The organism is Williamsia sp. 1135, assembly GCF_002095395.1.
GTDB lineage: Bacteria > Actinomycetota > Actinomycetes > Mycobacteriales > Mycobacteriaceae > Williamsia.
The window spans coordinates 56,052-113,428 of the sequence record NZ_MJEI01000100.1; the positions used below are offsets into that span (position 1 = coordinate 56,052).

The 57,377-nt window shown below is 65.5% G+C and carries 53 protein-coding genes, 1 tRNA gene and 1 pseudogene (2 of these 55 cut by a window edge); 31 read left to right on the forward strand and 24 right to left on the reverse strand.

Going from position 1 to position 57,377, the window contains the following annotated elements:
* Both BFL43_RS19025 and BFL43_RS19030 read right to left on the reverse strand, forming a co-directional pair.
* On the reverse strand, positions 1–50 hold the 5' portion of the coding sequence (locus BFL43_RS19025; RefSeq protein WP_084894052.1) for an ROK family protein. The gene continues 892 nt to the left of window position 1, outside the view; 50 of the gene's 942 nt are visible here — the first part of the coding sequence; it begins with the start codon at positions 48–50; its stop codon lies beyond the left edge, outside the window.
* Positions 51–330: 280 nt separating this feature from the next.
* Positions 331–1,509 carry an acetyl-CoA C-acyltransferase gene (locus tag BFL43_RS19030; RefSeq protein WP_084894053.1) on the reverse strand — a complete coding sequence of 393 codons (1,179 nt, stop codon included), beginning with the start codon at positions 1,507–1,509 and terminating at the stop codon, positions 331–333.
* Positions 1,510–1,673: 164 nt separating this feature from the next.
* Between BFL43_RS19030 and BFL43_RS19035 the strand changes: the two genes are divergently transcribed.
* The 10 genes from BFL43_RS19035 (at position 1,674) to BFL43_RS19080 (ending at position 12,593) form a co-directional block, all read left to right on the forward strand.
* Complete coding sequence (locus BFL43_RS19035) at positions 1,674–2,804, forward strand: MBL fold metallo-hydrolase (RefSeq protein WP_084894149.1); 1,131 nt, start codon at positions 1,674–1,676, stop codon at positions 2,802–2,804.
* The gene (locus BFL43_RS19040; RefSeq protein WP_084894054.1) at positions 2,801–5,305 is read left to right on the forward strand and encodes an HAD-IC family P-type ATPase; all 2,505 of its coding nucleotides are present in this window, start codon (positions 2,801–2,803) and stop codon (positions 5,303–5,305) included. The genes BFL43_RS19035 and BFL43_RS19040 overlap by 4 nt, the downstream gene beginning before the upstream one ends.
* Positions 5,306–5,322: 17 nt before the next feature.
* Positions 5,323–5,511, forward strand: a complete 189-nt coding sequence (locus BFL43_RS19045) for an Rv0909 family putative TA system antitoxin (RefSeq protein WP_084838883.1) — start codon at positions 5,323–5,325, stop codon at positions 5,509–5,511.
* Complete coding sequence (locus tag BFL43_RS19050; RefSeq protein WP_240498356.1) at positions 5,450–6,772, forward strand: lipase family protein; 1,323 nt, start codon at positions 5,450–5,452, stop codon at positions 6,770–6,772. Before BFL43_RS19045 ends, BFL43_RS19050 begins: the two co-directional genes overlap by 62 nt.
* Before the next feature lie 57 nt (positions 6,773–6,829).
* Entirely contained in the window at positions 6,830–7,267 is a 438-nt protein-coding gene (locus tag BFL43_RS19055; RefSeq protein ID WP_084894055.1) for an SRPBCC family protein, read from the forward strand.
* Between the two features lie 60 nt (positions 7,268–7,327).
* On the forward strand, positions 7,328–8,998 hold the full coding sequence (locus tag BFL43_RS19060; protein WP_084894056.1) for a substrate-binding domain-containing protein: 1,671 nt from the start codon (positions 7,328–7,330) through the stop codon (positions 8,996–8,998).
* Positions 8,999–9,083: 85 nt separating this feature from the next.
* Positions 9,084–9,572 carry a calcium-binding protein gene (locus BFL43_RS19065; RefSeq protein ID WP_084894151.1) on the forward strand — a complete coding sequence of 163 codons (489 nt, stop codon included), beginning with the start codon at positions 9,084–9,086 and terminating at the stop codon, positions 9,570–9,572.
* 131 nt (positions 9,573–9,703) lie between these two features.
* The gene (locus tag BFL43_RS19070; RefSeq protein ID WP_084894152.1) at positions 9,704–10,210 is read left to right on the forward strand and encodes an FMN-binding protein; all 507 of its coding nucleotides are present in this window, start codon (positions 9,704–9,706) and stop codon (positions 10,208–10,210) included.
* Between the two features lie 17 nt (positions 10,211–10,227).
* Complete coding sequence (locus BFL43_RS19075; RefSeq protein WP_143695413.1) at positions 10,228–11,079, forward strand: FAD:protein FMN transferase; 852 nt, start codon at positions 10,228–10,230, stop codon at positions 11,077–11,079.
* Positions 11,076–12,593 carry a hypothetical protein gene (locus tag BFL43_RS19080; RefSeq protein WP_084894058.1) on the forward strand — a complete coding sequence of 506 codons (1,518 nt, stop codon included), beginning with the start codon at positions 11,076–11,078 and terminating at the stop codon, positions 12,591–12,593. Before BFL43_RS19075 ends, BFL43_RS19080 begins: the two co-directional genes overlap by 4 nt.
* An 89-nt stretch (positions 12,594–12,682) precedes the next feature.
* On the opposite strand, the gene BFL43_RS19085 is transcribed toward BFL43_RS19080, so the two are convergent.
* On the reverse strand, positions 12,683–13,642 hold the full coding sequence (locus BFL43_RS19085; RefSeq protein WP_084894059.1) for a proline dehydrogenase family protein: 960 nt from the start codon (positions 13,640–13,642) through the stop codon (positions 12,683–12,685).
* 2 nt (positions 13,643–13,644) lie between these two features.
* Entirely contained in the window at positions 13,645–15,279 is a 1,635-nt protein-coding gene (gene pruA / locus BFL43_RS19090) for an L-glutamate gamma-semialdehyde dehydrogenase (protein ID WP_084894060.1), read from the reverse strand.
* 95 nt (positions 15,280–15,374) lie between these two features.
* Here pruA and BFL43_RS19095 point away from each other — a divergent pair, with 95 nt between their 5' ends.
* On the forward strand, positions 15,375–16,988 hold the full coding sequence (locus BFL43_RS19095) for a helix-turn-helix domain-containing protein (RefSeq protein ID WP_084894061.1): 1,614 nt from the start codon (positions 15,375–15,377) through the stop codon (positions 16,986–16,988).
* On the opposite strand, the gene BFL43_RS19100 is transcribed toward BFL43_RS19095, so the two are convergent.
* The 3 genes from BFL43_RS19100 to dacB all read right to left on the reverse strand — a co-directional run bounded on the left by BFL43_RS19100 (position 16,924) and on the right by dacB (position 20,501).
* A complete protein-coding gene (locus BFL43_RS19100) occupies positions 16,924–17,595 on the reverse strand; it encodes a Pr6Pr family membrane protein (protein WP_084894062.1) in 672 nt (223 codons plus the stop codon). The two genes, BFL43_RS19095 and BFL43_RS19100, sit on opposite strands and share 65 nt — an antisense overlap.
* 4 nt (positions 17,596–17,599) lie before the next feature.
* Positions 17,600–18,736, reverse strand: coding sequence for a DUF3068 domain-containing protein (locus tag BFL43_RS19105; RefSeq protein WP_168176680.1), 1,137 nt, complete (start codon positions 18,734–18,736; stop codon positions 17,600–17,602).
* A gap of 103 nt (positions 18,737–18,839) precedes the next feature.
* A complete protein-coding gene (gene dacB, locus BFL43_RS19110; protein WP_168176681.1) occupies positions 18,840–20,501 on the reverse strand; it encodes a D-alanyl-D-alanine carboxypeptidase/D-alanyl-D-alanine-endopeptidase in 1,662 nt (553 codons plus the stop codon).
* 128 nt (positions 20,502–20,629) lie between these two features.
* Here dacB and BFL43_RS19115 point away from each other — a divergent pair, with 128 nt between their 5' ends.
* On the forward strand, positions 20,630–21,160 hold the full coding sequence (locus BFL43_RS19115) for a GNAT family N-acetyltransferase (RefSeq protein WP_084894065.1): 531 nt from the start codon (positions 20,630–20,632) through the stop codon (positions 21,158–21,160).
* Between the two features lie 92 nt (positions 21,161–21,252).
* Here the strand turns inward: BFL43_RS19115 and BFL43_RS19120 are convergent.
* Positions 21,253–21,325: transfer RNA gene (locus BFL43_RS19120), tRNA-Arg, on the reverse strand.
* A 22-nt stretch (positions 21,326–21,347) separates the two neighbouring features.
* Entirely contained in the window at positions 21,348–21,596 is a 249-nt protein-coding gene (locus BFL43_RS19125; RefSeq protein WP_084894066.1) for a DUF2630 family protein, read from the reverse strand.
* 96 nt (positions 21,597–21,692) lie between these two features.
* Between BFL43_RS19125 and BFL43_RS19130 the strand changes: the two genes are divergently transcribed.
* Both BFL43_RS19130 and BFL43_RS19135 read left to right on the forward strand, forming a co-directional pair.
* The gene (locus tag BFL43_RS19130; protein WP_084894067.1) at positions 21,693–22,511 is read left to right on the forward strand and encodes a maleylpyruvate isomerase family mycothiol-dependent enzyme; all 819 of its coding nucleotides are present in this window, start codon (positions 21,693–21,695) and stop codon (positions 22,509–22,511) included.
* A gap of 23 nt (positions 22,512–22,534) precedes the next feature.
* Positions 22,535–23,839 (forward strand): family 1 glycosylhydrolase, encoded by a 1,305-nt coding sequence (locus BFL43_RS19135; protein WP_084894153.1) that lies wholly within the window; start codon positions 22,535–22,537, stop codon positions 23,837–23,839.
* Here BFL43_RS19135 and BFL43_RS19140 read toward each other — a convergent pair.
* A complete protein-coding gene (locus BFL43_RS19140) occupies positions 23,736–24,758 on the reverse strand; it encodes a hypothetical protein (protein WP_084894068.1) in 1,023 nt (340 codons plus the stop codon). The two genes, BFL43_RS19135 and BFL43_RS19140, sit on opposite strands and share 104 nt — an antisense overlap.
* A 137-nt stretch (positions 24,759–24,895) precedes the next feature.
* Here BFL43_RS19140 and BFL43_RS19145 point away from each other — a divergent pair, with 137 nt between their 5' ends.
* Positions 24,896–25,702, forward strand: coding sequence for an SDR family oxidoreductase (locus BFL43_RS19145; RefSeq protein ID WP_084894069.1), 807 nt, complete (start codon positions 24,896–24,898; stop codon positions 25,700–25,702).
* Positions 25,703–25,706: 4 nt separating this feature from the next.
* Entirely contained in the window at positions 25,707–26,471 is a 765-nt protein-coding gene (gene cobF / locus BFL43_RS19150; protein ID WP_084894070.1) for a precorrin-6A synthase (deacetylating), read from the forward strand.
* 85 nt (positions 26,472–26,556) lie between these two features.
* On the opposite strand, the gene BFL43_RS19155 is transcribed toward cobF, so the two are convergent.
* On the reverse strand, positions 26,557–27,303 hold the full coding sequence (locus tag BFL43_RS19155; RefSeq protein WP_240498357.1) for a 3'(2'),5'-bisphosphate nucleotidase CysQ: 747 nt from the start codon (positions 27,301–27,303) through the stop codon (positions 26,557–26,559).
* Positions 27,304–27,328: 25 nt separating this feature from the next.
* On the opposite strand from BFL43_RS19155, the gene BFL43_RS19160 reads away from it, so the two are divergent.
* The 4 genes and pseudogenes from BFL43_RS19160 to BFL43_RS19175 all read left to right on the forward strand — a co-directional run bounded on the left by BFL43_RS19160 (position 27,329) and on the right by BFL43_RS19175 (position 30,709).
* Complete coding sequence (locus BFL43_RS19160; RefSeq protein ID WP_084894072.1) at positions 27,329–28,204, forward strand: DNA-formamidopyrimidine glycosylase family protein; 876 nt, start codon at positions 27,329–27,331, stop codon at positions 28,202–28,204.
* Positions 28,201–29,286 (forward strand): Ca2+-dependent phosphoinositide-specific phospholipase C, encoded by a 1,086-nt coding sequence (locus tag BFL43_RS19165; protein WP_240498358.1) that lies wholly within the window; start codon positions 28,201–28,203, stop codon positions 29,284–29,286. The genes BFL43_RS19160 and BFL43_RS19165 overlap by 4 nt, the downstream gene beginning before the upstream one ends.
* 10 nt (positions 29,287–29,296) lie before the next feature.
* Complete coding sequence (locus BFL43_RS19170) at positions 29,297–30,037, forward strand: SDR family oxidoreductase (protein ID WP_084894073.1); 741 nt, start codon at positions 29,297–29,299, stop codon at positions 30,035–30,037.
* A gap of 1 nt (position 30,038) precedes the next feature.
* Positions 30,039–30,709: pseudogene (locus BFL43_RS19175) on the forward strand (response regulator transcription factor).
* On the opposite strand, the gene BFL43_RS19180 reads toward BFL43_RS19175, so the two are convergent.
* Entirely contained in the window at positions 30,688–32,124 is a 1,437-nt protein-coding gene (locus BFL43_RS19180; RefSeq protein WP_084894074.1) for a HAMP domain-containing sensor histidine kinase, read from the reverse strand. The pseudogene BFL43_RS19175 and the gene BFL43_RS19180 sit on opposite strands and share 22 nt — an antisense overlap.
* Positions 32,125–32,272: 148 nt before the next feature.
* On the reverse strand, positions 32,273–32,950 hold the full coding sequence (locus tag BFL43_RS19185) for a hypothetical protein (RefSeq protein ID WP_143695417.1): 678 nt from the start codon (positions 32,948–32,950) through the stop codon (positions 32,273–32,275).
* A gap of 52 nt (positions 32,951–33,002) precedes the next feature.
* On the opposite strand from BFL43_RS19185, the gene BFL43_RS19190 reads away from it, so the two are divergent.
* Positions 33,003–33,536: a hypothetical protein gene (locus BFL43_RS19190; protein WP_084894076.1), complete on the forward strand. Its 534-nt coding sequence runs from the start codon at positions 33,003–33,005 to the stop codon at positions 33,534–33,536.
* 3 nt (positions 33,537–33,539) lie between these two features.
* Here the strand turns inward: BFL43_RS19190 and BFL43_RS19195 are convergent, their stop codons facing one another.
* From BFL43_RS19195 to BFL43_RS19220, 6 genes are all read right to left on the reverse strand, one after another.
* Positions 33,540–34,496, reverse strand: coding sequence for a mechanosensitive ion channel family protein (locus BFL43_RS19195; RefSeq protein ID WP_084894077.1), 957 nt, complete (start codon positions 34,494–34,496; stop codon positions 33,540–33,542).
* A 51-nt stretch (positions 34,497–34,547) separates the two neighbouring features.
* On the reverse strand, positions 34,548–35,870 hold the full coding sequence (locus BFL43_RS19200) for a hypothetical protein (protein ID WP_084894078.1): 1,323 nt from the start codon (positions 35,868–35,870) through the stop codon (positions 34,548–34,550).
* Positions 35,867–37,549 (reverse strand): glucose-6-phosphate isomerase, encoded by a 1,683-nt coding sequence (gene pgi, locus BFL43_RS19205; RefSeq protein ID WP_084894155.1) that lies wholly within the window; start codon positions 37,547–37,549, stop codon positions 35,867–35,869. The genes BFL43_RS19200 and pgi overlap by 4 nt, the downstream gene beginning before the upstream one ends.
* Positions 37,550–37,684: 135 nt before the next feature.
* Positions 37,685–38,554 carry an FAD:protein FMN transferase gene (locus BFL43_RS19210; RefSeq protein WP_084894079.1) on the reverse strand — a complete coding sequence of 290 codons (870 nt, stop codon included), beginning with the start codon at positions 38,552–38,554 and terminating at the stop codon, positions 37,685–37,687.
* A 153-nt stretch (positions 38,555–38,707) separates the two neighbouring features.
* On the reverse strand, positions 38,708–38,926 hold the full coding sequence (locus BFL43_RS19215; RefSeq protein ID WP_084838913.1) for a hypothetical protein: 219 nt from the start codon (positions 38,924–38,926) through the stop codon (positions 38,708–38,710).
* A 99-nt stretch (positions 38,927–39,025) separates the two neighbouring features.
* Positions 39,026–39,706: a TetR/AcrR family transcriptional regulator gene (locus BFL43_RS19220; protein WP_084894080.1), complete on the reverse strand. Its 681-nt coding sequence runs from the start codon at positions 39,704–39,706 to the stop codon at positions 39,026–39,028.
* 91 nt (positions 39,707–39,797) lie between these two features.
* On the opposite strand from BFL43_RS19220, the gene BFL43_RS19225 reads away from it, so the two are divergent.
* Positions 39,798–41,282 carry an MFS transporter gene (locus BFL43_RS19225; protein ID WP_084894081.1) on the forward strand — a complete coding sequence of 495 codons (1,485 nt, stop codon included), beginning with the start codon at positions 39,798–39,800 and terminating at the stop codon, positions 41,280–41,282.
* Positions 41,283–41,286: 4 nt separating this feature from the next.
* Here the strand turns inward: BFL43_RS19225 and BFL43_RS19230 are convergent, their stop codons facing one another.
* A complete protein-coding gene (locus BFL43_RS19230) occupies positions 41,287–41,595 on the reverse strand; it encodes a chorismate mutase (protein ID WP_240498359.1) in 309 nt (102 codons plus the stop codon).
* Between the two features lie 48 nt (positions 41,596–41,643).
* Between BFL43_RS19230 and BFL43_RS19235 the strand changes: the two genes are divergently transcribed.
* On the forward strand, positions 41,644–43,485 hold the full coding sequence (locus BFL43_RS19235) for a hypothetical protein (protein WP_240498360.1): 1,842 nt from the start codon (positions 41,644–41,646) through the stop codon (positions 43,483–43,485).
* A 1-nt stretch (position 43,486) separates the two neighbouring features.
* Here BFL43_RS19235 and BFL43_RS19240 read toward each other — a convergent pair whose 3' ends face one another.
* Positions 43,487–45,022, reverse strand: coding sequence for a hypothetical protein (locus BFL43_RS19240; protein ID WP_143695418.1), 1,536 nt, complete (start codon positions 45,020–45,022; stop codon positions 43,487–43,489).
* 133 nt (positions 45,023–45,155) lie between these two features.
* Here BFL43_RS19240 and BFL43_RS19245 point away from each other — a divergent pair, with 133 nt between their 5' ends.
* Positions 45,156–47,642: a UvrD-helicase domain-containing protein gene (locus BFL43_RS19245; protein WP_143695430.1), complete on the forward strand. Its 2,487-nt coding sequence runs from the start codon at positions 45,156–45,158 to the stop codon at positions 47,640–47,642.
* Positions 47,643–47,733: 91 nt separating this feature from the next.
* Here the strand turns inward: BFL43_RS19245 and BFL43_RS19250 are convergent, their stop codons facing one another.
* The gene (locus BFL43_RS19250) at positions 47,734–48,870 is read right to left on the reverse strand and encodes a M23 family metallopeptidase (protein ID WP_240498361.1); all 1,137 of its coding nucleotides are present in this window, start codon (positions 48,868–48,870) and stop codon (positions 47,734–47,736) included.
* A gap of 378 nt (positions 48,871–49,248) precedes the next feature.
* On the opposite strand from BFL43_RS19250, the gene sucC reads away from it, so the two are divergent.
* The 4 genes from sucC (at position 49,249) to BFL43_RS19270 (ending at position 52,663) form a co-directional block, all read left to right on the forward strand.
* Positions 49,249–50,412, forward strand: coding sequence for an ADP-forming succinate--CoA ligase subunit beta (sucC, locus tag BFL43_RS19255; RefSeq protein ID WP_084894087.1), 1,164 nt, complete (start codon positions 49,249–49,251; stop codon positions 50,410–50,412).
* Positions 50,413–50,425: 13 nt separating this feature from the next.
* Positions 50,426–51,316, forward strand: coding sequence for a succinate--CoA ligase subunit alpha (gene sucD, locus BFL43_RS19260; protein WP_084894088.1), 891 nt, complete (start codon positions 50,426–50,428; stop codon positions 51,314–51,316).
* Between the two features lie 139 nt (positions 51,317–51,455).
* Complete coding sequence (locus BFL43_RS19265) at positions 51,456–52,202, forward strand: hypothetical protein (protein ID WP_084894089.1); 747 nt, start codon at positions 51,456–51,458, stop codon at positions 52,200–52,202.
* Complete coding sequence (locus tag BFL43_RS19270; RefSeq protein ID WP_084894090.1) at positions 52,199–52,663, forward strand: RDD family protein; 465 nt, start codon at positions 52,199–52,201, stop codon at positions 52,661–52,663. The genes BFL43_RS19265 and BFL43_RS19270 overlap by 4 nt, the downstream gene beginning before the upstream one ends.
* Here BFL43_RS19270 and BFL43_RS19275 read toward each other — a convergent pair.
* Entirely contained in the window at positions 52,651–52,806 is a 156-nt protein-coding gene (locus tag BFL43_RS19275) for a hypothetical protein (RefSeq protein WP_168176675.1), read from the reverse strand. The two genes, BFL43_RS19270 and BFL43_RS19275, sit on opposite strands and share 13 nt — an antisense overlap.
* Positions 52,807–53,016: 210 nt before the next feature.
* On the opposite strand from BFL43_RS19275, the gene BFL43_RS19280 reads away from it, so the two are divergent.
* From BFL43_RS19280 to BFL43_RS19290, 3 genes are read left to right on the forward strand one after another with little or no spacing between them, the layout of a single operon-like run.
* Positions 53,017–53,214, forward strand: a complete 198-nt coding sequence (locus BFL43_RS19280; protein ID WP_084894092.1) for an antitoxin Phd — start codon at positions 53,017–53,019, stop codon at positions 53,212–53,214.
* Complete coding sequence (locus BFL43_RS19285; protein ID WP_084894093.1) at positions 53,211–53,597, forward strand: Fic family protein; 387 nt, start codon at positions 53,211–53,213, stop codon at positions 53,595–53,597. Before BFL43_RS19280 ends, BFL43_RS19285 begins: the two co-directional genes overlap by 4 nt.
* A complete protein-coding gene (locus tag BFL43_RS19290; RefSeq protein ID WP_084894094.1) occupies positions 53,594–54,196 on the forward strand; it encodes a TetR/AcrR family transcriptional regulator in 603 nt (200 codons plus the stop codon). Before BFL43_RS19285 ends, BFL43_RS19290 begins: the two co-directional genes overlap by 4 nt.
* 89 nt (positions 54,197–54,285) lie before the next feature.
* Here the strand turns inward: BFL43_RS19290 and BFL43_RS19295 are convergent, their stop codons facing one another.
* Positions 54,286–57,377: the 3' portion of an indolepyruvate ferredoxin oxidoreductase family protein gene (locus BFL43_RS19295; RefSeq protein WP_084894095.1), read on the reverse strand. Its footprint extends 460 nt past the window's final position; 3,092 of the gene's 3,552 nt are visible here — the last part of the coding sequence; its start codon lies off the right edge, out of view; its stop codon occupies positions 54,286–54,288.

The window sequence follows — 57,377 nt, forward strand, 5'->3', positions numbered from 1 at the left end:
TCCACTTTCGTGCCACCGAGGTCGACTGCCAACACCAGTTCATCCGCCACCGCGCCAGCCTAGTCGCCCCCAGTTTCACAAACGCGCCGATTGTCCGTAGACGATCCGCCTACACACGGATCGTCTACGGACAAGCGGCGCGTCTGGCGTTGTGCACAGGTCGCTGAGTTGTCCACAGGAGGCGTTGGCAACAGGTTGCGGTGCCATCCTGCGCGCAATGATCGACGACGTGGGGGAATACGAACTGACGCGTTAGATGATCCACCTATACGAAGACGATCCACCTGTAGGCGGATCGTCTTCGTATAACCGGCGCGTTTGCGGCGAAAATTACAGCCGCTCGATGATGGTGGCGTTGGCGAGACCGCCTGCCTCACACATCGTCTGCAGACCGTAGCGTCCGCCGGTCTGTTCCAGCGCGTTGACCAGGGTGGTCATGATGCGTGCTCCACTCGCCCCGAGCGGATGGCCCAGTGCGATGGCGCCGCCGTTGACGTTCGTTTTCGCCAGATCAGCGCCGGTGTCCTTGGCCCAGGCCAGCACGACGGGGGAGAAGGCCTCGTTGACCTCGAACAGATCGATGTCGGAGATCGACAGACCTGCCCGGGCGAGCACCTTCTGGGTCGCCGGGATGACGCCGGTCAGCATGTAGATCGGGTCGGAGCCCACGACAGAGAAGCTGTGCAGCCGGGCGAGCGGCTTGAGGCCGAGTTCCTTGGCCTTTGCGCTGCTCGTGATCAGCACGGCGGCACTGCCGTCGGAGAGCGGACTCGAGTTCGCTGCGGTGATCCGCCAATCGATCTGCGGGAACCGCTCCTTCATCGCCGGGTTGTAGAAGGCCGGCTTGAGGGCGGCCAGCTTCTCGATGGTCCCGCCCGGACGGATCATCTCGTCGGAGGTCAGACCCGCCAGCGGCACGATCTCGTTGTCGAACCGGCCCGCCTTGGTCGCCGCTGTCGCCCTGTCGTGGCTCGAGATGGCGAACTCGTCCAGTTCGGTGCGGGAGAATCCCCAATCGGCTGCGATCAGCTCGGCGCTGTAACCCTGTGGGATGAAGCCCTCGGGATAGCGCTGCAGCAGCGCCTCGCCGAACGGGTTGGCGCCCGGGCGGACATCCGACATCATCGGAACCCGGCTCATCGACTCGACACCCGCAGCGATCACGACGTCCTGGACGCCGGACATCACGGCCTGGGCAGCGAACGAAATTGCCTGCTGGCTCGATCCACACTGACGATTCACCGTGGTCGCAGGCACCGACTCGGGGAAGCCCGCGGCCAGTACCGCATTGCGGCTGATGTTCTGACCCTGTTCATCGGCCTGAGTGACATTGCCGGTGATCACGTCGTCGACCAGCACGGGATCGATACCCGTCTGTTCCACGAGCGCCTTCAGGCTGTGGGCCAACATGTCCACAGGGTGGACCCCATTGAGTCCACCACCCGGTTTTCCCTTACCTATCGGAGTGCGCACTGCTCCGACGATGACCGCGTCGACTATCTCACCCATGACTGCCTCCTGTTGGCTGACTATGCTTTATAAAAGCCAGATATACGCCGAGTTATTCCCGGTGTCCAGACGGCAGCGGGAGATCGACGGTGAGTGTGGTTCGAGCCGGATGCCCGGTGGACCTGGCCGGTAGTGTGTCCTGCGTGGTGCGTCTTCCGAATCTCATGACCGGTCCCAGGCTCCTGACCAGTGCCGCCACCGCCGGAGTCGCGCTTGCCGCGGCCGGTGTCACCGCTGGGGGTGAGGTCTATCGGGCAATGGGGGCACCCAAAGATCTTGTGCTCTCGCACATCAGCGCCTCGCCGCGCCAGAAGGGCGGCACCTTCGCGAATGTCGAACCACCGACCCCCGTCGAAGGTGACCGGGCGGCGGCGCTGGCGATGCTGCGGCGCGGCGACATCGGCAAACCCTCCAAGCACCTGCAATTCGATGTCACGCCTCTGCCACTGGAGGCTGCTGACCTCGCCGCGACGTGGATGGGTCATGCCTCGGTCCTCGTGGAACTCGACGGCCACCGAATCCTGACCGACCCCGTGTGGAGCAAACGCTGCTCACCATCGAGCATCGTCGGGCCGGCCCGCATGCATCCGGTGCCGCATTCACTGGCCGAGCTGCCCTCGCTCGATGTCATCCTGATCAGCCACGACCACTACGACCACCTCGACACCGCGACGGTCCGCAAACTCGCGGTTCTGCATCCGGAGGCGACGTTCGTGACGCCGATCGGGGTCGGGGCTCATCTCGAGTACTGGGGGATCGGCCCGGAGCGTATCCGTGAGGCCGATTGGGGTGAATCGATCACGGTCGGCGATCTCACGTTCAACTGCTGCCCGGCCCGGCACTTCTCCGGTCGCGGTCTGCAGCGCAACACCACTCAATGGGCGAGCTGGGCCGTGGCGGGCCCGAACAACAACTTCTTCTTTTCCGGCGACTCCGGTATCACCGACGCCTTCGAACAGGTCGGTGCCGAGTACGGACCGTTCGGTCTGAGCCTGATCGCGATCGGCGCATACGACCGGCTCTGGCCCGACATCCACCTCAATCCGGAGGAGGCGGTCGAGGTGTACCGGATGCTCAACGGCGACAAGCTCTCCGAGTCGCTCCTGCTGCCGATCCACTGGGCCACCTTCAATCTCGCCCTGCACGAGTGGGCTGATCCGGTCCAGCGACTGCTGCCCGCCGCCCAGGCGCATCAGATCCCGCTGATCACACCGATGCCGGGAGCCCACTTCGACGTCAGCTCACGCACGGGACACGGATTCGACAGCCAGTCCTGGTGGGAGGTCGCCGCATGACCGCCTTGGACGAGGCACACGTCGCCACCGGGCTCACCAAGGCCCAGGTCGCGGAGCGGGTCGCCGCCGGACACGTGAACGTGCTGCCGGACCGCTCCGGACGGACGATCGGCCAGATCGTCCGCGCCAACGTGTTCACCCGCATCAACGCCATTCTCGGCGTGCTGTTCATCATCGTGATGAGTACCGGCTCGATCATCAACGGCGCTTTCGGGCTGCTGATCATCGCGAACAGCGGTATCGGCATCATCCAGGAGATCCGGGCGAAGAAGACCCTCGACGCCCTCGCGATCGTCGGCCAGACCCGGCCGATGGTGCGCCGTGACGGTGTCGCGGCGGAGATCGCGCCCGGCGAGGTCGTCCTCGACGACATCATCGAGTTGGGCCCGGGCGACCAGATCGTCGTCGACGGTGACACCGTCGAATCGGCGTCCCTCGACATCGACGAATCGTTGCTCACCGGAGAGGCCGACGCGGTCGACAAGGCGCCGGGTGACCACATCATGTCGGGCAGCTTCGTCGTGTCGGGGTCGGGCGCCTATCGGGCCACCAAGGTCGGCCGGGACGCGTACGCGGCCCAACTCGCCGAGGAGGCAAGCAAGTTCACGCTCGTCGACTCCGAATTGCGCAGCGGCATCGACAAGATCCTGAAGATCATCACCTGGCTACTCATCCCCGCCGGACTGCTGACGATCATCAACCAACTGTTCATCAGCGACAACGGCATCAAGGCCTCGTTGCTCGGCATGGTGGCGGCGCTGGTGCCGATGGTCCCCGAAGGCCTGGTGCTGATGACGACCATCGCCTTCGCCGTCGGGGTCGTCCGGCTGGGCCGGCGGCAGTGCCTGGTCAACGAACTGCCCGCCATCGAAGGTCTGGCGCGCGTGAACGTCGTCTGTGCCGACAAGACCGGAACGCTGACCGAGAACGGCATGCGACTGTCGGAACTCGTTGCGGTGCAAGGTGAGCAGGCCGACCTCGAGCAGGCGCTCGCGGCCCTGGCAGCGCATGACCCACGTCCGAACGCCAGCGTGCAGGCGATGGCGGAGGCCTTCCCGGACGCGCCGGAGTGGACATCGACCCACATCGCGCCGTTCACCTCCGCGAAGAAGTGGAGCGGGATCTCGTTCTCCGACAGCGCGTCCGGTGACGATCGCGGCAACTGGCTGCTCGGTGCGCCCGACATGCTGCTCGACCCCGACGGGGACACCGCCGCGCAGGCAAGCGATCTCGGCTCGGGTGGACTTCGGGTGCTCCTGCTCGCCTCGACCGATGTGCCGGTCGACTCCGAGGCTGCCGGCCTCGGCGCCCCCGGGTCAGTCACCGCGCGCGCGTTGATCGCCCTGGAACAGCGCGTCCGGCCGGATGCCGGCGAAACCCTGGACTACTTCGCGTCACAGAATGTCTCGGTGAAGGTGATCTCCGGCGACAATGCCGTGTCGGTCGGTGCGGTGGCGGGTTCACTGGGCCTCGGCACGGTCGACGACGCCGTGGACGCGCGGAGCCTGCCGAGCGAGCAGGGTCCGCTCGCCGACGTCCTCGAGAGCCACACCACCTTCGGTCGGGTGCGCCCGGATCAGAAGCGGGCGATGGTGGGGGCGTTGCAGTCCCGTGGGAACACGGTCGCGATGACGGGTGACGGCGTCAACGACGTGCTGGCCCTCAAAGATGCCGACATCGGTGTCGCGATGGGGTCGGGCAGTTCGGCGAGCCGATCGGTGGCGCAGATCGTCCTGCTCGACAACCGTTTCGCGACCCTGCCGTATGTGGTCGGTGAGGGCCGCCGGGTGATCGGCAACATCGAACGCGTCTCCAACCTGTTCCTCACCAAGACCGTCTACGCGGTGCTGCTCGCGCTGATGATCGGCATCGCCGGGCTGGCAGGCAAGATCTTCGGCTTCACCCCGATCTCGTACCCGTTCCAGCCGATCCACGTCACCATCTCGGCATGGTTCACGATCGGGATCCCGGCCTTCATCCTCTCGCTCGCCCCCAACAACGAGCGCGCCCGCACCGGGTTCGTCGGCCGGGTGCTGCGGTTGGCGATCCCGTCCGGAATCGTGATCGCGGTCTGCACCTTCGTCGCCTACGCGATCGTCTATCCGGGTGGCGGCGGAGTGGAGCTGGGCAGCAAGGACTCGATCGACATGACGCCCGATCAGATGCAGGCCGCGACCACCGCGCTGATCACGCTCATTTCCATCTCGCTGTGGGTGCTGGCAGTGGTCGCCCGGCCGTACAACTGGTGGAAGATCCTGTTGATCTCGGGTTCGGCGGTGGCCTATGTGCTGATCTTCAGCCTGCCGCTCACCCAGGACCTGTTCAAGCTCGATCCCACCGACTGGGCCAAGACGAGCGTGGCCCTCATCGCCTCGGCTATCGGCATCGCCGCCGTGGAGTTGCTCTGGCGGCTCAATCCGGTCATCGCGAGCTGGTCAAGTAGGCTGGACTCCCGATCTTCACAGAAAGACACCGTCGAAACAGCGCGTTCGGACGGTTAGACCAGAAGGAGGATCCCGTGGATCTCAAAGGCCTGATCAACAAGGGCAAGTCGACGTTGAGCAAGAACACCAAGATCATCGACCAGGGCGCCGACGCGGTGAACAAAGCCACGAAGGGCAAGTACGCCGGGCAGGTCCGCAAGGGTGCGGACGCCGCGAAGAAGTTCGCTCAGGACGACAAGAGGAACCCGGGCCAGCAGCACTGACAGGCACCCGATCAAGAAGCTGACCACGGCGCTGATCGCGCCGGCAGTCGCACTGCTCGCGATCACCGCGTGTTCCACCACCGGCGACGACGACGGCCGAGCGCTGTCGTCGTCGCCGAGTGCGTCCGGAGCCCCGTCGTCCCCGGCGCCGTCGTCCTCGCAGCCTCCGGCGCCCTCGCCGGCCGAGCGGGGCGCCATCGTCACGCAGGAGACGTTCGAGGCCGGTCCCGAACTCCGAGCCGCCGGTACCTTGACCCGGGTGGTCTACCGATCCACCGCCGGGTACGGGGGCGGTTTCGGCACGGAGGTCTCCGGGGTGATCGCGGTTCCCGACGGCGTCCCACCGCCCGGCGGGTGGCCGATCGTCGCCTTGGGCCACGGCACCACCGGAACCGATCAGAGCTGTGGACCGTCCGACTACGCCGATCTCCTGGGTGAAGCCGGCAACATGACCCGCCTGCTCAATCGTGGATTCGTCGTCGCCGCCAGCGATTACCAGGGACTCGGGACCGCGGTGAGCAAACCCAGGCCGCATCCATATCTCGAGCCGAGGACAGTGGCCTTCAACATGATCGATGCGGTGCGCGCTGCCCAGGACGTCGTCCCCGGCACGTCCGACCGCTGGGCGGCCATCGGGGCATCGCAGGGCGGACAGGCCGCCTGGGCGTCCGCGGAGGCGGCGGGTGACTACGGCCAGGGGCTGGAGTTCGTGGGCGCAGCTGCGTTGGCGCCCGCTGCGGATGTCTCGCCGATCACCGAAGCGGGGGTCGACACCAAGTACACCGACGCCCAGAAGATCTTCATCCCGAACTTGGTGGCCGGACTCCGTGAGGTGCATCCCGACCTCGACCCTGACGATTACATGCGCGGAGGCCTCGCGGCAGGCGCGGATGTGTTCACCTCGTGCGGCCCGACGTCGACGGCGGATCGCTTCAGCGCCGCCATGTCGATTGCTCCCGGTGATGCTGCGATCGCCGATCAGGATGCCGCCGACCGGATCCGCGAGATCTTGCAGGGTGATGCGCTGCCTGCTCGCCGAGCGGACGGTCCGCTGTTCGTCGCGTACGGAGACCAGGACACCATCATCCTGTCGGCCTGGACCACGGCGGCGCTGCAGCGTGCCTGCGCTGCGGGTGACGTCATCGAGGTCGTGCGCAAACCCGACGGCGGGCACACCAACCTCGGGGTCACCGGTACCGCCGTCGACTGGATCTCCGACCGTTTCGCGGACGAGCCGGCGCCGAACAGCTGCCCCGTCTGAGCGGACACGGGCGGCCGCTCGCACCACTGCGGTAGTTCGGACGCTAACGTCAGCGGCATGGCAAAGGTCAAAGATTCGATCAAGGTGGGATTGACGCCGGCACAGGCGTGGGAGCATGCGCTGGACCTGTCCCGATTCGGTGAATGGCTCGTCATTCACGATGGGTGGCGTAGCGAACTCCCGGGGCCGGGAGAGATCGGCAAGGGCACCGAGGTGTCGTCGGTCGTGGCGGCCAAGGGCACCCGGGTGCGGTTCAACTGGGTCGTCGACGAATACGACCCGCCCCGTCGCGTGAGCCTGAAGGGCGACGGCAAGGGCGGTGTGAAGGTCACCCTGATCCTCGAGGTCGCTCCTGATGGTGACGGCGCCGACCTCACCTTCGAGCTCGAACTCGGAGGCCTGCCGATGATCGGGCTCGCCGGCCGGGCGGCCGCGAAGGTCGTCAAGGGCGACATCCACACCTCCCTGCAGAAGTTCCACGACCTGTACGCCTGACCTCACCGCCGTCGCCGGTGTGTATAGAATCCGGCGAACCTCGAAACAAGGTGGTGAGGGATGGGTCGACACGGAGTCGACAGCGGCGCCGAGGAAGAGTTCGGATTCAGCGGACATCGCGACGGCGGGCGGGGGAGTGGGGGACGGTGGGCCCTGGTCGCTCTGGTGCTCGTCGCGGGGTTGGTGGCGGGACTGATCTTGTGGCGCACTGTGTGGGACGGGTCAGGGACCGATTGCGATTCCCGGGAAGCGGTGGCGGTGATCGCCGACCCGTCGATGGCAGGCACCCTCAAGCCGGTGGCCGCCGAGGCGTCGAGTGGCTCCTGCTACGACTTCACCGTGACCGCGGTCAGCGGCGCGAACGTGGCAGGGCAGCTGACCAAGGGTGATCAGGCTCCGGATCTGTGGATCGCAGACTCTCAGACGAGGGCGCGCAAGGTCACCGACCAGGTTCGCGTTTCCCCCGACATCATCGCCGATTCCGTGGCCGCGAGCCCCGTGGTTGTTGCGGGTAAAGATGTTGCGCCGCTGGAGAACTGGGTTGACGTCATGACGTTGCCGGGACTGCGGCTCGGCAACCCGATCGACTCGAGCACCGGGGATGCGCCGATCGTCGGCGCGCTGGCCGCCGAGCAGGACGGTGCCATCACCCGTAAAGAGTTCACCGATGCGATGACATTGCTGGCGCTGCAGCAAGGCAACGCGCGCGTCGGCGGCGACTCCGACGGTGACCGGCTCGCGGTCGCGGCGGGTAGTGATTCCCCGACCGTCGTCAGCGAACAGCATTTCATCGAGTTCCAGCGCGCGAATCCTGAGAGCGGTCTGACGCCCTCGGTTCCAGGGGACGGGACCATGGTCCTGGACTATCCGATGCTCAACACCGCGTCCGCCGCCCGCAAGGACACCATCGCGAAGGCCGGCGCGAAGCTCGTCGAACAGATCACGTCCGATCAAGGCGCAGAAGCTTTGACCGCGAGCGGTTTTCGTACGTCGGTGGATGAACCCGGCCCCGAGGGTGGGGTCGGCCAGGTGACGGTGCTGACCCTCAAGGATCCGGCCCAGGAGGACAAGGCGCTGCGGCAGTGGGCGGTGCTCGGCGTGCCGATCCGCAGCCTGGTCGTCGAGGATGCCTCGGGATCGATGGAGGAACGTGCGGGGGACTCCACGCGTGCCGAAATGCTTGTGGAGGCAAGCCAGAACGGACTGAAGCTGTTCCCGAACAACACCGCACTGGGTGCGTGGCTGTTCTCGATCAACATGGGCGGGCAGGGACAGGACTGGCTCCCGATCGCGCCCATCGAACGCCTCGACACCGTCGACGCGGATGGACAGACGCACCGTGAGTACCTCGAGTCGCAGATCGTCACCTTGCCGGACCGCCTCGGCGGTGCGACCGGCCTCTACGACACCACGCTGGCAGCGTTCAAAGAGGTACAGGACAGCTACGACCCCAACTTCTCGAACAGTGTCATCCTCCTGACCGACGGTCAGAACGAGGACGACAACTCCATCAGTCTGCAGGGGCTGCTGGCCGAGCTCAAGGCCCTCGAGGACCCGGCCCGGCCGGTGTTGATCCTGACCATCGGCATCACCGAGGACGCTGATGCCGACTCGCTGAAGCAGATCGCCGATGCCACCGGCGGGACCAGCTACATCGCCGAGTCGGCAGCCGACATCTCGACGGTGTTCGTCGATGCGGTGGCCGCACGGATCGAGGCGGCCGGTCGTTAGCCCACCTACCAGGCGTCCATCAATTAGGTGAGACTAAATGGCTCAAGTGGACCGTGGGCCGGATTTGTCGTGCATCATTCTGTGCATGACTCTGACGATCTCATCGCCTACCGGGACACGAATCGCCAACGCGACCAAGACTGCTGCGGTTCTGGCCGGAGCGGTGGCGGCCCTGGCGGCGTGCGGCGGGGGAGACGCCGCGGCGGACACGGCGACGACAGGGTCGCAGTCGACCGCGGTGGGGCCCGCCGAGGCCGTTGCTGCTGTCTCCCCCTACGCCGATGGCGAGTACACCGCGGTGGGCACCTACACCTCACCCGGTGGTGAGCAGGAGCTCGGCGTGACGGTGACGTTGTCGAACTCGGTGATCACGGCGTTGACCCTCGACACCAGTGACGCGCAGGGCCCATCCGCCGGCTTCCAGAACAACTTCGATCTCGGTGTCACGGACAAGGGCCTGGTCGTCGGCAAGAGCATCGACGACCTCGAGATCAGCAAGGTCTCCGGTTCGTCGCTGACGTCCATCGGATTCAACGATGCGATCGACCAGATCAAAGCCGAGGCGCAGGCCTGAACGATGGCAGAAAAATGGCCCGCTGGCAGCAATAACACGGCTGCGCTTAAAGCTGGCTGAGTTCTGAGAGATTCCTGTCAAAGTCCCGCCAAACGGACCGCGGTCGACTCTCACCAGGCACTATGGACACCATGACTTCGACCATCACTTCATCTTCAAAGAGCCGAATTGTCAACGCGGGCAAGGTCGCTGCGGTGATCGCAGCGACCGGCGCTGCGATTGCCGCCTGTGGCGACGACGGCGGGAGCACCTCTGCGTCGACCACCACGGCAGCAGCAACATCCACCACGACGGGTTCGACCGCCGCGGAATCGACAGCGGCACAGGGTGACTCGACCTCCCCGTATGCCGACGGTGAATACTCGGCCACCGGCACCTACAACTCACCCGGTGGTGAGCAGTCGGTTGGTGTCACTGTCACCCTGTCGAACTCGGTGATCACCGCGCTCACCCTCGACACCAGCCAGACAAAGGGCACCTCGGCCGAGTTCCAGGCGAAGTTCGCCAGTGGTATCGACTCCCTCGTCGTCGGCAAGAGCATCGATGAGCTCGACGTCAGCAAGGTCTCCGGATCGTCGCTGACCTCCGGTGGGTTCAACAACGCGATCGACCAGATCAAGAGCGAAGCCCAGGCGTGATCAGCGGGTCGACGGCAGTGTCTGTGTGGGAGTTCAGCGCTCTCGGGACGGCGTGGGACATCACGGTGCCTGCGCCGCTCTCCGAGGCGCTTCGCGCGCAGATCGCCGTCGAACTGGACCGTATCGATCAGGTGTGGTCGAGGTTCCGGCCGGATTCGATGGTGGCCGAGATCGCCCGCACCGCGGGGGAGTACCCGATCGCAGAATCCGATCAGCCGATGCTCGACCTGCATCGACGCCTCTATGAAGTCACGAACGGGCTCGTGACGCCGTTGGTGGGACAGACCCTGGATGATGCCGGGTACGGCGCCGGGTATGCGTTGCGGCCCGCGGACACGGTCGCGGAGGTATCTGCCTGGGACGACGTCATCGCCGGCTGGCAGGGGACGCTCCGCACGAGCCGACCAGCGCTGATCGACGTCGGCGCCAGCGGTAAGGGATTCGCCGTCGATCAGGTTTCGAGGATCCTCGCCGCGGCGGGGGTCGACGAGTACCTCGTCAACGGCAGCGGGGACATCAGGGCCGGTGCTGCGCCGCACCGGATCGCCCTCGAGCACCCGACAGATCCCACGAAGGCCATCGGCACAGTGATGATCGAGAACAACGCGATCTGCGGTTCGGCGAGCAATCGGCGCGCGTGGGCCGATTGGCACCACATCGTAGACCCGCGGAGTAGCAGACCAACCCGAGAGGTGCTGGCCACCTGGGTGATCGCCGACGACACCATGACCGCCGACGGTCTGTCGACCGCGCTGTTCTTCTGCCCTCCGCAGAAGCTGCTGCGTGACTATCGCTTCGACTACGTGGTGGTGCGGGCAAACGGCAGCGTGGAGAATTCACATGCCCGAGAACTGGAGCTCTTTCTATGAAGTTCGTCCGACTCATCGACCGTATCTCGATGTACCGCTTCGTGTTGCTGGCATTGGTGGTCCTGGCCGTGTACTCGCTGGCCGTCGCCGCCTCGGACGCCGACTTCGCCTATACCGCAACACAGTTGCTGGGATCGCTGGCGATTCTGGTCGTCGTCTGTGGCATCGTCACCTACGCGTGCGCCGCGGTCGTGCGAGTACCACCGGGAAGCGAATCGTGGCTGATCACCGCGCTCATCCTGTTCTTCATCTTTCCGGGCGTCACCGATTCCGACGCGGCGTGGGGACTCGTCCTGGCCGCCGCGGTCGCGAGTGCCTCGAAGTATGTCCTCGCCGTGCGTCGGCGTCACATCGTGAACCCTGCGGTCGCGGGAGCGGTGATCAGCTATCTCCTCGCCTACTTCTCCATCGGGCCATTCGAGTACCCGGTCTGGTGGGTTGCCGCTGAACCGCTGCTGATCGCCATGATCGTGATCGGTGCCGCGGTGGTGTGGAAGCTGCGCGAATGGTGGCTGGTCGGCGGGTTCGTCGCGGTGTCGGTCCTGACGATCATCGTTGTGGCACTCGATGCCGACACCCCGATCGGCGATGCACTCGATCTGGGCTTCACGTCCACACCGCTGCTGTTCGTGGCGGCGATCATGTTGACCGAACCACTCACCTCTCCGGCGACCCGGGTCCCGAAGGTGATCTACGCGGCGCTCGTCGGCATCCTGATGTTCTGGGGTCAGACGTTCGAGATCACGTCCGACTTCACGCTGGCGTTCGTCCCTGAGATCGCGTTGCTCGCGGGCAGTCTGTTCACGTTCGTCGTCGGCATGCGGTGGCGTCGTACCGTGCTCACCGTGGATTCGGTGCGGCCGATCGGGGTGGACACGTACGAGGTCCTGGCCACGCCACCGCTGCGCTTTACACCCGGACAGTGGGCGCAGATCTCGGCGGCCACCTGGAGCCCGACGCCGGACAAGCAGGGCACCCGGCGGGTGCTCTCGCTGGCCGGGGCGCCGTCGGAAACACATACCCGCTTCGGGTTCACCGCAGTCGGTGAGCCGTCGGCCTTCAAGAAGAGGCTCATCGACGGCACCACCACCACGTTGTACGTCGACGAGGTGGGAGGCGACTTCAGGCTTCCCCGCAAGACGTCGACCCCCACCGTCTTCATCGCTGGTGGCATCGGCGTGACCCCGTTCCGATCCATGCTTGCCGAGTTGACTGCGAAGACCGGCGGCGACCTGTCCCACGTCTCGATGATCTACGCCGCCAACACCGACGATCGATTGGTGTACGCGGACATCCTCGACGCCGCGAAGAGCCTTGGAGCCCAGGTGATCACCGTCGTCGGAGGGCTGGTGAGCGTGGAGGAGATCGACTCCATCGCCCGCCCCGGCGCGCACTACTATCTGTCCGGACCACCGGCGATGCTGGCAGCTCTCAAGCCGATGCTGATCCGCGCCGAACCCGAACTCAGGTGGCAGCCGTGGCGGGTGCATACCGATCGTTTCATCGGGTACTAGGTCTCGCCGGAAATTCGCGCCACCTGCGCGCGTACGCGCCAGTTGCAACCGGCTCGTACGCACGCAAGTGGCGCGAATTCGGGAGGGGGCTAACCCCGGGAGACCAACGCGCGCAGGAAGAACGTGAGGTTGGCCGGACGCTCGGCGAGGCGGCGCATGAAGTAGCCGTACCACTGGGAACCGAATGGAACGTAGACGCGGACCTGACGGCCGGCCTGCGCGAGTCGGACCTGCTCGCTATCACGGATCCCGTAGAGCATCTGATGTTCCCACTCGCCTGCCCCGCGGCCGGCGGCTTCGGACATCGCCTCGGCCGCCTCGATCATCGCTGGGTCATGACTGGCAACCATCGGATACCCGTTGCCGTCCATCAGAATCCGCAGGCATCTCAGGTAGGACTCGTCGACATCGGCCTTGCTCTGAAATGCAACGTCCACCGGTTCGGCGTATGCCCCCTTGCACAACCTGATTCGTGACCCCGGGCCCGAGAACTCGGCACAATCATCGGCGGTGCGATGTAGATAGGACTGCAGCACGGTTCCGAGGTCCGGGAAGTCGGCGCGTAGCTCGCGAACGATCCGCAAGGTGGCGTCCGTGGTGGTGTGGTCCTCGGCGTCGACGGTGACCCAGACACCGGCTTGCGCTGCCGCACTGGTGATCCGGTGAGCGTTTTCCAATGCGATCTTCTCGCCGTGCCGCGGTAGCGCCCGACCCAGTGCCGACAACTTCAGCGAGACCTCCAGCGGGTGACCTTGCGCCGCCACCTCCTGGTCGCCGAGCATCCCGATGAGTTTCAGATACGCCTGCACCGTCGCATCGGCCGCCGATTCGTCGGTGGTGTCCTCGCCCAGGTAATCGATGCTGATCAACCGGCCGGATGCGAGCAGGCCCGCTCCTGCATCGAGGACGTCGTCGAACGACTCACCGGGTACGAAGCGGTGCACCACGTTTCGGGTGACGGCGATCTTCTCGGCCGTCCGTTTGATCCGGTCGCTGCGGGCGGCGGCCATGATGACGCCTCGTGCCACGGTGGCAGTGGGTGTGGCCATGCTCATTCACCTGCCATGTGCGGGTAGGGCGACGACGTCGGTGGGTCGAAAGTCTCCTTGATGGTCCGGGTGGAGGTCCATCGCATGAGGTTCTGCCTCGACCCCGCCTTGTCGTTGGTGCCCGACGCCCTCGCGCCGCCGAAAGGCTGCTGGCCGACGACCGCTCCGGAAGGCTTGTCGTTGACGTAGAAGTTTCCTGCGGCGTTACGCAGCCCCGACATAGCCGTGGTCACTGCGGCCCGGTCGTCGGCGATCACGGCACCGGTCAGTGCGTAACGGGCGCTCGAATCCACCTCGTGCACCATCGATTCGAAGTCGTTGTCGGGGTAGACGTGTACCGCCAAGATGGGACCGAAGTACTCGGTGCGGAAGGACTCGTCGTGGGGATCGTCGCTCAGCAGGACGGTGGGCTGGACAAAGTAGCCGGTCGAATCGTCGTGGCCCCCACCGGCCACGACCGTGAGAGTCGGGACCGATTTCGCGCGCTCGATCGCCGCCGCCGATTTGTCGAAGGCCCGCTGGTCGATCACCGCCCCACCGAAGTTGCTCAGGTCGCGCACGTCGCCATAGGCAAGTGCGTTGGTCTCCTGCAGGAAGTCGTCGCCCATCTTGTCCCAAACCGACCTCGGGATGTAGGCGCGTGAGGCGGCCGAACACTTCTGACCCTGATACTCGAATGCCCCGCGGATGAGCGCAGTGCGCAGGACGTCAGGATTCGCCGACGTGTGGGCCAGCACAAAGTCTTTTCCGCCGGTCTCTCCGACGAGTCGCGGATATGTGCGGTACCGGTCGATGTTCGAGCCGACCTCCCGCCACAGGTGCTGAAACGTCGCGGTCGAGCCGGTGAAGTGGATACCGGCGAGGTTCGGATCGGCCAGCGCCACATCCGACACCGCGATCCCATCGCCGGCAACGAGATTGATCACCCCAGGTGGCATCCCGGCGGCTTCGAGGAGTTTCATGGTGAGGTAGGCGGCGTAGGTCTGGGTGGGTGACGGTTTCCAGACGACGGTGTTCCCCATCAACATGGGAGCGGTCGGCAGGTTCGCGGCGATGGCGGTGAAGTTGAACGGCGTGATCGCGTAGACGAAACCTTCGAGAGGCCGGTGGTCGAGCCGATTCCACACTCCTGGACCGGAGATGGGCTGCTCGGCGAGGATCTCGCGGGCAAATCCGACATTGAAGCGCCAGAAGTCGACGAGTTCGCATGGAGCGTCGATCTCGGCCTGCTGCACCGTCTTCGACTGCCCGAGCATGGTGGCTGCTGCAATGGATTCGCGCCACGGCCCCGACAGCAGGTCCGCGGCACGCAGCAGCACCGCGGCACGATCATCGAACGAGGTTGCGGCCCAGTCCGCGCTGGCGCCGCGGGCGGCGGCGACGGCCGCGCGAGCGTCGTCGTGAGTGCCGTTGGTGAACGTCCCCAGCACATCTGCGTGGGCATGCGGTTGGACGACGGCCACGCGCTCACCGCTGCCGGCGGCGTGGACACCGCCGATGACGTGCGGCAGGTCGATCGGATCGGCGGCGCTGAGCTTGTCGAGTTCAGCGGTGATGCGGGCCCGTTCGGCGGATCCGGGCGCGTAGGTGTGGACCGGCTCATTCCGGGCGGTCGGGGGAGTGGTGATGGCGTCCATGTGTCCATTCCAACCCGGCGCGGACCGCGAAACGATGGCCGATCCGACAAAGAGTTGCGCTATCCTTGTGTCGATCCGACAAAGGATGACCTCGCATGTCGCAACCGAACGGTGCCACCCCGACCGGTGGTTCGCTGACTCTCGGTCGGCTTCTCCTGGCGCTCAATGGCACCCTGGTGACGCTGGTCGAAGCACCGGACGGGCTGGATCAGCCGGTGTCGACCGTTGCGCTACTCGACGCCGACGACCTGTTGCTCGGTGTCGGACGGGCAGCCCGAGCCGCAGAGCTGGCGTTGCTCGTCGGGGTCGATTCAGATCAGGCCATCGCCTGGCTCGCGACGCTCGGGGCCCGGACACCGGCGGCCATCCTGGTGAAGCTGCCCGACGTCGAACTGGTGCGCCGGGCGGCGGCCGGAGGCATCGCGGTGGTGGCCGTGGATCCCCACGCGCGGTGGGAGCGGATCTACAACCTGATCGGGCGGGTCCTGGACCAGTCGCGCACGGGATCACCGGAATCGATGGCGAGTGGTACGGCAGGAGACCTGTTCGCGCTTGCGCAAGCGGTCGCCGACCGTACCGGAGGTCTGGTGAGCATCGAGGACGCCGACTCGCATGTGCTGGCGTACAGCAGTTCTGACGAGCAGGCGGACACACTGCGCCGGTTGTCGATCCTCGGACGCGAAGGTCCACCGGAGATGCTCGACTGGCTTCGGCAGTGGGGCGTGTTCAGCGCCCTGCGATCCCGGACCGAGGTGGTCTCGGTGGCAGCACGCGCCGATCTGGGCTTGCGGCCAAGGATCGCCATCGGGATCCGCGAGCCCGGCGCTGCAACGTATCTGGGCACGCTGTGGCTACAGCAGGGTGCTGCTGAGGTATCCGACGACGCCGGCCCGGTGATCACCGGCGCTGCCGCCGTGGCCGCTCGGATCATCGCGCGTTCCGCGGCGGTCCCGTCGGTGCACGGTGAACAGGTGCAGCGTCTGCTGGGGCTCCGCGGTGAGGTTGTCGATGTTCCCTACCTCGCATCCGCACTTGCCTTGCCGGGGGACGGCCCGGTCGCGGTCGTCGGCTTCGGAGGGCAAGACGTCGCTGATGCCGGCACCGTGCTGACCGGGTCATACCTTCCGGCGCTGACATTGCACGCCAGCGCTTTCCGTCCCGACTCGGTGACAACAGCCGCGGGCGATCGTGTCTACGTGTTGTTTCCCCGGACCGACGCCGGAGCGACGATGCGGTGGGCGCGGGTGACAGTGGCCGCCGCGCAGCGCCAGTTCGGTCTACGGGTCCGGGGCGTCGTCGCCGATTCGCCCGCGGGTCTTGGCGCGGTCGCGGGCCTGCGCGGCGACGTGGATCGGGTCCTCGACGCCGCGCTGCGGGAGGGCGCCCACATCGACGTCGTCAGTACCGTCGAACAGTCGCGAACGCCGGTGTTGCTCGGGGAGATCGTGGGCCTGCTCGCCGACAACCCCGACCTGGTCGATCCGCGGGTCGCCCAGCTTCGTGAGTACGATCTGGCCCACGACTCGGCGCTGGTGCCGTCGGTGCGGGCGTACCTCGACGCGTTCGGAGACGTGCGGGCTGCCGCCGGCGACCTCCATGTGCACCCGAATACGTTGCGCTACCGGCTGCGTCGTGCGCGCGAGCTCACCGGGCTGGATCTGGGAGACCAGTCGACCCGGCTGGTGATGGCGTTGGCGCTGCGGGTGTAGTCATCCGGAATCGGCTGTACCAGGCGAGCGCCAGCGAGATCAGGGCCGCGAGGACGGCGATGCCGAGGCTGACCACGATCACTGCCGCGACACCGTTTTCGTTCGGATCGAGGAACGGGTAGGGGTACCAGTCGACGAGCGGGCCGCGGATCGAGGTGTACACCACGTACACCAGGGGAAAGGTCAACCAGATCATGGCTTTTCGCGAACCGATCGCCACTGCGGGCGGATCGATCAGCCAGTCGATCGCGAGGGCGATGGGAACCAGGTAGTGCAACACCGTGTTGTCCCATGCGACCGCTGTGAACTGGGTGGCTTCGAGCCCGGACAGCAGGACGGTGAAGCCGATGCCGGTCACCAACATGTACAGGGTGCTCGCACCCCGCAGCATCGCGATCCGGTCGAGCGATCGTCCACTCGCCAGCAACCCCGCACTGAGCAGCAGCACCACCGAGGCCAGCAGGTTGCTCTCCACGGTGAAGTAGCTGAAGAAATTGGCGGCTTCGAACGTGCCGCGATCGATCAGCACCACGACCTCGGTGACGAGCGCAGTGAGGGTGAGCAGGCCCAGGATCAGTTTGAAGCCGATGAGACCGACGGTGCGCACGCGCTCATTCAACTCTGTTGCCGGGTTCCTCCGGTCGTCGCCGCACCAGAAGTCCGATTCCCGCCAGCAGGGCGACGCCACCCACAACGCCGATGATGATCGGGATGATCGTTCCGCCCCAGCGCAGTTGGTCGACGTAGCCGCTCGCCTTGTCGGACTGCCGCCTGATCGTCGCGTCGGTCCAGGCCATCGTCGCGCTGAAGGCATCCATCCGGAAATCGCGGATGGGTGCGGCCAGATCGGGATCCTCCCAGCCGGGGGACTTGAAGTACTGCTGCTGGATCTCGCGGCCGTTGAGGACGGTCCCGGTGTTCGGTTCCACCCACACATGCCGCGTCGCCTTCGCGAACCGGTCCATCACGACCTTCTCGTCCGCGGGTATCCCGGTGATGCCCCACCAGCTCGCGGGCATCTCGAGTGAGGTGCCCAGACCCGGTTGACCGCTGGGTGTCTCCAGCAGGATCTGGTCGATTTCGGGGACCTCGCTGACGAACTCGTAGGCCGTCAGACCGTTGATCTCGGTCTCACCGACGAACTTCGCGGGCACGTCCTGCCGGGAGTTGATGTCGTAGTAGAGCTGGTCGGACTTGTCGACGTCGAATCCGAACTTGTACTGGAATCCTTCCCGGGGCGCCTCGACGAAGTTGTCCTCGGCGTCGATCGTGCGGGTGCCCTCCGGGGCCTCGATGGTGTGCAGGCGGTTGATCTCGCCGTTGGGCTTGCTGGTCTCGCGGTCGAGGGACACCACGTCGACGCTTCCGGTGAGCACACCGTCTTCGCAGGTCCGCTTGCCGTCGACGGGTGCGACGGTCGGCTCGATCGTCTCGTCGCCGTCCTGGATGCGGTCGATCTGGACCGTCTGCCCTGACTGCACGGTCACCTGGCCGGAGTCGGACGGGTCGATGACCACGGTGCGGCGTTGCTGGGTGAGATGCGCGTCGAACACCTCGGCTCGTGGCCCACTGACCGAGCAGCGGTTGAAGACCCGGGCGGGAACGTCGTTGCTGTCGGTCAGACCCGCGGGCTGCGATTGCGCGACAGTGGTGATGTCGAGGTCGAGCGGCACGACTTTGAGCTTGGGAACCAACCACAGTGGAACCGCGATCGCCGCGGTGATCGCCGCTATCCCGATGAAGATCAACGCCGGTGCCAGAAACCTTTTGATGTCGAAACCCCTCTCGAACGCCGATGTCCGGGTCCAAGTATGGCAAGGGCCATTGTCACCCTGCGTCAGGGTGGTGTGTTCAGAGTGTCTCGTAGATGATGCTCGAGATGACACCCTCGTCCTCGAAGACCGAGGAGATCTCTGGCCCGAAGTCGTTCAGTCGTCCGGCGTTGTTGACCATCAGCGCATATGCCACTGTTCGGCCACTTTTGGTCTCGATGTAACCGGCCAGGTTCTGTGCGACGAGGTTCACGGCCTCGCCGTCCTCGGTGGGTTCGACGGTGGTCCCGGTCTTGGCGAAGACGTGGCCTTTACCGGGCAGCGTTGTCCCTGTGGAGGCGAGCGATCCATTGACGCCCATGATCGGTAGGCAGTTCAGATAATCCTCGGCCACGTCGGTCTTGCTCATCGCGGTCAGCAGTTGTACCAATGCTCGGGGCGAGGCTTTGCTGTCGGGACTTCCACTGCCGTTCGTCGGGAAATCGAACTGATCGCCGTTGACGCCGAAATCGTTGATGAGCGTCGTGCGCTCGGCGGCCAGGGCCGTGTCGATGGTCCGCGCGCCCTTGGTGAGACCGAACAGGCTCAGCGCCAGGTTCGCGCCCAGGTTGAGGCTGACCTTGAGGATGAGCTGTGCCTGCTGGAGGTACGGCGGGGCGACGAAGGACGCGACGAGATTCTCGTCGGTGTAGGTGTCGGTAGCAGGCAGTCGCGCGGCCGGCTTGGGTCCGATCGTGGGAGCGGTCATGGTGATGCCGTTGCGGCGCAAGGCTTCGACGAACGCGGTGCGTGCGTACGCCGCCGGGTCCTCGATCCGGAACGTGCCGACGAAGATCTCGCTGCCGGTGAGGGGCGCCTGATAGTCCACGGCGATGTCGCCGCCGACTGTGCCGGTGCAGCCGGCGGCGCCGACGCATTCGATACGACCGTTGTCGGACAACGTCACTGCGCTGGCCGTGCCTGCGGGGACCGTGGCGACCGAACCCGCCACGGTCAGCGCCGACGATTTCGGCCGGTAGTCGACGGTCGCGGGCTGGCCGGGCTGTGTCGGCTCGGCGCTGACGTCGACCATGTTCTCGTTCAGCAGGATCGGCGTGATCAACAAGTTGCCGTTGGGGACGCGGTATGCCCTGAACAGCCTGTCGTCGACGATCACGTCGCCGGTGATGGTGGTGATCCCGGCTGCTCTGACCTGAGCGGCGAGATCGTTGATCGCGAACAGCGGATCCTGCGGTGTCGGGATCGCGGTGCCCAGGTTGTTGGCGTCGTTGTGATCGAAGTCGGTGAATTGCACGGTGTCCGCGTCGATGCGCCGGCCCCCGAAGGTGAGGTCGCCGCCGCCGAAGAGGATCAGATCTCCGTTCAGCGTGCCCTGATCAACGGCCCCGGTCCGGTGTACCGGGGTGGTGATCCGATGGTCCACTCCGAGGGTGTTCAGTGCCATCCCGACCGAGAAGAGCTTGCGCGTCGACCCGGTGAGGGCGATGTCGTCAGGGTTGAGGGCGTAGAACACCTCGCCGGTTTCGATGTCGCTGACCAGCAGACTCCACGTCGCACCGGATTCGGTGTAGCGGGGCTTGTTGAGGACTGCGCTGATGCTGTCGGGCAGCGGAGCGCTCGACTCCGTGGCACTCGCGGACGGCCCGGCGTTGTCGGAGTCGGTACCGCAGGCGACGGCTGCGACAGAGACGCCGGCGACCCCGGCGAGAAACGACCGGCGCTTGATCGTGCTGCTGAACATGGTGATTCCCTCGGGCCCTGTTACTGCAAGTTGCGGCAACTCTAGGAAGCTTGCCATGCGTGCGTCGCAAATGTCGCGGATCAGTTCCGTGTGCTGCGCCGGGACGACGAACTTGTAGCGTGAGCGGAATGTTGATCCGTCAGGCGACCGCTGAGGACGCACGTGCGCTCGCAGTGGTTGCAGCAGCCACCTTTCCGCTCGCGTGCCCACCTCAGACGACCGACGCCGCGAAGGCCGATTTCATCGCTACGGAACTCTCGCGCGAGCGTTTCGACGAGTATCTCGCTGATCCGGATCGGGCCATCGTCGTCGCGGACGAAGGTGACCATCTCGCCGGATACACGATGATCGTCTTCGGCGAACCCGCCGACGCCGACGCCGCGGGAGCGATCACGCTGCGACCCACCGTCGAACTCAGCAAGTGCTACGTGCTGCCCGGCGCACATGGAGGCGGAGTGGCCCACCGGCTGATGGCGCAGACGTTGAAACTGGCTCACGAGCGAGGTGGCGCCGGGGTCTGGCTCGGGGTCAACGAACTGAACACCAAGGCTCAGCGATTCTACGAGAAGAACGGTTTCGGAAAAGTCGGACGCAAGAGATTCCTGATCGGCGGAGCCTACGAAGACGACGACATCCTCGAGCGTGCATTGCCCGAGTGATTCACCAGAAACGTCCCCGGGAACAACCGCCGAGGGCGATATGCCCTTGGTGGTCGTCCTCGGGGACGAAGATGGTGGTCGATCCCTGAGAGTGCCCTCGGCAGGATTCGAACCTGCGACCTACCGCTTAGGAGGCGGTTGCTCTATCCCCTGAGCTACGGGGGCGCACGGGAGAGAACTTACCAAGTCAGTTGAGGTAGCCCTCGACCACGTTCTCCGACCGCACCGCGGCGTCGTCGGGATTGCCGCCGGAACGCCGTAGCGCGTCACGCTGCCGGAGCAGGTCCCAGCACTGGTCGAGCTGTACCTCGACCTCGCGGAGCTGGGTGTGCTCTTCGTCCGGCGTGATCTTGCCGTCGGTCAGCTGGGTGCGGAGTTCTTTTTCATGCGCGATCAGATCGGTGATCTGGGCGTGAAGGTTCTTGTCTGTGGTCACCCCACAAACTGTAGGCGCCGACCCTGGGTCCACGCACGTGCCGGTACCCGCGGTTCGGCCGCGGCCGCAGGTGAGGGCCCCTTATGCTCTGCAACCATGAGCCGAACAGTCATCCCGAAGGAACCGGCGGTTGCCGCGCTGACCTCGGTCTGGGGGTCCATCGAGGCGATCGCGGCCGAACTCACCGCCGAGCAGTGGGACAGCCCGTCGATTCTGCCGGGGTGGTCGGTCGGGGATGTGGTCGCCCACGTCATGACGACGGAGTTGCTGCTGCTGGGGGATCCGGTGCCCAGCACCGACACGGAGGTCGAGTCGTTCGCGCACGTCCACAACGAGATCGGTGCGATGAACGAGCGCTGGCTCGAGCACTATCGGGCTCGTGGTCGGGAGGCCGTGCTCGCCGCCTTCACCGATGCAACGTCGAGACGGGTTGAAGCACTGCAGGCCATGAGCCAGGACGACTTCGACGCCGATTCGTTCACGCCGGCCGGGCCCGACACCTACGGACGCTTCATGCGGATCCGGGTGTTCGACAGCTGGGTCCACGAGCTGGACCTGCGGGACACCCTGGGATTGGCCCCGCCCACCGATGCGGCGAGCGCGGCACTCGCCTTCGACGAGATGTTTTGCGCACTTCCGTTTCTCGTCGGCAAAAGAGCAGGCGCGCCGGAGGGCAGCCGCGTCCGGATCGTCGTCACCGGCCTCGTGGAGAAGACCGTGAACGTCGCAGTAGACGGCCGCGCGGCAGTTGTGTCCGATTTCGACGACGAGCCCAGCGTGACCGTGACGATCAACTATGCTGACTTCGCTCGTCTCACCGCAGGACGTGCGACGGCCGATCCGGCGGTCGCCGTCGTCTCCGGCGACCGCGCACTCGGCAACGATGTGCTCGGGAACCTGGCGTTCGCGATGTGAGGCAGATCTCGGGGGAGGGATTCATGAACAGAACGACACTGATCCGGCGACTGGTGACCGTCGCGTTGCCGGTGATCGTCGCGCTCGCGATACCGGCAGCTCCTGCGCTCGCGCAGCCGCCCAACCTCGGGCGGAATTTTCTGTGGGGCGTGGGTTCGGCGGGTTTTCAGTCCGAGGGCTCCTCGCCTGACAGCAACTGGTTGCGGTACTCGGACTCTGACCGGGTGCACGACCCCGTGGGTACGTCGGTCGACTTCCGGCATCGATACGTCGAGGACATCACCAACGCAAAGCTGATGGGCGTCAAGGTCTACCGGATCAGTGTGGAGTGGGCGCGCATTCAGCCGAAGCCGGGTGTGTGGGATCAGCGTGAACTCGAGTACTACGACCGCGTGATGCACTACATCCTGCTGTCGGGGATGCGGCCGATGATCACGCTCGATCACTGGGTGTATCCGGGCTGGGCGGTCGACCGTGGTAGCTGGAACAACCCGAACATGGTGCGCGACTGGTTGACCAATGCGAAGAAGGTGGTGGATCGCTACGCGCGTTTCGACCCCATCTGGATCACGGTCAACGAGCCGCTCGTCTACACCTTTCTCAAAGAACTGAGTTTCGGTGGCATTGCGCCGCACAATGTTCCGCTGATGCTCGACCAGCTTGTTCAGGCACATCGCACCATCTACGACTACATCCACGCCCGCCAGCCCAAGGCCTGGGTAACGTCGAACTCTGCGTATCTGCCCACGGTGCAGCCGGTGCTGGATTCGATGTTCCTCGATCGGATCAAGGACAAGCAGGATTTTGTCGGCATCGATTACTACTATTCGGTCGCGGCGACCGACCTGAACACCTACAACGCGGCGACCGAAAAGTACTGGAAGGCCTCGACCTCGGCGGACGGCCTGTATTACGCACTGCGCTACTACGACCGGAAGTTCCCTGGCAAACCGCTCTACATCGTGGAGAACGGGATGCCGACCGAGAACGGGGCGCCCCGGCCAGACGGATACCGGCGTGCCGATCAGCTCCGCGACGCCGCCTACTGGCTGGCTCGCGCCAAAGCCGACGGCATGAACGTCGTCGGTTACAACTACTGGTCGATCACCGACAACTACGAGTGGGGCAGCTACACAACACGTTTCGGGCTCTATCAAGTGGACGTGACCACGGACCGAGCCCTACTTCGCCGACCCACTGCAGCAGTCGCGGCCTACCGGGACGTCATCGCCAATGGAGGCGTTCGCTCAGATTATCGACCCACCAGGCCGGCGCAGTTCTGCTCTCTGGTCGATGCTCCAACGAGCTGCAGTCAGCCGGTACGGTGAACGACTTGTCGTCGAGGCCGGTCTTGATCGCCAGGTTCTCGTCGGCGGATCGTTCGGCTTCGGCAGACCCGAACAGCGCCACGGCGACAGCGCCGAGGACCGCGAACGTGAAGCCCGCCAGAGCCAGCCACTCGAGGCCGGGCACGGTCGAGTCTCCGAGCCACATCACCCCGACGATTCCCGGGGCGGCGGTCTCACCGACGACCAGGGCCGCGGTCGAACCGTTGACGGCGCCCAGTTGTAGCGCGACGGTGTGCAGGTAGAAACCGGACGCGCCGGCGATCGCGATCACCCACGCGGCGGGATCGGCCAGCATCGTCGGCAATGAGAACGGATCGATACCGTCGAGGACCCGGACACCGATCGCGACCGCGCCGAAGAGCAATCCCGCGGCGGCGCCGGCGGTGACCGACCCAGCCGGTCCCATCCGCCGGACCCCGTAGATCGACAGCCCGACGAGCACAAGAGTCGCGAACAGCAGGGCCCAGTGCAGCGAGCGTGGGGTCGCGCCTGCGGTGTGTGGCTGCGAAGCGGCTCCCAGGATCAACAGCGCGGCCAGCACAGTACCGATGGCAACCCAGTCCCGGGTGTGCAGCCTGATGCCGAGCAAGCGGATACCCAGAACAGCGGTGATGACGAGGTTGCCGGCAACGATCGTCTGCGACAGGAACAGCGGCAGCATCCTGGCGGCACCCGCTCCTGCGATGAACCCGAGGACGTCGAAGATCGCGCCGACGATGAACACACCGGTCATCGCGGTCGCGGCCGTGGACCGCAGTGAGGGCGCGCCCGTCGCCGTCGACATGCGGTGGTCGGCGGAGTTCTCGCGGGCCGCCTTGCGCGCACCGAGCGCCTGCATCACCGACGACAGGCCATAACCCAACGCCGCGATCAGGGCCAACGTGACTCCGACAACCACTTACAACACCCACTTTCCGCACAACTCGTTTCACAACAACAACCAAGTCTGCTCAGGTAATTCCCAGCTTCGCCACTGATTTTTCTCAGGCAGGGTGGCATTTTTCACACACCGTCGGTCGCCACTAGGGTTGGGTGATGAGCAAAACCGTCTTGATCACCGGTGCATCCAGCGGAATCGGCGCCGAGGTCGCCCGTCAATTGGTGGCCAAGGGCCTGACCGTTCTCGGTACGAGTCGCAAGCCCGACGCGATTGCGAAGCCGATCGCCGGTGTCATCTACCTCGAACTCGACCAGAACGACCCCGCCAGCATCGCGCGGTGCGCAGAGCAGGCGGGCGCGATCGACATCCTCATCAACAACGCTGGTGAGAGTCAGATGGGACCGCTCGAGGACACCCCGATGGAGGTCATCGAGAAGTTGTTCGCCACCAACGTGTTCGGGCCGATCGCGCTGACAAAGGCGGTGCTACCGGGGATGCGGGAGCGCGGGAGCGGGACCATCGTCATGGTCGGGTCCATGTTGTCGAGCTTCCCGCTGGCCTTCCGGTCGACCTATTCGGCGACGAAGTCGGCCATGAAATCCTTTGCCGACGCGAGCCGCCGTGAACTGGCCCCGTTCGGGATCGCCATCTGCACCGTCGAGCCGGGCACGATCGCGACCGGCATCGGCGACAGGCGTGGTTACTACATCGCCGATGATTCGCCCTATCGCGCCGACTACGACACCGTTGCCGCGGCCACCACGCGCAACGAGAAGGCCGGACTGGCGGTGGCGCCCATGGCTGCGGTGATCGTCGAAGCCGCGCTGTCGAAGGATCCGAAACCGCTGTACGCGAAGGGAAACAAGGCCCCGGTGGTGTTCGCCTTGCGCCGGTTGCTGCCGCGTCGAACCATCCTCGACATCATCGGCCGGTTCCACGGTCTGCCGAAAGCGCGTCCCTGAGGCGATGCGGAAACTACTCGTCATCGGGATCGGTCCGGGCGATCCGCGGCAGGTGACCATCGAGGCCATCGACGCGATGAACTCGGTGGACGTGTTCTTCGTCCTCGACAAGGCACCAGAACGTGGCCTCGCCGTAAAGCACTCGCTGGTCGGACTGCGACAGGAGATCTGCGAGCGATACATCGATGGGAACTACCGGTTCGTCGAGGTGCCCGATCCGCCTCGTGACCGCAACCCCGACGACTACCGCGCCGAGGTGCGACGCTGGCACGACGCTCGCGCCGATCTGATCGAGGCGGCGTTGGCGACCGAACTGGCGGACGACGGGGTCGCAGGGATCCTGGTCTGGGGCGACCCGGCGCTCTACGACAGCACCCTGCGCATCGTCGACACCATCATCGATCGTGGTCGAATCGAGTTGGAACACAACGTGATCCCGGGCATCACGAGTGTCGCCTCGCTGACCGCCGCTCACAAGATCCTGCTCAACCGCATCGGGGAGCCCATCCACATCACCACCGGTCGACGGCTCGACGAGACACCCGAGGGGGCGGCGGCGAACCAGGTCGTGATGCTCGACGCCGACTGCACGTTCCTGCAGACCGCTGCGCCGACGGATCAGATCTGGTGGGGTGCCTATCTCGGGACGCCCGACCAGATCCTCATCGCAGGAACGGTCGGTGAGGTCGGTGAGACGATCCGCGAGACCCGTGCCGCCGCACGCGAGCGGCATGGCTGGATCATGGACATCTACCTGCTCCGCCGCTGACCCGGCCCCTCGATAATGGGTTGTTTTGGCGGAGCCGAACAGGGCTTTTGTTCGCCAGAACGACCCATTATCGGAGGGCGGGGAGCTAGAGGATCTCTTCCAGGGCGCCGAGGATCGGGTCGCGGAGTTCTTGGCGGCAGATCACGAAGTCGGGCATGAACGGGTTGGGACGGTTGTATTCGAGCTCCGACCCGTCGATGCGACTGCAATGCAGCCCGGCAGCCTGCGCGACTCCGACCGGTGCGCAGTTGTCCCATTCGTACTGCCCGCCTGCGTGGACATACGCATCGGCGTCTCCGCGAACGACGGCCATGGCCTTCGCTCCGGCCGACCCGATCGGCATCACCTTCAGGCCCAGGCGGTGCGAGACATGACCGGCCTCGAACGACGTCCAGCCGCGGCTCGCGACCATCCGCCCGCTGAGTTCGCCGTCCACCTTGGGCACGGAATCGGTACTGAACACCTGGTTGATGGCCGGCAAGGAGACCGCACAGTCGGTCGGCTGCCCACCTTCGGTGAGCGCGATGTGCACGGCCCAGTCGTTTCGGCCCGCGGAGAACTCGCGGGTGCCGTCGAGGGGGTCGATGATCCACACGCGGTCGGCGGAGAGCCTGCGGCCGGTGTCCTTGGCCTCTTCCGACAGCACGGCATCGCCGGGTCGATGCTCGGCGAGGACCGCCGCGATCCACGTCTGCGCCATCGCATCACCGACGTCGCCGAGCAGATATCCGCGCAGCAACTGCTGATACCGGATGTCGACGAGGATCTTCCCCGCGCCTTCGGCCAGCATTCTGGCCAACTCGGCGTCGGTCGCCGAACCACTGGAGCGCATCCGTTTACTAGAGCACACTGGACCCATGCCTGAGTTACCTGAGGTGCAGGCCATCGCCGACTACGTCGACGGCCGTGCCGCCGGACTACCCATCAGACGCGTCGATGTCGCATCCCTCGCGGTCCTCAAAACCGCCGATCCGCCTTACACCGCGCTGGCGGGAAGGGTGATCGACAGCGTTGGCCGGGTCGGGAAATACCTGGTCATCACGGCATCCGGGGCCGACGAGGGCCCGATCCACCTGATCATCCACCTGTCCCGCGCGGGCTGGCTGCGGTGGTCGGACAATTTGTCGCCGACCCCGCCCCGGCCAGGCGGTAAAGGCCCGATCGCACTTCGTGTGCATTGCGGTCTGCCCGGGGAAGGATTCGACGTCACCGAGGCCGGCACCCAGAAGCGCTTGGCCGTATGGATCGTCCGCGACCCTGCCGAGGTCGAGCGGATCGCGACGCTGGGTCCCGACGTCCTCGCGTTGACCCGCGACGAGTTCGCCGCTCTGCTGGCGACCACCGGGGCGCGGATCAAGACCGTGCTCACCGATCAGCGGATCATCGCCGGGATCGGGAACGCGTACAGCGACGAGATCCTGCACACGGCGAAGCTGTCGCCGTTCGCCACCTCCAAGAACTTGTCCGACGATCAGATCGACCTGCTCTACGCGACGATCCACTCGGTCCTCACCGGTGCGATCGGCCGACTGGAAGGCCAAAAGGTCGCCCGGCTCAAAGGCGAGAAGCGATCTGGTCTGCGGGTGCACGCCCGGACAGGGATGCCGTGCCCGGTGTGCGGCGACACCGTGCGGGAGGTCTCGTTCACCGACCGCTCCTTCCAGTACTGCCCGACGTGCCAGACCGGCGGCAAGATACTGGCGGACCGGCGGATGTCGCGACTGCTGAAGTGACCACCACTGATCTGGACGAACTGCCCACGGGCCTGCGGCTCAATCAGATCCAGTTCATGGCGACGCACAACTCGTGCCATCAGCTGATGCCGCCTGACGAACGCTTCCCACTGCTGATGGGGTCGAATCTCGACTCGTATCGCTACGAGCATCCGCCGCTGGAGGTTCAGCTGGAACGGCAACACGTGCGCGGCGTCGAATTGGACCTCTACCCCGACCCGGGCGGTGGGCGGTACCGGTATCCGTCTGCGCGGCGCCGGCGCCGGCGCGGGCCTCGACCGGAAAGGCTCTGGGAAGATCCCGGTTTCAAGGTCATGCACGGTCCCGATGCCGACTACGGCACCAGCTGTCCGACACTGGGTGGTGCTCTGCAGACCATTCGGGGCTGGTCGAGAGCGAATCCGTCGCATGTGCCGATCATCATCCAGCTCGAACTGAAGGCCTCGTGGCCGTGGGCGCTGCTGACCGGGGGTGCCCGCGTGCCGCTGTGGACACCGGAGGTCCTCGACGACCTGGACGCGCAGATCCGGGAGGTGTTCGACGATTCCGCACTGCTCACCCCGGACCGGATCCGCGGGACCGCGTCGACACTGGAGAAAGCGATCCTGACCACGGGGTGGCCGCTGGTCGACGAGGTGCGCGGAACCGTCCTGTGCTTCCTGGACTACGGCGACCACGAGTACATCCGCGACCACTACCGGCGTGGTCGGACCAGCTTGCAGGGCCGGGCCGCTTTCACGGCACCCGCTCCGGGCCATAGTGATTCGGCGTTCGTGATGCGGAACGACCCGCGGGGGGCCAACGCGGAAGACATCGCCGATCTGGTGCGGCTCGGCTATTTCGTCCGCACCCGCTCCGACGTACCGGTGTCGACGGCGAAGGCCGACGAACACACCCGGCCGGCGATCGCGATGGCGTCGGGTGCCCACATGATCAGCACGGACTTCCCGCAGCCGGGGCTCGCGTTCCGCTGGGGCGACGGCAATTTCGTCGCGCGGCTACCCGGGGGAGTTGCGGTGCGCCCCAACCCGGTGACGGCCTGGAGACGCAGCGCAGCGGAGCTCGACCATGTCACCGGGTAAGTTGCCTCCCATGACACGGAACAAGATCCTCATCACCGGAGCCAGCTCAGGTCTGGGCGAGGGGATGGCCAAAGCCTATGCAGCGCAGGGGCGCGCACTGGCCCTGTGCGCCCGCCGCGCCGACCGGCTCGACGAGCTCAAGGCCGAGCTCGAACCTCAGGCGGCGCAGGTCGCGGTGGCGCGACTGGACGTCACCGACCTGCCGACGGTCCCGGTTGTCTTCGGCCGGCTCCGTGACGAGCTCGGCGGACTCGACCGGGTGATCGTCAATGCCGGACTCGGCAAAGGGGCACCCGTCGGGACCGGCAAGGCGCACGCCAACATCGAGACGGTTCAGACGAATCTGGTTGGCGCGCTGGCTCAGGTAGAGGCTGCCCTCGAGATCTTCCGCGAGCAGAACTCGGGGCACCTGGTGCTGATCAGCTCGATGAGCGCGGTGCGCGGACTCCCCAAGGCGCAAGCCGCGTATTCCGCGTCGAAGGCGGGACTCTCCGCACTCGGGGAGGGGCTGCAGGCAGAATTCGCCGGTTCGCCCATCAAGATCAGCGTGATCCTGCCCGGCTACATCTCCACCGATATCAACGCCGGCGTGAAGACCAAGCTGATGGCCGAGCGCGACACCGGGGTCAAGGCGCTCGTCGCCGCGATCGACGCCGAGCGGGCTCGGACCCCGGTGCCCCGGTGGCCGTGGACCGCCGTAGATCTGGCGCTGCGTCACCTGCCCGCCGCGATCACCCGCCGCATGGTCTGACATGCGGGCTCTGGTGGTCGAGGACGACGTGAGAGTCGCTGAGACAGTCAAGCGGATGCTCGTCAGCGACGGCTGGAGCGTCGTCGTTGCCCGTGACGGTGCGGACGGTCTCTGGCAGGCAACCGAGAACGAGTTCGATGTCGTGCTCCTCGACATCATGTTGCCGACGATGAACGGATTCCAGGTCATCAAGGAACTGCGGGCAGCGCAGGTGTGGACGCCGGTGCTCATGTTGTCGGCCAAGGACGGCGAATACGACCAGGCCGAAGCACTCGACTACGGTGCCGACGACTACTTGATCAAGCCGTTCTCGGTGGTGGTGCTCAAGGCCCGCCTTCGTGCGTTGCTGCGCCGCGGCGGCAAGGAGCGGCCTGCGGTGCTGACCGCAGGCTTGCTGACCCTCAATCCCTCGGATCATGTGGTGTGCCGCGACGACGAACCGATCAACCTCACCCCGCGTGAATACTCGCTGCTGGAGTTCCTGATGCGCAACAAGGGCCGAGCGGTGACCAAAACCGAGATCTTGCAATCGATCTGGGATGAGAACTACGGCGGTGACGGGAACATCGTCGAGGTGTACATCCGCTACCTGCGCAAGCGGATCGACGTCCTTTCGGAGCCAACTCGATTCGCACGGTCCGCGGCTCGGGCTACTGTCTGGTCGACGAGTAGCTCAGGGCGTCGTCACGTGGTGCGGCGACCGGTGTCCGGATCGTCATGGCGAAAGACGCCCCACCACCGGGGGCCTGCGACACCGTGATCGCGCCACCGTGGGCTTTCGCTATCTCGGCGGCGATCGGCAGCCCCAGGCCCGAACCTGACTGGTGGCGGCCCCGATCGGACTCGTGCCGGTAGAAACGGTCAAATATTTTGGCGCGCAGGTCTTCAGGAACACCGGGTCCATCGTCGATCACGCGAATCGTGGCGACGGATTCGTCCCACCCCATCTCGATGGTGATGCTCGAAGACGCGTGATGTGCTGCATTGTCGGTGAGGTTGCGGATCGCCCTGGTCAGTTTGCCCGAATCGCCGATGACCCGGACCGGGGACACCCTCGCGACCACCTTTGCCGCACCCAAGGAGCGCAGGCGTTTGACCTCGGCACCGACGATGTCGTCGAGGTCCACCTCGTCCACCGTGAGCGGGATGCCCCGCTCGTCGGCACGTGCCAACAGCAACAGATCCGCGACCATGGAGCTCATCCGCTGTGCTTCGGGCAACAAGATGGTGCGCACGGTGTCGACGTCGATGGGGGAGTCGGTGTCGTCCGCGAGGTCGAGGAGACCGACGAGTGTGGTCAGCGGCGAGCGCAACTCGTGGGAGGCGTCGCCGACGAACTGCAGCTGGCTCACCCGGCTCGTTTCGAGGCGGTCGAGCATGTCGTTCATCGTGACGGCCAAGGTGGTGAGCTCGTCGTCGGTCGACGGGACCGGAACCCGGCGACTGAGATCGGAACTCGTGATCGCCGAGACCTGTGTCGTGATGCGTGCGACCGGCTTCAACGCGCGACCGACGAAGTAATAGATGCCTGCGCCGGCGATCACGATGATTAGCGGGATCTCGATGGGGAGGATGGCGGCCGTACCCCAGAGTCCGGAGAAATAGGGTTGCGTCGACACCGCGGTGATGACGTTGTAGTCGATGCCGTCGAACCTGGCCCCGGTGATCTGGCCGCAGTAGGTACCCGAGCGTCCGGGGAGTTCGACGCCATCGACGCGTTCGGTGTTCCACCAACCGGGTCTGATATCGGAGACGGCGACGGTGTCGGATCCGGGCGAGCTGAAGAGCACGACGCCGTTGTCGTCCACGATCTGGATGACGTCAATACCCGTTGTGGGCCGCAGGAGTTCGGAATCGATGCTGTTGATGCCGCCCTCGTTGATCTGGTGGGCGATCTCGTACGAACGGGTTCCGGTCGATCTGTACATCTGCGAATCCTGGTGGCGGTGCAGCATGTACAGCATGATCACCGCCCCTGCCACCATTCCCAGGGCCACGATGATGGTCGCCACGATGGTCGAGCGCACGCGCACGCCCTGGCTGCGGCGGAACATCGCGTGAAAACCGTATGTCCTGTTGGCGAACACCTGGAGGGACTCCTAGCTGGGGGCTGTCGCTCGATGGCATGTCCGTGGTCGGCTCGTGACCAGCGCAGTCTCTCAGCGGGCTTTCAGCGGGGCGCTCGCTCTGTGCTCGGCCGTGCGTGAACGCGCATGAAGGCCGGGCGAACGGGGGTCAGCCGGTCGGCGAGACCGAACCCGAGGGGGCGCCTGACGTCGGGGCTGGTGAACCATCTGACCAGACGACCGGTGCGGACTTGTAGTCGAACTGCTCCTCACCGGTGTCTGCCCAGTAGATGACCCGGGTCAGCTGTGTATCCGGATCTGCCAGTGTCACAAGGCAGGTGGCGTACGACTGACCCTTGGCGAGGGTCTCCGGTGGCGGGGTGGCCAGGCAACCCGCGACATTGTCGGGCGGGGTGAGGGTGAGTGCCGGCGTCACGCCGTCGGCGCTGCCCGCGAATCCTGCGATCGACAGCGTGTTGCGCTGCCGGTCGACGGCCTGCGTGACGGTGAGATGGATGAAGAAAGGGCTGCCGCCGTGGGTGAACGAGTCGGGTAGGGCTCCGTCAGCGGCCGGTTCGATCCCGGTCACCGTGAAGCCCGATAGTTGCTGGTCAGGCCGGAAGGTGTGCGAGGGCAGCAGAGCCGTGTCCGACCACAACAGCGCCTCGCCGGGTTCGGTCAACGCGAGAGGTCCGGCCGGGAGGGTGACGTTCGCCGAGGTCGGCACCGCCACGCTGGGGGTCGTCGAGGTGGGTTCGTCCGAGCCGCCACCGCTCGAACACGCGACCAGGGTCGTCAACAGCGCCGCCGCAACCACGGCAGATGCCACGCCATTTCGCACAGTCATCTGGTGATCGTATGTGGTCAACGCCGTTCCGGGGCGACGTAGGGTGTGCACCATGGGAAATCAACAGGACGAGGTGTACGGGCGCGGGGCGTTCCAGCTCTACGGCAGCGAACTGCAGGTGAAGATCAGCGACCTGCTGGCCGACGTCTTCGGCCGCGACGACATCACCTGCTGGGCCGGCGACTGGCGCGGAATCCTGTACTTCACCCTCGATGACGAGGAAGGTGTCGATCCGCAGCAGATCTTCGGTTTCGACCCCTCCACGGGCGACAGCGGCGAGCTCGCGACCCTGCCCGAACTGATGGCGGCCATCGACCGCCGCGACATCACCGACGCGGTCGACGGGGCCGGGTTCGCGAGGTGGCTGGTCGACACCGGAAACACCGAACTGGAGGTGGCGACCTGCGCGCCGACAGTCGAACTCGAGTTCATCGGCGGCTCGCCGGATGAACGGGTCACCGAACCGCGGGACGTCGTCACCCACGTGGCGCTGGCTGCCGTGATCATGGGTCGACTGCAAGCCCTCGATGTCCGGCCCGGGGACCCGATCCCCGAGGAGCTGTTCGATCAATCGCGCTGGGAATGAAGACTATTCGTTCCCCTGGCCGACCTTGACCAGCGTCGACGGACCCATCTCGCGTCCCGTTGGGTACGGCATCGGAATGCCGTTCGTCTCGTAGGCCTCCAGGATCTGCTTACGGATGCGACGCTGCAGAGCCCACTGGGCGTTGGGGCGGGTCTTGATGAGGATCCGCAGCGTGACCATGTCGGCCGAGATTTCCTGCACGCCCAGCATTTCAGGGGCGCCGAGCACATCCTTGGCGACGGCGTCGTCGGCCACTGCGTCCTGCGCGGCCTCGAGCGCCACCCTTTGCGCCCGCTCGAGATCCACGTTGTGCGCCACGGGGACCTCGATCCGGGCCACCGCGTAGTCCTGACTCATGTTGCCGACCCGGATGATCTCGCCGTTGCGGACGTACCAGAGGGTGCCGTCGATGTCCCGCACGGTGGTCACGCGCAGGCCGACTGTCTCGACCTCGCCGACCGCCTCACCGAGATCGACGATGTCGCCGACACCGTATTGGTCCTCGAGCAACATGAACACACCGGAGACGAAGTCTTTCACCAGATTCTGTGCACCGAAACCGATCGCCAGACCGACGAGGCCCGCCGATGCGAGGAACGGGGCAATGTTGACCTGCAACACACTCAGGCAGGTCAGGACGACCCAGACGAGGATCAGGATCGATGCCGTGGACTTGAGCACCGAGCCGATGGTCTCGGCACGTTGCTGCCGACGTTCGATGACCTGCGGATCCCGTAGTGCCTTGGGGCTGCGGTCACGCAGGTGACGGAGCAACGCCGGCTTCCTGCCGTCCTCACCCGATCCCGCGGGTGGCCGCCTGGTCGCCCGGTTGATCACCCGATGAGCGACATACCGGGCGATCAGTCCGACGGCGACGTAGATCACAATTCTGATCGGGTTCTCGACGAGCCAAAGACGGTTGGTATCAGTCCATTCGAACGCGACTGCGGTAACACTCATGGCCCCGACGTTACGGATTTGTTGTCGTCTGTCCAGCCGCGGTGATCTCGTTCACCAATGTTCGGCGGTCAGATCCCAATGTCCGAGAACCTTGTTGATCAGTTCGCGAAGGTCTGCGCCATGTGCAACGGTAGGGTCCGGCACGCCGATACAGATGGTCACATCGCCGCCCGCCGTGGCGGCCCATCCCGAGACCGAGCACCGGGTCTGTGTGCTCCTCGAGGCGCTCAGATGGGGATGCACCGACCGTGCGGCGATGGCCCGGCCCCGATGTCCGGAGAGCATGGTGAGCAATCCATCCAGATCGCCCATGTTGGATGCCAGACCGTCTCGCGATCCAGGATCGGGAACGAGCGCATGCGCGGCGCGATGGCCGATCACCCCGAGCACCTCTTCGGGCATGCCTGCCGGCGGCCCCATCCCTCGGCCGGCTCCCGCTTCCGTGAACGCGGCGCGTGCTCGGTCGCGCAACAGCGGCAGATCGCGGCATTCGTCGATCGACGCGACATCGATGGACGCGGCGGCGATCGTGTTCGCGCCCTCACCGCCCTGCGACACCGGCACCGCCAGTTGTGCGGGTCCCGATCCGCGGATCTGCAGGACGAGCTCACCGATGAGCGCGGTGAACAACGTATTCGTGGTACCGCCGTGGCGCCGGGCCGAGGCGTTCCAGGTGGCGGCGTCGACGGAGAAGATTGCCGTCGGCTCTCGCCACTCCGCAGAGCCAGGGGGTTTCGGTGTCCGTGGTAATGCCGGCCGGCGGGCGGCGGCGAACAGTTCGGCGCGATGCGCCGGGTCGCGCACCCCCCGGGCAATACTGCGGGCCACACCGCCGACGGCGATCCGCAGCTGGGACAGAGCATCTCGTGCATCATCGCCCAGGGTCGGCAGTCCTGGGGCCGGCATGGCGGCGCCGGCCTCGTCCACGGCCAGCGCCGCGGCGCGGATCAAGGATTCTGCGTCGGCCACCACGTGCGAGCACAGCAGTGACACAACCGAGCCGCCCGTTTCCAGGCGCGCCAGCGACAGCTCCCACACCGGTCCGTGAGTGATGTCCAGGTCGATGTCACCGCGGGCATCAGCCCACGCAGTGATGGTCCCCGGAGCCAGCGGTTCGGGTTCGACGTACACGGGATTCAGGGCAGCGCCTCCGGCAAAATGGTTGCGGGCCGGCCAGATTCGCCGCCGGACCACTCTCCTGGTCAAGGGTCCGGCAGCTAGGGTGCGGTGGGGCAGCTCCAGATCGGCCGCGGTCAACGTGGCATCGAACCGCCAGAGTCCCTGCATGGCAATGCCGATGCCCATCCCATGGTGGGTCCGCCAGAAGATGTCGTCCGCGACACCCAGGCGGCTGACCCCGGCGGCAGAACTCACGCGCTGCGGCCCCGGTGCGTCCGGTACCAGCGCACCAGCGAGTCGGTGGACGAGTCATCGTGCGCCTCGGGCGATTCGTCCTCGGTGATCACCTTGAGGAGCTCGGACGCCTGCTTCTTGCCGAGCTCTACGCCCCATTGGTCGAAGCTGTTGATGCCCCAGACCGCGCCTTCGACGAACACCTGATGCTCGTAGAGCGCGATCAACTGACCCACCACCGACGGGGTCAGTTTCGGTGTCAGGATCGAGGTCGACGGCCGGTTTCCCGGCATCACCTTGTGCGCGACCACATGTGGGTCGACACCTTCGGCTGCGACCTCGTCGGCGGTCTTGCCGAATGCCAGCACCTTGGTCTGGGCGAAGAAGTTGCTCATCAACAGGTCATGCATGCTGCCGGTGCCATCGGCCGTGGGGAGGTCATCGGTGGGTTCGGCGAACCCGATGAAGTCGGCGGGAACCATTCGGGTGCCCTGGTGCAGCAGCTGATAAAACGCGTGCTGGCCGTTGGTGCCGGGTTCGCCCCAGAAGATCTCACCGGTGTCGGTGGTGACGTGATGGCCGTGGGTGTCGACGGATTTGCCGTTCGACTCCATGGTGAGCTGCTGCAGATACGCGGCGAACCGGGACAGGTCATTGGAATAGGGGAGCACCACGCGGGACGCGGTGTCCCAGAAGTTCGAGTACCAGAGGCCGATCAGGCCGAGGATCACCGGTGCGTTCTGATGCAGCGGCGCGGTGCGGAAATGCCGGTCGACGATGTTGAATCCGTCGAGGAAGTCGGCGAAGGCTTCTTTTCCGATGGCGGCCATCACCGACAGGCCGATCGCGGAATCCACCGAGTAGCGGCCGCCGACCCAGTCCCAGAAGCCGAACATGTTGGCGGTGTCGATGCCGAATGCCGACACCTTTTCGGCGTTGGTGCTCACGGCGACAAAGTGTTTCGCGACGGCGTCGTCGCCGGCGTCCAGCTTGTCGAGTAGCCACCTGCGTGCAGCCGAGGCGTTGGTCAGCGTCTCCAGCGTGGTGAATGTCTTCGACGCGATGACGAACAGCGTCGTCTCGGCGTCGAGGTCGGCGAGGGTGGAGACGAGGTCGGCGGGGTCGACGTTGGAGACGAAGCGACAGCGGATGTCGGTGTCGGCGTAGTGCCGCAGGGCCTGGTAGACCATCACCGGCCCGAGGTCGGAACCGCCGATACCGATGTTCACGACGGTCTTGATCGACTTGCCGGTGTGGCCCTTCCATTCGCCGGACCGGAGCTTGTCGGTGAACGCGCCCATCGCGTCGAGGACCTCGTGCACGTCGTGCACCACGTCCTGGCCGTCGACCTTCAACGTCGCGTCGCGGGGCAGCCGCAGCGCGGTGTGCAGCACTGCACGATCCTCGGAGGTGTTGATGTGCTCGCCCCAGAACATGGCGTCGCGCTTCTCGGCGAGGCCGACCTCGCGTGCCAGGCCCAGCAGCAGCTCGATGGTCTCGCGCAGGACCCGGTGCTTGGAGTAGTCGATATGGAGGTCGCCGACGTCGATCGTGAGTTCGGCCCCCCGCTTGGGGTCGACCGCGAAGATCTCGCGAAGGTGCATCGCGTAGACGTGCGGTTGGTGTGCGGACAGTTCCTGCCAGGCGTGGGAGCCGGTGAGGTCGAACTCCCGGGTTGACTCGCTCGGACCGCTGCTCATGTCGACAGACCCCTTCATCGGTTGCAGATTGCCAAATCTGCACTTGGTGACCTTGAGCATCAGCCTAGTCAGGCTTGGGGTCGTACTCGCACCCGAGCGACATAACCGGTAGAACGACTTTCGTGTTTCGTGTCCTCAGGCGGCGAGTGCGTGTCCGGTCGCAGGCACCCGGCCGACCCGGACCGCGCCCGAGTCTGCGGTGTCGATACGAGCGGTGAGGCCCTGGGCGGCGAGCCACCGGGCCGCACCGGCCGGGTCGACGTGAGATCTGAGGCCGGCCGACTGCGCCAGGGCAGCTGATTCGGCCACGACACTCACGCAGTCGAGGAAGCTCTGCGGCCGGAGGTCATCGGGTGCCACCGGCAAGCTACAGTAGTCCGCCGCTGCGACCTGGGCGACGGCCAGACCTGCGCCGAGCGGGTGCTCCATCCCGAGGGCTCCGCAATCCCAGCCACCCGTGGGCGCGGCACCCGCGGTCGCGGCGAGGTTGCCGACCCGGACCATCACTCCGCAGCCCAGTTGCTCGGCAAGGTGAGCGCTGGCCTGATCGGCCAGCAGTGCCCGGGCGGTGGATAGCAGTTCGAGCCGGACCTCGTTCGGCACGGTCACCGTTCCGCGACCGATCTGCACGCGATGCCACACGGGTATCGGAGAGCTGACTGCCGACGTCATGCCGGCTGCCGAGGCGGAGAAGGTCACACCCGGCAGATAGCGGTAGTCTGGAGTGTCCGAGCGCCGCACGGCCCGCGTCGCACCATCGGTGAGGTCGTCGAAGAAGAGCGCCTCGATGATGAGCTGGTCGAGGAGCGAGGACACCATCACCGGCTGCCCCTCGGCGAGGTCGAGTGCGAACACCTCGGCGGATGGCCGGGCGCGGTTCACGGTGCGGTCGAGTCGCTCGGCCAGCGCGCTCACGTGGTCGACTGCACGGTCATGGTGCTCGGACGCGGTGACCGACACCGCAATATCGGTGTCGAGACCGAAAAGCGCAGCAGTGGCGATCATCGTCGTACCTCTTCATCTGGGTTGTTTCTTCTCCTGGTGGTGTCCATGGTGAGCGTCGAACCTGGTAAGCGGCTGTGAGTAGGGGATGAGCACGCTGGTGAAATGCACGAAATCCGGGCCACCTCGAGGGAGGTGGCCCGGATGCGGTGTGCCCTACGCGGAGATCGAGATGTCGTAGACCCCGTCGTAGTCGACGTCGGAGACGTACTCGTCGACGTACCCGTCGTAGTCGGTGTCGACCTCGGCCTCGTCGGCGATCCCGTCGGCGTTGGTGTCCCATTCGGTGACGTCGACGTATCCATCGCCATTCGTGTCGGTGACGATGGTGTCGACGATGCCGTCTGCATTGGTGTCGAAGTACTGGGTCTCCATGATGTTCTCTTTCTCGCAGAGGTGGATGATGCTGTCCTGCAGCTTGTTCGCTGCATTGCGGAGATAAGAGATCGGCGGTCGATGAAATGTTCCCGCGAGTCAGGCGGGGATGTCGGGCAGCAGTGCCGCAGTCAGTGTGGTGCGGACCCAGTCCTCGAAGTCGTCGTACGTGAATCCGGCCCGGACGACCAGCTGTTCGTGGGTGTGCGGGCTGGCGATCACCCACGCGGTGTCGCCTGCCGATTCCGGGGTGAGTTCGGAGCGGAGCTGATCGACAGGAATGTTGCCGATCAGATTTCGGATGGCCATCCGCCTTATCTCCATCAGGTTCTGCCAGTCGGTCGCGGCCTCGGGGTCGACCGCGGCGGCCTGCGCGTAGGTCCCGAATCCGACCGCGGCGCGCTCGGTCAAGAGCCGGAACTGGTGGGTCGCGTGTGCGATCAGCTCTCGTGGGGTCGCGGTAGTCGGATCGAAGGCGTCGAGGATCGCCGCAGGCATGTCGGTCGGGTTGACCGCTCCGGGCTGCCCGCCCATCAGTTGAGCCTCCAACATCCCGCGCAACAGACCTCGTTTGTTGCCCCACGAGGAGTAGATGCTCTGCACCGAGACGTCGGCGCGCTCGGCAATCTTCGCGACCGTGGCTGCGGCGTAACCACTTTCGGAAAACACTTCGATTGCTGCCGCCAGGATGCGTCGCCGGGTGTCGGCTCTGGTGACTGCGCCGGCCTCGCGCTGCCTGCTGGTGCGGCGGGATGCCTTTTTCGGTTCGCTCTTGCTCATGCCGTCCAGTGTATGCCATGCTTTGGAAAGGCGTTCTAAATCATTGGAACGACACTCCGAACCAAGCCGGGTTCACGTCGAAGGATCAGTCATGATGACCATGTCGCCCACAACCCAGAAGCCGATCAACACGCGAGCCGTGATGATCGTGGTGTGCCTGGCCCTGGCGGCAGTGGTCGCCGCGATGTCGTCGCTGAACGTCGCCCTCCCCGACATCGCACGTTCGACCCACGCGAGTCAGACGCAGTTGTCGTGGATCATCGACGCGTACTCGCTGATCTTCGCCTCCCTGCTGCTGCCGGCCGGGGCGATCGGAGACCGTTACGGTCGTCGCAAGACGTTGCTGGCCGGATTGGCGATCTTCGGTGTCGCCTCGATCGTGGCGATGACCGCGGGGTCGGCGTCCGAGTTGATCGGGTTGCGCGGGCTGATGGGACTGGGTGCCGCGCTCGTCATGCCCGCCACGCTGTCGACCATCACCAGCACGTTTCCGGACGACAAGCGCCCGCAAGCGGTTGGGGTCTGGGCCGGCGTCGCCGGCGGCAGTGCGATCCTCGGATTGCTGGCTTCGGGCACATTGCTGGAGTTCTTCTCGTGGCGTTCGGTGTTCGGTCTGAATGTGGCATTGGCCGCCATTGCCATCGTGGCTGCCTGGAGAGTCGTCCCGGAATCTGCCGACGCATCCGCACCCAAGCTCGACCTCATCGGCGCAGCGCTGTCCGTCGCGGGGCTCGTGGTGGTCGTCTACTCGATCATCGAGGCGCCCGAAGCCGGGTGGCTCAGCGCGCGGACGCTGGCCGGCATCGTCGGCGGGCTCGTGATCCTGGCGCTGTTCATCCTGTTCGAACTGCGCACCGCGAACCCGATGCTCAACCCCCGCATCTTCGCCCGCCGCGGGCTGAGCGCAGGCAGTCTTTCGATCTTCATGCAATTCTTCGCGTTCTTCGGCTTCATCTTCGTTGTCCTGCAGTACTTGCAGATGGTGCGCGGTGACTCGCCGCTGATCTCGGCGGTGTCGATGCTCCCTTTGGCTGCGGTGATGATGCCTTCGGCCCGACTCGCGCCCCGACTGACCGAGAAGTTCGGTTCGCGTCCGGTCTGCGTCGTCGGACTGGTCCTGGTCTCGGCCGGGCTGCTCGTGCTCTCACGACTCGACGTCACCAGCTCGTACTGGCTGCTGCTTGCCGGGCTGATCCCACTCGGCATCGGGATGGGTACCGCGATGACACCGGCCACCAGCGCCATCACCGGAGCGCTCCCGAGGGCGCAGCAAGGCGTTGCGTCGGCGATGAACGATCTGTCCCGCGAGGTCGGAGGTGCACTCGGTATCGCTGTTCTCGGCAGCGTGCTGACCCAGGGCTACCGCAACAATCTGGAACTCCCGCAGGTTCCCGCGGAATTGCTGGAGAAGGCCAGGGAATCGTTTGCGGGCGCCTCACATGCGGGTGGTCAGATCGCCGCGCACGCCGACGTCGCCTTCGCGAGCGGGATGCAGAGTGCTCTGCTGCTGGCATCCATCGCAGTTCTGGCGGCGGCTCTGGCGGTGGGATTGCTGATGCCCAAGACTGCGGACTGATTTGTTACTGGCGACCGAGCGGGCCGCGACCGAGCCGGAGCAGCAACATGGCGAGGGTGTGACCTTCTTGACCCAGCTCGCTGAAACGGTCGAGGACCTTCATCTCGCGGCTGTGCACCAAACGGGGGCCACCGGTGGCCATGCGGGTCTGACCGACCTTCTTGGAGACTGCGGTGCGGCGCTTGATGGCAGCGAGGATGATCGCGTCGACACGGTCGATCTCAGAGCGCAACTCTTCGATGTCTTCGGGGATATCGCCCACGTCAGAGCCCAGATTAAGCCCGGACACATCGATTGGCTGGTCAGCAGTCACGCGCCCAAGTGTGCCACGCGAGGTGGTGCCACTGGTAAGAGTGGTCCGATGCATCGGCGCGCTTCGACCCTTCTGCCACCGACCGGCCCCACGGCCGGCGCGGTGACTCAGGCCGCGCGGTGGGTGGTCCCGGTCGCGCTGGGCCTGATCGTGATACAGCTCGCCGTTCGTACCTGGCTGGTGGCCCGAGGGAACTTCTATTGGGACGACCTCATCCTGATCGGCCGGGCGTCGGAGGAGTCGATCTTCTCGTGGGACTTCCTCATGCACGACCACGACGGACACCTCATGCCCGCAGCGTTTCTCCTCGCAGGCATCACCACGGAAATCGCCCCGCTGAACTGGGCGCTGCCCGCGATCACACTGGTTATCGGTCAGCTGCTCGCGTCTGCGGCGGTGCTCCGGTTGCTCGTGCTGATCGCCGGTCGCTTTCGGCCTGCGGTCTTGGTGCCGCTCGCCTTCTACCTCTTCACCCCGATGACCGTGCCCGCATACAACTGGTGGGCTGCGGGCCTCAACACGTTGCCGCTGCAGATCGGCATGGCAATCGTGGCGGCGGATGTGGTGCAGCTGTGTCGGGGCGAGGTGGATCGGCGTCGGGTGATCATCCGTTCGCTGGTGGTCTTCGTGGTGGCGCTGGCGTTCTTCGAGAAGTCCGTGCTGATCGCGCCGGTCGCTGTGGCCACAGCGTTCCTGTGGTGTCTGCTCGCCGATGACCGCGGAGCGCGGGCCGCGCTGCATTCGGCGTGGAACGCCGCACGTGAGCTCTGGATCGGTCTGATCGCGATCACCGCAGTGTGGGCGGTGGGCTACCTGGCGCTCACCTCCGCCACCGCGGGCGAGCACTCGATCACCCAGACCATCGCCCTCATGTGGCGGTCGATCAACAAAGGCGTGGTCCCGGGAACCGTTGGCGGTCCCTGGTTCTGGGAACGATGGGTACCGAGCCCACCGATGGGCTTCCCGTCGTGGTGGCTGATGGCGGTTGGTTGGCTGGTGGTAATCGGCGCAGTCGCCTACGCCCTGTGGTCGCGGCGGCGGTCGGGTTGGGTGATCGGCGCGGTGATCGGCTACGTCGCGGTGCTGCAGGTGCCGCTGCTGTGGAGCCGCACCAGCGAGAACACCGCGCTCGAACTCGCCCAGACCCTCCGCTACCTGCCCGACAGCGCGCTGGTGATCGCCATCGGCTTCACGCTCATCCTGCTGGCCCCGAAACGATCTCGTTCCCACGAGGTCGATGAGGTGCCGCGGTGGCTCCGGCCGGTCGCAATCGCCGCGGTGCTCGCGTTCATCGGGAGTTCGCTCGTATCGACGGTGCGATTCTCGGCCGAATGGCGCGACGACCCCACCGCCGACTACCTGGCGAACGCGCGGACCTCGCTCTCCGAGGCACAGGACACCCCGATGTTCGACCATCCGCTACCGCTGCTGGTTTTGCTGCCGGTCGCCTATCCCTATAACCAGGTGAGCAAGGTGTTCGCCGGACTGGACGATCGGCCCGAGTTCGGCCGATGGACCGACAAACTCCAGGTCCTCGACGACAACGGGCACCTGACTCCCGCCGAAGTCACTCCGCGACGTACCACCGAGGCCGGAGCGGGTGCTTGCGATGATCCGGAGATCACGGGTCCGGCGACGATCGATCTGGACGGGCCGCTCCTCGACTGGCTCTGGACGGTGGCCTTGCCGTACTGCGCCAACACCGACGGTGAACTGCAGATCGGCCTCGCCGGTGGTGATCCGGTGACCGTTCCCGTGCAGGCCGGCCTGCATTCGGCCTACGTCCAACTCCAGGGCTCCGGCACGGCGCTGCAGGTGCGGCCGTTGACGCCGGGCGTGGAGTTGCACCTGGGTGCAGCGCGGGTCGGCGAGGTCGTCCGTTCGCCCTGACCTACTCGGCCGGCGGTACCACCACGATGTCGATACCCCGTACGCCGTTGTCCTCGAGCGTCTTTGCCGTCGCATCCGCGGCATCCTGTTCGGCGAAGACCCAGCGCACCGGTGTCGACCGGGCCGCCTTGATCTGTGCTCTGGCGGTGTCGACGAGGGCGTCGGTGCCCGCCCATCCCGTGTCCAGTGCGCCATTGCTGCCGATGTTGGCTGAATAGCCGGGACCGAACGTCATCAGCAGGGTGCCGTCGGGAGCGCGTCCGTCGAAGGCCTCGTCGTTCACGACGTAGGTGTAGGTCGACGGTGCGCCGGTCACCTGCAGGTTGTAGTCCCTGGCGGCGAGGTCGCCCTTGAAACCGGTCGGGGTCCAGATGCCTTGCGCCTCCGCAGTGGAGATCTGCTCGTTGGCGGCCAGGGCCCGGGTCAGCACCGTGGGGTCCTGATCGACGTATGCGGTGAACACGTACGCCACATCGCCTTTGAGGGTGCCGTCCTCGTTGGGAACCGTGAAGGGGCAGCGCGTCTCGCCCTGACCGTTGAGCGGAACCGTGACGGTGCGGGTGCACGTGCCACCGACGGGGCGATCGTTGAGGGTCAGCGTCATGTCGCCGACCACCGTGATGGACCCGGGTTGTGTCGCGTTGGGCGTCCTGGCGACGTAGGTGACGATGTACTCGCATATCGGCGGCGAGCACGGTGACACCGTGAGCCGGAATCCGCTGGCGTCGAAGTTCGGGCTCAGGTACGGCGCCGGGATGTGGGCGAGGGTCTGAGCCTGGGCATCGATCCGGTCGTACAGCCGTCCGATCTCGTTGGGCCCGATGGGCTCCACCGAGACGTCGACCTCGACTCGCTCGCCGCCCGTCTGGGTGATCGGACCCTTGACCGTCGTCAGGTTCTTGTTCGGTCCGGTGGTCGCGCGCATGGTGCCACCCGAGACGAAGGTGTTGTCGCCTTCGACGATCACATCGGGCAGTCCTGCAGGCAGGAAGCGGCCGTCGGGGGTGTCGATGAGTCCGACGGGCTGCCCCTTGGACTCCAGATCCACCGCCTCTTCGTCATTGGACAGCGCGAAGGCGAGGTTGGGTGGGGCCAGCAACCAACCGAGATTCGGGAAGGTCGCCGGATCGAGCTTGGCCCAGCCGCTCGCGACGGCCTCGTAGTTCATCTTGGGCTTCTCGAGCTGGCTCTTCCAGAAGCTGGCCGAACCCTTGGCGTATGTCAGGCCGTTGACCCCGATGATCTCCGCAGACTCTCCACCGACCTTGATCCGACCCTGCAGATCGCCGCTGGCCGAGACCTCGACGTCGGTGAGGTTGATCTTCATCTCGCCCGCGGTGACCGAACCGGTGTATTTCGCGCCCGGCTGATCGGCAAACGCGGTCGCGACCTCGGTGAGTGATTTGTAGGCCAGGACGGAGGCGGGCGCGCTGGCGGTCCCGTCGGCGCTTCGCGGCAGGAAAATCAGCACGAGCACCGCGACCAGGGCCACGACTGCAGCCCCGAGTAGCGCTCCCGGCAGAGCCTTACTTTTCATCATGTGCCCCCAGATCACGTGGCGATGATGTTACCGAAGGCCTGATCCGCGCCGTGATGGAGGAACTGTCGGGGTCAGCGGGTAACTTTGGAACACGATGAAAAGCACTGCTCCGCACCCCGCGCTCCCGGGTATGGCCACTGGAAACCTGCAGGACACTCCGCAGTCCGAGTCGAGTCGCGCTCGCGAGCTCCTCGATGGACTCAATCCTCAGCAACGGGCGGCCGTCCTGCACTCGGGGTCGCCGCTGCTGATCGTGGCAGGTGCGGGTTCGGGCAAGACTGCGGTGCTCACCCGCCGGATCGCATACCTGCTCGCCGAACGGGATGTCACCCCCGGTCAGGTGTTGGCCATCACCTTCACCAACAAGGCCGCGGCGGAGATGCGAGAGCGGGTGGCCGATCTCGTGGGCCCGCGTGCCCATCGCATGTGGGTCAGCACGTTCCACTCCACCTGCGTCCGCATCTTGCGCGCCCAGGCGACGTTGCTCGCCGGGATGAACTCCAATTTCTCGATCTACGACGCCGACGATTCGAAACGCCTGTTGTCGATGATCGTGCGCGATCTGGACCTGGACCCCAAGAAGTTCAGTCCGCGCGGCGTCTCGATCGCGATCTCGAACTACAAGAACGAACTCATCGATCCCGATGCCGCGATCGCGGACGCGGAGGAGAAGGCCGAACCCGCGCTGGTGACCATCGCGCAGATCTACCGGCAGTACCAACAACGACTGCGCTCGGCGAACGCGTTCGACTTCGACGACCTGATCGGTGAGACCGTAGGACTGCTCCAGGCGTTTCCCGAGGTCGCCGAGTACTACCGGCGCCGGTTCCGGCACGTGCTGGTCGACGAGTACCAGGACACCAACCACGCCCAGTACATCCTGGTGCGGGAGCTCGTCGGCACCGGCGGCGTCGGGAACGTCAGCCCGTCCGAACTCTGTGTGGTCGGCGACGCGGATCAGTCCATCTACGCGTTTCGCGGCGCCACCATCCGAAACATCGAGGAGTTCGAACGCGACTTCCCGGACACCGAAACCATTCTGCTCGAACAGAATTACCGTTCGACCCAGACCATCTTGTCGGCCGCCAACGCGGTGATCTCCCGCAACGCGGGGCGTCGGGAGAAGAAGCTGTGGACCGACAGTGGAGACGGGGAGCTGATCGTCGGGTACGTCGCCGACAACGAGCACGATGAGGCGCAGTTCATCGCCCGCGAGATCGATTCCCTCTCGGACACAGGGGATTTCAAGTACTCGGAGATCGCGGCGTTCTACCGCACCAACACGGCTTCACGTGCTCTGGAAGAGGTGTTCATCCGGCTCGGCATTCCCTACAAGGTGGTCGGTGGGGTGCGTTTCTACGAGCGCAAAGAAGTCCGCGACATCGTCGCCTATCTGCGGGCGGTGGCCAACCCGGACGACACCGTGAGCCTGCGCCGCATCCTCAACACCCCCCGCCGCGGTATCGGTGACCGGGCCGAGGCTTGCGTGGCGGTGCATTCGGAGAACACCGGGACGAGCTTTTACCAGGCATTGATCGACGGCGCCGAGGGCAAGGTGCCGCTCCTGGGAACCCGTGCGGTCAAACAGATCTCGAGCTTCGTCGAACTCATCGAAGGTCTGCGCAACGATTTCCTGTCGAGTTTCGGCGCGGCCGGATCGTCGGATGCCGACGTGGCATCGGTTGATGCCGGTAGCGAGGCAGGCGACATCGGGGAATTGGTGGAGGCGATCGCCGAGCGTACCGGATATCGCTACGAACTGGAGGGTTCGTCCGACCCGCAAGACGGGGCCCGACTCGACAACATCAACGAACTCATCTCGGTGGCAAGAGAATTCAGCGCCGAGGCTGCGGCTGCAGAACCGCCGGAGACGCAGTTGGACAATGGTGACGACGACGGCTTGGCCGCCGATGCGGGTGAACCCGACCCGGGTTCTCTCGCAGCATTTTTGGAGCGGGTGGCCCTGGTGGCCGACGCCGATCAGGTCCCCGACGACGAGGACGGCGTCGTGACACTGATGACGCTGCACACGGCGAAGGGCCTCGAGTTCCCGGTGGTCTTCGTGACCGGTTGGGAGGACGGGCAATTCCCGCACATGCGTGCGCTCGGAGATCCGGCCGAGCTGTCGGAAGAGCGCCGTCTCGCCTACGTCGGGATCACCCGGGCGCGCAAGCGACTGTACCTGAGCAGGGCGATGGTCCGTTCGGCGTGGGGCACGCCGATGCAGAACCCGGAATCGCGCTTCCTGCAGGAGATTCCGCAACATCTCATCGATTGGCGGCGCACTGAACCGAAGCGCAGCATGGGTCGTCGATCAAGTGACGGCAGCCGCGACTACGGCGACAACGGCCGGGGCTTCGGCGGTAGCGGGTTCGGTGAGCAGCGGTCCTTCGGTGGCGGATCACGTCGTCAGGAGTCATTCGGATCGCCGACGCGGGGGCGCAACAAACAGATTCACGTAGAGGTGGGCGATCGGGTCACCCATCCCAAGTACGGCATGGGCAAGGTTGTCGGCAAAGAGGGTTCCGGACCAACCGAGCGGGTGATGTTCGACTTCGGCAGTGCCGGCCGGATCACCCTCATGTCCCTCGGTGGACTACCCGTCGAAAAGCTCTAGCGGACAGCAGCAAACCCACCCGTTCCAGGCACCATCACCCGTTTCGACAACCGGTGGTCGTGCAACGGGTGGGTTTTGTGGAGAGCGGAAGTCAGCTGCCGGTGTACGAGGCGAGGCTGATGCCGTGCGAGGCGAGCCAGGGAGCCGGATCGATTTTCATCGTGCCGTTCTTCCAGACCTCGAAGTGCAGGTGCGGGCCGGTGGAAAAGCCTTCACTGCCGACGAGAGCGATGATCTGGCCTGCGGTGACCTTCTGACCCTTGGTGACCAGCACGCCGCTCGAGGCCATGTGGCCGTACATGGTGACGGTGCCGTCGTCGGACTTGATCTGCACCCAGTTGCCGTATCCCGATGCCGGTCCGGCGTCGATCACTTCGCCGTCGGTGGCGGCATGGATGGGCGTCCCCAGGGGCGCGGCCATGTCGATGCCGCCGTGGAACGCGCCCCAGCGGTTCGCGTAGGTGGAGGTGAAGGTGTACGCGCCAGGCGCGATCGGCGAGACGAACAGCGGGATGCGAGCTGCGGCGTCCGCCTGAGCTTTCGCCTCGGCGATCTCCTGTCCCTCGGCAAGCTGACTGGTGAAGGTGTCCATGTTGGCCGGTGCGGGCGCACCGGCGATTCCGGCAGCCGGACCATCGGTGTCGCCATTGGTGACGGCCACGGGCGTCGGAGTCGTCGACTGGGCGGTGTCATCGATTGGTTGGGCGAAGCTTCCCGTGGCTGCTGCGACCGCGGCGCCTGCAGCGACCGCCAGCAGTGCGGCGCGACCCTTGAGGGCCTGTGGCGGCGCCGCGATGCGATGTTTACCGGATCCGCGACGCGGGGAACGCTGCTTCTGTGGCGCCCACAGCGACTCGTCGGACTCTGGTTCGAAGTCGTCGTACTCGGCGCCCTGGATCTCGAAAGGATGCTCGTGGGCGTACTCGTCGAACTCGATCTCGGCGACGACGATGTCTTGAGTGATCTCGGCGGGTCGTGGTTGGTCGTAGGCGTCGCGATCAAAGCGCCGGGCGCCGGAACGGTCAGCACGACGGCGACCGCCGGTGGTCCGGGATTCGTTCCGCCATTCGGTCAGCGGGCCGTCGGCGTACTGCTCTAGGCCGAACTCTTCAAGGGGAATGATCGAGGTGATCTCGTCGTGACGCATGTCTGCCGACAGCTCATCGTGGGTTCGGGCCGAGGGGAGCGCTGGCGCGCCGCCACCGGAGATCGTTCCACGAGCTGACAACAGATTGGGCCTTTCTAGCTGCGATCGGACAGCCGCTGCGAGTGCGTCGGCGCGTCCGCACGGATTCGGTGTGATGGATCCGTGACCTTACTGACTCAGCGACGGTAACGAAACGATTGCGACGCGCGCAACCGGACGCGGGAATTGGGGTGCTTGTTGTGAGGTGGATCACTACGGTGCGTACGCTTTGTCCGTTGCTGGTTCGCAGGTCACCTCACCGGACGTGGGCGTGCGAGCGTGAGGTTCCGGTGAACGGGACCGTGCCAGTGATCTGTAGCACAAGCTGCGGGAGCAGTGATAAGCGCTGTTTCTCGCGGCGTTACAGTCACTTCGGCCCGCAACACCAACTGCGGGCAAATCTACGAGATGGTGAGCTGAATGGATCTCTTCGAATACCAGGCGAAGGAGCTCTTCGCCAAGCATGAGGTGCCGACCTCGGCCGGCCGTGTTACCGACACCGTCGATGGCGCACGGCAGATCGCCGAAGAAATCGGCAAGCCCGTGATGGTCAAGGCACAGGTGAAGGTCGGTGGCCGCGGCAAGGCCGGCGGCGTCAAGTACTCCAAGGACGTCGACGAGGCAGTCGCAAACGCCGAATCGATTCTCGGCCTCGACATCAAGGGCCACGTCGTCAAGAAGCTGCTGGTCGCAGAGGCGAGTGACATCGCTGAGGAGTACTACATCTCCTTCCTGCTCGACCGCACCAACCGCACCTACCTGGCCATGTGCTCGGTCGAAGGTGGCGTCGAGATCGAGGTCACCGCCGAGGAGAACCCCGACGCCCTGGCCAAGATCCCCGTCGACGCCGTCAAGGGTGTCGACCTCGCGTTCGCACGCGAGATCGCCGAAGCCGGCAAGCTGCCCGCCGAGGTGCTCGACGCCGCGGCCAACACCATCCAGAAGCTGTGGGAGGTCTTCATCAACGAGGACGCACTCCTCGTCGAGGTCAACCCCCTCGTCCGGACGCCGACCGATGAGATCCTCGCCCTCGACGGCAAGGTCACCCTCGACGCCAACGCTGACTTCCGCCAGCCCGGCCACGGCGAGTTCGAGGACAAGGACGCAACCGATCCTCTCGAGCTCAAGGCCAAAGAGAACGATCTGAACTACGTCAAGCTGGACGGCCAGGTCGGCATCATCGGCAACGGTGCCGGACTCGTCATGTCGACGCTCGATGTCGTCGCCTACGCCGGTGAGAAGCACAATGGCGTCAAGCCTGCGAACTTCCTGGACATCGGTGGCGGCGCCTCGGCCGAGGTCATGGCCGCCGGTCTCGACGTCATCCTGGGCGACGAGCAGGTCAAGAGCGTGTTCGTGAACGTCTTCGGTGGCATCACCGCGTGTGACGCGGTCGCCAACGGCATCGTCGGTGCGCTGAAGAAGCTCGGCGACGACGCCAACAAGCCACTCGTTGTTCGCCTCGACGGTAACAAGGTCGAAGAAGGCCGCAAGATCCTCGCCGACGCGAATCATCCTCTGGTGACGCTCGCCGAGACCATGGACAGTGGCGCCGACAAGGCCGCCGAACTGGCGAGCAAGTAGGAGCAACAGATCAATGTCGATTTTTCTGAACAAAGATTCTAAGGTCATCGTTCAGGGCATCACCGGCGGTGAAGGCACCAAGCACACCGCACTGATGCTCAAGGCAGGCACCCAGGTCGTCGGCGGCGTGAACGCCCGCAAGGCCGGCACCACCGTCAGCCATGACGGCGGCGTCGAGCTGCCCGTGTTCGGTACCGTCGCCGAGGCCATCAAGGAGACCGGCGCCGACGTGTCGATCGCCTTCGTGCCGCCGAAGTTCGCCAAGGACGCGATCATCGAGGCCATCGATGCCGAGATCCCGCTGCTCGTCGTCATCACCGAGGGAATCCCGGTGCAGGACAGCGCGTACGCGTGGGCCTACAACGTCTCCAAGGGCAAGAAGACCCGGATCATCGGACCGAACTGCCCCGGCATCATCACCCCCGGTGAGTCGCTGGTCGGCATCACCCCGGCGAACATCGCCGGCACCGGCGGCATCGGCCTGGTCTCCAAGTCGGGCACCCTGACCTACCAGATGATGTACGAGCTCCGTGACATCGGCTTCTCGACCGCCATCGGCATCGGCGGCGACCCGGTCATCGGAACCACCCACATCGACGCCATCGAGGCGTTCGAGCAGGACCCCGACACCAAGGTCATCGTGATGATCGGTGAAATCGGCGGTGACGCAGAAGAGCGCGCAGCCGACTACATCAAGGCCAACGTCACCAAGCCGGTCGTCGGCTACGTCGCAGGCTTCACCGCTCCCGAGGGCAAGACCATGGGCCACGCCGGCGCCATCGTCTCGGGCAGCTCGGGCACCGCTCAGGCCAAGAAGGACGCACTCGAGGCTGCAGGCGTGAAGGTCGGCAAGACGCCGTCCGAGACCGCCGATCTCGCGCGCGAGATCTACAAGAACCTGTAAGGCTTCCCGCCACACGTTCGCTCGTCGAAGGGCGTCGGTTCACTCGAACCGGCGCCCTTTGCCATGATCGGTGTAGTTCAGGGTTTGGCGAGTAATGTTCTGAGTCTTACTGGTAGGCGAGTGAAGGAACCGCACGCGCATGGTCACCGGCGGAACATTGGGGTCCGGCCTGGCTCGACGAGCCGGATCGGTGTACTCATTTGCCTCCCGTATACCGGTCGTCGGCCCGGTTCTGGCACGGACGACGGCAGAAGCGATCGCGTTGGGGGAGCAGGCCCTCGCCGGCGCCCTGGACCTGATCCGCGCTGCTCTCAAGGTCATCATCCGGGAGGTGATCGAAGCCCTCGTCGTCGAAGTCGATCTCACCGAACTCGTCAAACGCCACGTGGACATCAACGAGATCGCCACCGTGATCGATCTGGACACCATCGCCGCACGGATCGACATCGACGCCATCCTGAACCGGGTAGACCTGGACGCCGTCATCGAGACCGTGGATCTGAACCGGGCCGTCAGCGGTGTGGACCTCGACGCGGTTGCCGCGAAGATCGACATCGAGGCGGTCATCGGTCGGGTCGACCTGATCGGCCTGGCGAACGAGATCATCGACGGCGTCGATCTGCAGGCGATCGTCCGCGAGTCGACAACCACCCTGACAACAGGCGTGCTCGACGACGTCCGGGTGCAGGGCGCCCGCGCCGACGACGTGGTGGCCGGGGTGTTCGGTCGTCTCCTGGGCCGGTCGGCGCCGCCTCCTCGCGCCAAGCCCGCACTGAACGGCTCGAGTCCGGCGGCGTCGGTCCCGAACTCGGCGACATCGATAACCGAGGTCGTTGTCGATGTACACCGCCGCGAGCCCGGTAGCCCGCCTGCGGGCCGTTCATGAGCGAACTGGCCCCCCAACCGCCGCACACCAGCAGCGACGACCTGGACAGCCGGTCTGCCGGAATCGTCAGCCGCGGTGTCGCGGCCGGGATTGATGTGGGCACGGTCGCGGTGATCCTCGGCGCGATGTACCTGGGTCTTCTGCTGCTGTCGTTGTTGTTCAATTCTGGCTCTTTTTCCCCGCCGAGTCCGGGCATCCTCTTCACCGGAGTCGTGGGTTACACGACCGCGGTCGTCTATCTCGCCGGCTGCTGGCTGGTGTCGGGCCGCACCGTCGGTTCGGTCGCCATGGGCCTGGAAGTGGTGAGCCGCAACGGCAAGCGCATCGGCCCGTCGCGGTGCCTGCTGCGTGCCCTCTTCTGTGCCTTCTTCCCGATCGGACTTGCCTGGGTCGCGGTCGATCGTCGCCGACGATCGGTGCAGGACGTCGTGTTGCGCACTCGCGTCATCTACGCCTGGTAGCCGCCGACCGTGCCGACAACGCCGCTGACCGTGCCGATAACGCCGTCGACCGTGCCCATCCGACCGTCGATCGTCTCCTTCCGTGCGGCGAGCGTGCTCTTTCGGACGTCAATCGACCTCGCCGCCGTAGTCGGGTCGGGCAAAGGCCCGCTCGACGCAAACAAGGGCACGGTCGGCGGATTACCTAGAGTCCCGAGGTCTAATTCCCGCACCCAAATCATTGCAGGTCAACCACTTTGGCGACGATGCCCGTTCTGCCGGGGTGGCTATCGGCTCGCTCCATCGGTACTCGCGAGCGTTGCGGTGCCAATCTTGGTACCATTTAGGGTGCCCGCGAGTCCAGGAGGTCACCAATGGCATCGCTCAACATCAGCTTCACTGATCAAGAAATGGAAGCGCTACGAGTCGCCGCCGCTCGCGAGGGAGTCGCGCTCAAACCGTTTGTGCATGCCGCAGCCGTAGAAGCGGCGAGTGCGCGTAAGGCAAGAGTTGCGGAACTGGCGAATAGTATCGCCCAGAAGTCGGCGGAATTGAATCGGCGCCTGGCATGACGCTTTTCCCCACGCGGGATGAAGTTCTCACCGTCGGGTCGGTGGCCTGTGGCTTCACCGTCGTTGTGGGCGATGAGGGTCTGCTGGCCGCTGCTATAGCGCGTCCACAGACCAGTGTTTTCGGGATCGATGCTTACCCGACGGATGTTGACAAGGCGGCTGCGTTGATGCACTCGCTCTGTCTGAATCACCCACTGGTCGATGGAAACAAGCGAACTGCGTGGGCCGCGGCCTGGCTGTTGCTCGGACTGAACGAAATCGATTTGAGCGCCGATTTCGATGTGGACGCTGCCGAGGCGCTCATGAACGGCATCGCGATCGAGCATCTGGACTGGAGCGCAATCGCTCTCACGCTCAGCAAGTTCCGGGTGCAAACCTCATGACCACCCAAGAACCAACTGCTGCCTCGCCGGTGACCCGTCGTGGCCAGGCGAAGGCTGCCCGGCGACGGGAGTTGCTGGCGGCCGCCGCGAGGTTGATGGCTGAACGCGGATTCGCGGGTGTCCGGCTGGAGGACATCGGCGCCGCAGTGGGCATCAGCGGGCCGGCCATGTACCGGCACTTCTCTGGCAAGGACGCAGTTCTCGCAGAGATGCTCGTCGACATCTCCCAACGCCTTTTCGGCGGGGGCCAGGATGTTCTGAGGCGGTCGGACGACGACGAGACCGCGCTGGCAGGACTTATCGACTTCCACGTGCGCTTCGCCACGACCGAGCCCGAACTGATCACGGTCCAGGATCGGGACATGTCGTCGCTCACACCCGAAGCCAGACGCGAAGTCCGTCGGTTGCAGCGCAAGTACGTCGAGTTGTGGACCGATGTACTCGTGCGCCTGAGCGACCCGATGCCACGGCAAGAGGCCCAGACCCGGGTTCAAGCAGTGTTCGGACTGATCAACTCATCACCCCGATTGCCCGAACTCGACGCCGCTCGCCAGTCCGCGTTGCTCGCTCAGATGGCTTATTCGGCTTTGTTGAGCTGACGGACCGCTTATCGCGCAAACGATCCGATTGTCTGAAGACGATCCACCTACAGGTGGATCGTCTTCGGAAAGGTGGCGCGTTCGCGGGATCAGATGCCCAGGGCTGCAGACTGTTTAGCGACCGCAGCGCGATAGCGCTCGACGTTGCCCATCTTGATGTCCTCGTAGCCCCGGACCATGTCCGGCAGATCCGCGAGGGCGATGACGCTGTGCCGCTGCGGAGCACCGATGGTGCCGTCGGCCATGGCGGTGAGCACGCGGGTGATCAGGTCCCGGTACTCGCCGATGAGCGCACGTTCGGTCTGCCGCACCGCGGCGCGCCCGAACGGATCGAGTCTGGTTCCGCGCAGTCGCTTCGCCTTGGCCAGCGCCGACATCGCGGGCACACCCCAGCGACCGATCGCGATCTTGTTCTTCATTCCCAATGCCCGCAGGGTCGGTGGGTGCAGGCGAACCGCGACCTTGGCGTCGGCGCCGAACTGATCGGCGACCTCGGTGGCGAATGCGGTGTCCTGGGTGAGCCTGGCGACCTCGTACTCGTCCTTGTATGCCATGAGCTTGAACAGGTTCCGGGCCACGGTGTCGGTGAGTCCGGACGTCGTGGGATCGTCCTCGGTGCGGGCAACCCGTTCGACGAACTGCGCGTAGTCGGTCGCGTAGGCGAGATCCTGGTATTCGGCGAGTTCGTCGATACGGCGTTGCACGGTGGCGATCACCTCAGGACTCACGGTCGCGATCGGTGCCGTGAGAGCGACGGCCCTGGCACTGGGCTCCCATGGCGCCGGTGCCGGGTGCGTTTCCGCGATGGCCGCGCTGACAGCGTCGCGGTCGGCGACAACCTGACGCCCGCGCCGGAATGCCTGCAGGTTGCGCTCGGTCGCAACACCGTTGAGGTCGATGGCCCGCTCGATCGATTCGGCCGAGATCGGCATCGCCCCGGACTGATAGGCCGCGCCGACCATCAGCATGTTCGCGAACTGCTCGTCACCGAACAGGTCGAGGGTCAGTGCTCCCGAGTCGATGTAGATGCCCCGGCGAACGGACCGGTTGATCGACGACGAGATCTCCGAATCCGCCGGATACGAGATCGAGGTGTCGATGACCATGGCGCCGGTCGGGATCTTGGTGGTCGAGACGACCGCCGTCGTCTTGTCCGGTGACGCGACCTTCAGGTTGGCGGGGTCGACCCCGACCAGACCGTCACATGAGAGGTAGAGGTCGCAGTCGCCGGAGGCGACCTTGGCGGCCTGCTCGACGACGCGGGCACTGACCTTCACATCGCTGACCACGGCGCCGCCCTTCTGTGCGAGCCCGGTCATGTCGACGGTGCGGGAGACATGCCCGTCCAGGACTGCGGCGGTGGCGATGATCTGCGACACCGTCACCACGCCCGTGCCGCCGATTCCGGTGACGCGCAACGTGAAACCGTCGTTGATGTCCTTCGTGACCGACGGGGCGGGCAGGACGCCGGCCGCGATGTCTGCGACGGTCTGGCGCACCCGTTCCTTGTCCGACGGGGTGACGGTGACGAATGACGGGCAGTCGCCCTTGAGGCACGAGAAGTCGAGATTGCATGAACTCTGGTCGATATGGGTCTTGCGTCCGAAGTCCGTCTCCACCGGATGCACCGACAGGCAGTTGCTCTTCTCGCCGCAATCGCCGCAGCCCTCGCAGATGCGCTCGTTGATCATCACGCGCTGCTTCGGGGTCTCGGCCTTGCCGCGCTTGCGCTTTCGGCGCTTCTCCGCGGCACAGGCCTGGTCATGGATGAGCACGGTGACGCCGGGCGTGGCCGCGAGATCTTGCTGAATTTGCATCATCTCGTCCCGGGGGCGCACCTCGACGCCGCCGGGTAGACCCAGCGAGCGCGTGCGGATGGGATCGTCGGAGGTGACGACCACCTTCTGGACACGTTCGGCCAGTAGCAGATTCACGATCTGGGGCAGTGTCATCTGGCCGACCGGATCTTGCCCGCCGGTCATGGCCACGGTGCCGTTGAACAGCAGCTTGTAGGTGATGTTGGCGCCCGAGGCCACCGCGGACCGCACGGCCAGCGACCCCGAGTGCATGAAGGTGCCGTCGCCGATGTTCTGGACGAAGTGGTGCTCGTCCACGAACGGCGACATGCCGAGCCACTGTGCGCCCTCGCCGCCCATCTGGGTCACCCCGGCGATCTTGCCCACCTGAGAGGGATCCATGAGCAGGACCATGGCGTGGCAACCGATCCCGGCGCCCACGAGGGTGCCGTCGGCGACCTTGGTGGAGCTGTTGTGGGGACAACCCGAGCAGAAGTAAGGGGTGCGTACCGCCAGCGGCAGTTCGATGCGGCCGCGGCCTCGCCCCTTGGTCTCCAGCCAGTTGATGGCGGCCGGGACACGGTGTTGCTTGCCCAATCGATTCGCGAGCCCGCGGGTGACCGAGTCGATGTCGAGTTCGCCGAACCGGGAGAACAGGGTCGAGCCGTCCTCGTTGGTCTTGCCCACGATGTTGGGGACGTCCGGGCGGCGGAACAGGATGTCGCGCATCATCGTCTCGAGAAAGTCGCGCTTCTCCTCGACCACGATCACCTCGTCGAGACCGGAGATGAAGTCATTCATGATCTCGCGCTCGAACGGGTAGACCACGCCCATCTTGAGGATGCGGATCCCGAGCCCGGCCAGTTCGTCGTCGCTGATGCCGATGAGCCGCAGGGCTTCCCGGACATCCATGTAGGTCTTACCTGCGGCGACGATCCCGATGCGGTCGTCGGCGGTGCGAGCGGTGATCCGGTTGAGCCGGTTGACGCGGGCGTACTCCATGGCCCGCGGCAGGCGGGTGGTGAGCTGGTTCTGCTCGAGTTCCATCAGGTTGGCGCCCAGCAACTTTCCGCTGGGAACGTGGGGGCTCGTGCCCAGGTCTCCGTACACGGGCAGGATGCGATCGGGGTGCACGTCGGCGGTGGAGGCACCGTCGGCGACGTGAGCGGAGATCTTCATCGACGTCCACAGGCCGGACACGCGGGACATGATGGCGGCGTGCACGCCGAGATCGAGGATGTCCTGCGAATCGGCGGGATACAGGATCGGCATGTACAGGTCGGCGAGAGCCATCTCGGACGCGCAGGGAACGGTCGAACTCTTCGCACCGGGGTCGTCGCCGACCAGCGCGACGGCACCACCCGTGGGGTGGGTTCCGATGATGT

Coding starts and splice junctions, on each gene's coding strand:
- BFL43_RS19030 (WP_084894053.1), bottom strand. CDS start 1,509: ATGGGTGAGATAGTCGACGCGGTCATCGTCGGAGCAGTGCGCACTCCG.
- BFL43_RS19035 (WP_084894149.1), top strand. CDS start 1,674: ATGACCGGTCCCAGGCTCCTGACCAGTGCCGCCACCGCCGGAGTCGCG.
- BFL43_RS19040 (WP_084894054.1), top strand. CDS start 2,801: ATGACCGCCTTGGACGAGGCACACGTCGCCACCGGGCTCACCAAGGCC.
- BFL43_RS19055 (WP_084894055.1), top strand. CDS start 6,830: ATGGCAAAGGTCAAAGATTCGATCAAGGTGGGATTGACGCCGGCACAG.
- BFL43_RS19060 (WP_084894056.1), top strand. CDS start 7,328: ATGGGTCGACACGGAGTCGACAGCGGCGCCGAGGAAGAGTTCGGATTC.
- BFL43_RS19065 (WP_084894151.1), top strand. CDS start 9,084: ATGACTCTGACGATCTCATCGCCTACCGGGACACGAATCGCCAACGCG.
- BFL43_RS19070 (WP_084894152.1), top strand. CDS start 9,704: ATGACTTCGACCATCACTTCATCTTCAAAGAGCCGAATTGTCAACGCG.
- BFL43_RS19080 (WP_084894058.1), top strand. CDS start 11,076: ATGAAGTTCGTCCGACTCATCGACCGTATCTCGATGTACCGCTTCGTG.
- BFL43_RS19085 (WP_084894059.1), bottom strand. CDS start 13,642: ATGGCCACACCCACTGCCACCGTGGCACGAGGCGTCATCATGGCCGCC.
- pruA (WP_084894060.1), bottom strand. CDS start 15,279: ATGGACGCCATCACCACTCCCCCGACCGCCCGGAATGAGCCGGTCCAC.
- BFL43_RS19095 (WP_084894061.1), top strand. CDS start 15,375: ATGTCGCAACCGAACGGTGCCACCCCGACCGGTGGTTCGCTGACTCTC.
- dacB (WP_168176681.1), bottom strand. CDS start 20,501: ATGTTCAGCAGCACGATCAAGCGCCGGTCGTTTCTCGCCGGGGTCGCC.
- BFL43_RS19115 (WP_084894065.1), top strand. CDS start 20,630: ATGTTGATCCGTCAGGCGACCGCTGAGGACGCACGTGCGCTCGCAGTG.
- BFL43_RS19130 (WP_084894067.1), top strand. CDS start 21,693: ATGAGCCGAACAGTCATCCCGAAGGAACCGGCGGTTGCCGCGCTGACC.
- BFL43_RS19135 (WP_084894153.1), top strand. CDS start 22,535: ATGAACAGAACGACACTGATCCGGCGACTGGTGACCGTCGCGTTGCCG.
- BFL43_RS19145 (WP_084894069.1), top strand. CDS start 24,896: ATGAGCAAAACCGTCTTGATCACCGGTGCATCCAGCGGAATCGGCGCC.
- cobF (WP_084894070.1), top strand. CDS start 25,707: ATGCGGAAACTACTCGTCATCGGGATCGGTCCGGGCGATCCGCGGCAG.
- BFL43_RS19155 (WP_240498357.1), bottom strand. CDS start 27,303: ATGCGCTCCAGTGGTTCGGCGACCGACGCCGAGTTGGCCAGAATGCTG.
- BFL43_RS19160 (WP_084894072.1), top strand. CDS start 27,329: ATGCCTGAGTTACCTGAGGTGCAGGCCATCGCCGACTACGTCGACGGC.
- BFL43_RS19170 (WP_084894073.1), top strand. CDS start 29,297: ATGACACGGAACAAGATCCTCATCACCGGAGCCAGCTCAGGTCTGGGC.
- BFL43_RS19185 (WP_143695417.1), bottom strand. CDS start 32,950: ATGACTGTGCGAAATGGCGTGGCATCTGCCGTGGTTGCGGCGGCGCTG.
- BFL43_RS19190 (WP_084894076.1), top strand. CDS start 33,003: ATGGGAAATCAACAGGACGAGGTGTACGGGCGCGGGGCGTTCCAGCTC.
- BFL43_RS19195 (WP_084894077.1), bottom strand. CDS start 34,496: ATGAGTGTTACCGCAGTCGCGTTCGAATGGACTGATACCAACCGTCTT.
- pgi (WP_084894155.1), bottom strand. CDS start 37,549: ATGAGCAGCGGTCCGAGCGAGTCAACCCGGGAGTTCGACCTCACCGGC.
- BFL43_RS19210 (WP_084894079.1), bottom strand. CDS start 38,554: ATGATCGCCACTGCTGCGCTTTTCGGTCTCGACACCGATATTGCGGTG.
- BFL43_RS19215 (WP_084838913.1), bottom strand. CDS start 38,926: ATGGAGACCCAGTACTTCGACACCAATGCAGACGGCATCGTCGACACC.
- BFL43_RS19220 (WP_084894080.1), bottom strand. CDS start 39,706: ATGAGCAAGAGCGAACCGAAAAAGGCATCCCGCCGCACCAGCAGGCAG.
- BFL43_RS19225 (WP_084894081.1), top strand. CDS start 39,798: ATGATGACCATGTCGCCCACAACCCAGAAGCCGATCAACACGCGAGCC.
- BFL43_RS19235 (WP_240498360.1), top strand. CDS start 41,644: ATGCATCGGCGCGCTTCGACCCTTCTGCCACCGACCGGCCCCACGGCC.
- BFL43_RS19240 (WP_143695418.1), bottom strand. CDS start 45,022: ATGAAAAGTAAGGCTCTGCCGGGAGCGCTACTCGGGGCTGCAGTCGTG.
- BFL43_RS19245 (WP_143695430.1), top strand. CDS start 45,156: ATGGCCACTGGAAACCTGCAGGACACTCCGCAGTCCGAGTCGAGTCGC.
- sucC (WP_084894087.1), top strand. CDS start 49,249: ATGGATCTCTTCGAATACCAGGCGAAGGAGCTCTTCGCCAAGCATGAG.
- sucD (WP_084894088.1), top strand. CDS start 50,426: ATGTCGATTTTTCTGAACAAAGATTCTAAGGTCATCGTTCAGGGCATC.
- BFL43_RS19265 (WP_084894089.1), top strand. CDS start 51,456: ATGGTCACCGGCGGAACATTGGGGTCCGGCCTGGCTCGACGAGCCGGA.
- BFL43_RS19270 (WP_084894090.1), top strand. CDS start 52,199: ATGAGCGAACTGGCCCCCCAACCGCCGCACACCAGCAGCGACGACCTG.
- BFL43_RS19280 (WP_084894092.1), top strand. CDS start 53,017: ATGGCATCGCTCAACATCAGCTTCACTGATCAAGAAATGGAAGCGCTA.
- BFL43_RS19285 (WP_084894093.1), top strand. CDS start 53,211: ATGACGCTTTTCCCCACGCGGGATGAAGTTCTCACCGTCGGGTCGGTG.
- BFL43_RS19290 (WP_084894094.1), top strand. CDS start 53,594: ATGACCACCCAAGAACCAACTGCTGCCTCGCCGGTGACCCGTCGTGGC.